This is a genomic window from Clavibacter michiganensis, assembly GCF_016907085.1.
GTDB lineage: Bacteria > Actinomycetota > Actinomycetes > Actinomycetales > Microbacteriaceae > Clavibacter > Clavibacter michiganensis_O.
Genome location: NZ_JAFBBJ010000001.1, coordinates 1,768,564 through 1,826,234, shown reverse-complemented (window position 1 = coordinate 1,826,234; position 57,671 = coordinate 1,768,564). Strand labels below are relative to the sequence as shown.

At 71.9% G+C, this 57,671-nt stretch carries 52 protein-coding genes and 1 rRNA gene (1 of these 53 running past the window's edge); 43 read left to right on the top strand and 10 right to left on the bottom strand.

The genetic code is table 11. From position 1 onward, the window contains the following. Positions 1-572, bottom strand: partial view of a BglG family transcription antiterminator gene (locus JOE38_RS08345; protein WP_204575700.1) — the 5' end (the start) only. 1,417 nt of this gene lie to the left of the window's left edge; 572 of the gene's 1,989 nt are visible here — the first part of the coding sequence; its start codon is at positions 570-572; its stop codon lies beyond the left edge, outside the window. A 210-nt stretch (positions 573-782) separates the two neighbouring features. Here JOE38_RS08345 and JOE38_RS08340 point away from each other — a divergent pair, with 210 nt between their 5' ends. The 17 genes from JOE38_RS08340 to glmM all read left to right on the top strand — a co-directional run bounded on the left by JOE38_RS08340 (position 783) and on the right by glmM (position 14,652). Next, the gene (locus tag JOE38_RS08340) at positions 783-1,163 is read left to right on the top strand and encodes a PTS sugar transporter subunit IIB (RefSeq protein ID WP_204575698.1); all 381 of its coding nucleotides are present in this window, start codon (positions 783-785) and stop codon (positions 1,161-1,163) included. 94 nt (positions 1,164-1,257) lie between these two features. Further along, positions 1,258-1,524, top strand: coding sequence for an HPr family phosphocarrier protein (locus tag JOE38_RS08335; protein WP_012039282.1), 267 nt, complete (start codon positions 1,258-1,260; stop codon positions 1,522-1,524). Beyond that, complete coding sequence (ptsP, locus tag JOE38_RS08330; protein WP_204575696.1) at positions 1,521-3,191, top strand: phosphoenolpyruvate--protein phosphotransferase; 1,671 nt, start codon at positions 1,521-1,523, stop codon at positions 3,189-3,191. The genes JOE38_RS08335 and ptsP overlap by 4 nt, the downstream gene beginning before the upstream one ends. A gap of 119 nt (positions 3,192-3,310) precedes the next feature. Continuing rightward, the gene (locus JOE38_RS08325; RefSeq protein WP_204575694.1) at positions 3,311-4,840 is read left to right on the top strand and encodes a PTS mannitol transporter subunit IICB; all 1,530 of its coding nucleotides are present in this window, start codon (positions 3,311-3,313) and stop codon (positions 4,838-4,840) included. Between the two features lie 110 nt (positions 4,841-4,950). Next, a complete protein-coding gene (locus JOE38_RS08320) occupies positions 4,951-5,388 on the top strand; it encodes a PTS sugar transporter subunit IIA (RefSeq protein WP_204575692.1) in 438 nt (145 codons plus the stop codon). After that, complete coding sequence (locus JOE38_RS08315) at positions 5,385-6,554, top strand: mannitol-1-phosphate 5-dehydrogenase (protein ID WP_204575690.1); 1,170 nt, start codon at positions 5,385-5,387, stop codon at positions 6,552-6,554. Before JOE38_RS08320 ends, JOE38_RS08315 begins: the two co-directional genes overlap by 4 nt. A 242-nt stretch (positions 6,555-6,796) precedes the next feature. Continuing rightward, on the top strand, positions 6,797-7,018 hold the full coding sequence (gene infA / locus JOE38_RS08310) for a translation initiation factor IF-1 (protein ID WP_012039277.1): 222 nt from the start codon (positions 6,797-6,799) through the stop codon (positions 7,016-7,018). A 72-nt stretch (positions 7,019-7,090) separates the two neighbouring features. Continuing rightward, positions 7,091-7,204, top strand: coding sequence for a 50S ribosomal protein L36 (rpmJ, locus tag JOE38_RS08305; protein ID WP_012039276.1), 114 nt, complete (start codon positions 7,091-7,093; stop codon positions 7,202-7,204). 153 nt (positions 7,205-7,357) lie between these two features. Continuing rightward, positions 7,358-7,732 carry a 30S ribosomal protein S13 gene (rpsM, locus tag JOE38_RS08300; protein WP_015491172.1) on the top strand — a complete coding sequence of 125 codons (375 nt, stop codon included), beginning with the start codon at positions 7,358-7,360 and terminating at the stop codon, positions 7,730-7,732. 44 nt (positions 7,733-7,776) lie between these two features. Beyond that, positions 7,777-8,175 (top strand): 30S ribosomal protein S11, encoded by a 399-nt coding sequence (rpsK, locus tag JOE38_RS08295; RefSeq protein ID WP_012039274.1) that lies wholly within the window; start codon positions 7,777-7,779, stop codon positions 8,173-8,175. A gap of 161 nt (positions 8,176-8,336) precedes the next feature. Further along, on the top strand, positions 8,337-9,332 hold the full coding sequence (locus JOE38_RS08290) for a DNA-directed RNA polymerase subunit alpha (protein ID WP_012039273.1): 996 nt from the start codon (positions 8,337-8,339) through the stop codon (positions 9,330-9,332). A gap of 52 nt (positions 9,333-9,384) precedes the next feature. Continuing rightward, positions 9,385-9,948, top strand: a complete 564-nt coding sequence (gene rplQ, locus JOE38_RS08285) for a 50S ribosomal protein L17 (protein WP_204575689.1) — start codon at positions 9,385-9,387, stop codon at positions 9,946-9,948. 104 nt (positions 9,949-10,052) lie between these two features. Beyond that, a complete protein-coding gene (locus JOE38_RS08280; RefSeq protein WP_239544782.1) occupies positions 10,053-11,144 on the top strand; it encodes a GNAT family N-acetyltransferase in 1,092 nt (363 codons plus the stop codon). Beyond that, complete coding sequence (gene truA / locus JOE38_RS08275) at positions 11,141-12,145, top strand: tRNA pseudouridine(38-40) synthase TruA (protein ID WP_204575688.1); 1,005 nt, start codon at positions 11,141-11,143, stop codon at positions 12,143-12,145. The genes JOE38_RS08280 and truA overlap by 4 nt, the downstream gene beginning before the upstream one ends. Positions 12,146-12,296: 151 nt before the next feature. Further along, positions 12,297-12,743 (top strand): 50S ribosomal protein L13, encoded by a 447-nt coding sequence (gene rplM / locus JOE38_RS08270; protein WP_012039269.1) that lies wholly within the window; start codon positions 12,297-12,299, stop codon positions 12,741-12,743. A 50-nt stretch (positions 12,744-12,793) separates the two neighbouring features. Then, positions 12,794-13,279, top strand: a complete 486-nt coding sequence (rpsI, locus tag JOE38_RS08265) for a 30S ribosomal protein S9 (RefSeq protein WP_043668864.1) — start codon at positions 12,794-12,796, stop codon at positions 13,277-13,279. A gap of 23 nt (positions 13,280-13,302) precedes the next feature. After that, entirely contained in the window at positions 13,303-14,652 is a 1,350-nt protein-coding gene (gene glmM / locus JOE38_RS08260; RefSeq protein WP_204575687.1) for a phosphoglucosamine mutase, read from the top strand. Positions 14,653-14,673: 21 nt separating this feature from the next. Here the strand turns inward: glmM and coaA are convergent, their stop codons facing one another. Beyond that, entirely contained in the window at positions 14,674-15,633 is a 960-nt protein-coding gene (coaA, locus tag JOE38_RS08255; protein WP_204575686.1) for a type I pantothenate kinase, read from the bottom strand. A 107-nt stretch (positions 15,634-15,740) separates the two neighbouring features. Between coaA and glmS the strand changes: the two genes are divergently transcribed. From glmS to JOE38_RS08220, 7 genes are all read left to right on the top strand, one after another. Beyond that, a complete protein-coding gene (gene glmS, locus JOE38_RS08250; protein WP_204575685.1) occupies positions 15,741-17,591 on the top strand; it encodes a glutamine--fructose-6-phosphate transaminase (isomerizing) in 1,851 nt (616 codons plus the stop codon). 10 nt (positions 17,592-17,601) lie between these two features. After that, entirely contained in the window at positions 17,602-17,961 is a 360-nt protein-coding gene (locus JOE38_RS08245) for a holo-ACP synthase (RefSeq protein ID WP_204575684.1), read from the top strand. Continuing rightward, a complete protein-coding gene (gene alr / locus JOE38_RS08240; protein ID WP_204575683.1) occupies positions 17,958-19,115 on the top strand; it encodes an alanine racemase in 1,158 nt (385 codons plus the stop codon). Before JOE38_RS08245 ends, alr (JOE38_RS08240) begins: the two co-directional genes overlap by 4 nt. Then, positions 19,112-20,803: an alanine racemase gene (alr, locus tag JOE38_RS08235; RefSeq protein ID WP_204575682.1), complete on the top strand. Its 1,692-nt coding sequence runs from the start codon at positions 19,112-19,114 to the stop codon at positions 20,801-20,803. The genes alr (JOE38_RS08240) and alr (JOE38_RS08235) overlap by 4 nt, the downstream gene beginning before the upstream one ends. A 9-nt stretch (positions 20,804-20,812) precedes the next feature. Further along, positions 20,813-21,430, top strand: coding sequence for a tRNA (adenosine(37)-N6)-threonylcarbamoyltransferase complex dimerization subunit type 1 TsaB (gene tsaB / locus JOE38_RS08230; protein ID WP_204575681.1), 618 nt, complete (start codon positions 20,813-20,815; stop codon positions 21,428-21,430). Next, a complete protein-coding gene (gene tsaD / locus JOE38_RS08225; protein ID WP_204575680.1) occupies positions 21,427-23,055 on the top strand; it encodes a tRNA (adenosine(37)-N6)-threonylcarbamoyltransferase complex transferase subunit TsaD in 1,629 nt (542 codons plus the stop codon). The genes tsaB and tsaD overlap by 4 nt, the downstream gene beginning before the upstream one ends. 104 nt (positions 23,056-23,159) lie before the next feature. Further along, positions 23,160-23,564, top strand: a complete 405-nt coding sequence (locus JOE38_RS08220; protein ID WP_015491160.1) for a DUF4190 domain-containing protein — start codon at positions 23,160-23,162, stop codon at positions 23,562-23,564. Positions 23,565-23,645: 81 nt separating this feature from the next. Here JOE38_RS08220 and JOE38_RS08215 read toward each other — a convergent pair whose 3' ends face one another. Then, a complete protein-coding gene (locus JOE38_RS08215; RefSeq protein WP_204575679.1) occupies positions 23,646-24,848 on the bottom strand; it encodes a class I SAM-dependent methyltransferase in 1,203 nt (400 codons plus the stop codon). A 144-nt stretch (positions 24,849-24,992) separates the two neighbouring features. Here JOE38_RS08215 and groES point away from each other — a divergent pair, with 144 nt between their 5' ends. From groES to JOE38_RS08200, 3 genes are all read left to right on the top strand, one after another. Then, entirely contained in the window at positions 24,993-25,289 is a 297-nt protein-coding gene (groES, locus tag JOE38_RS08210; protein ID WP_012039257.1) for a co-chaperone GroES, read from the top strand. A gap of 97 nt (positions 25,290-25,386) precedes the next feature. Continuing rightward, positions 25,387-26,340 (top strand): EamA family transporter RarD, encoded by a 954-nt coding sequence (gene rarD, locus JOE38_RS08205; protein ID WP_204575678.1) that lies wholly within the window; start codon positions 25,387-25,389, stop codon positions 26,338-26,340. 178 nt (positions 26,341-26,518) lie between these two features. Beyond that, positions 26,519-27,799, top strand: a complete 1,281-nt coding sequence (locus JOE38_RS08200; protein WP_204575677.1) for an ABC transporter substrate-binding protein — start codon at positions 26,519-26,521, stop codon at positions 27,797-27,799. A 352-nt stretch (positions 27,800-28,151) separates the two neighbouring features. On the opposite strand, the gene JOE38_RS08195 is transcribed toward JOE38_RS08200, so the two are convergent. The 4 genes from JOE38_RS08195 to JOE38_RS08180 are packed head-to-tail and all read right to left on the bottom strand — an operon-like array spanning position 28,152 to position 32,228. Beyond that, the gene (locus JOE38_RS08195) at positions 28,152-28,910 is read right to left on the bottom strand and encodes an ABC transporter ATP-binding protein (RefSeq protein ID WP_012039254.1); all 759 of its coding nucleotides are present in this window, start codon (positions 28,908-28,910) and stop codon (positions 28,152-28,154) included. Continuing rightward, positions 28,907-29,830, bottom strand: a complete 924-nt coding sequence (locus JOE38_RS08190) for an ABC transporter ATP-binding protein (protein ID WP_204575676.1) — start codon at positions 29,828-29,830, stop codon at positions 28,907-28,909. Before JOE38_RS08190 ends, JOE38_RS08195 begins: the two co-directional genes overlap by 4 nt. Continuing rightward, on the bottom strand, positions 29,823-30,794 hold the full coding sequence (locus JOE38_RS08185) for a branched-chain amino acid ABC transporter permease (protein ID WP_204575675.1): 972 nt from the start codon (positions 30,792-30,794) through the stop codon (positions 29,823-29,825). Before JOE38_RS08185 ends, JOE38_RS08190 begins: the two co-directional genes overlap by 8 nt. Positions 30,795-30,800: 6 nt before the next feature. After that, the gene (locus JOE38_RS08180; RefSeq protein WP_204575674.1) at positions 30,801-32,228 is read right to left on the bottom strand and encodes an ABC transporter permease subunit; all 1,428 of its coding nucleotides are present in this window, start codon (positions 32,226-32,228) and stop codon (positions 30,801-30,803) included. A 276-nt stretch (positions 32,229-32,504) separates the two neighbouring features. Between JOE38_RS08180 and guaB the strand changes: the two genes are divergently transcribed. The 8 genes from guaB to guaA all read left to right on the top strand — a co-directional run bounded on the left by guaB (position 32,505) and on the right by guaA (position 41,673). After that, positions 32,505-34,007, top strand: a complete 1,503-nt coding sequence (gene guaB, locus JOE38_RS08175) for an IMP dehydrogenase (protein WP_204575673.1) — start codon at positions 32,505-32,507, stop codon at positions 34,005-34,007. Between the two features lie 167 nt (positions 34,008-34,174). Then, complete coding sequence (locus JOE38_RS08170) at positions 34,175-35,287, top strand: hypothetical protein (RefSeq protein WP_204575672.1); 1,113 nt, start codon at positions 34,175-34,177, stop codon at positions 35,285-35,287. Continuing rightward, on the top strand, positions 35,280-36,398 hold the full coding sequence (locus JOE38_RS08165) for a GuaB3 family IMP dehydrogenase-related protein (RefSeq protein ID WP_194634977.1): 1,119 nt from the start codon (positions 35,280-35,282) through the stop codon (positions 36,396-36,398). The genes JOE38_RS08170 and JOE38_RS08165 overlap by 8 nt, the downstream gene beginning before the upstream one ends. 102 nt (positions 36,399-36,500) lie before the next feature. Further along, complete coding sequence (locus tag JOE38_RS08160; protein WP_012039247.1) at positions 36,501-37,034, top strand: cation:proton antiporter regulatory subunit; 534 nt, start codon at positions 36,501-36,503, stop codon at positions 37,032-37,034. A 3-nt stretch (positions 37,035-37,037) separates the two neighbouring features. Continuing rightward, positions 37,038-38,549, top strand: a complete 1,512-nt coding sequence (locus JOE38_RS08155; RefSeq protein WP_204575671.1) for a cation:proton antiporter — start codon at positions 37,038-37,040, stop codon at positions 38,547-38,549. After that, positions 38,549-39,544, top strand: a complete 996-nt coding sequence (locus tag JOE38_RS08150) for an SURF1 family protein (RefSeq protein ID WP_204575670.1) — start codon at positions 38,549-38,551, stop codon at positions 39,542-39,544. The genes JOE38_RS08155 and JOE38_RS08150 overlap by 1 nt, the downstream gene beginning before the upstream one ends. A 9-nt stretch (positions 39,545-39,553) precedes the next feature. Then, on the top strand, positions 39,554-40,096 hold the full coding sequence (locus tag JOE38_RS08145) for a DUF3817 domain-containing protein (RefSeq protein WP_204575669.1): 543 nt from the start codon (positions 39,554-39,556) through the stop codon (positions 40,094-40,096). Next, on the top strand, positions 40,093-41,673 hold the full coding sequence (gene guaA / locus JOE38_RS08140; RefSeq protein ID WP_204575668.1) for a glutamine-hydrolyzing GMP synthase: 1,581 nt from the start codon (positions 40,093-40,095) through the stop codon (positions 41,671-41,673). Before JOE38_RS08145 ends, guaA begins: the two co-directional genes overlap by 4 nt. Positions 41,674-41,786: 113 nt before the next feature. On the opposite strand, the gene JOE38_RS08135 is transcribed toward guaA, so the two are convergent. Beyond that, the gene (locus tag JOE38_RS08135; protein ID WP_204575667.1) at positions 41,787-42,590 is read right to left on the bottom strand and encodes a Bax inhibitor-1/YccA family protein; all 804 of its coding nucleotides are present in this window, start codon (positions 42,588-42,590) and stop codon (positions 41,787-41,789) included. Positions 42,591-42,722: 132 nt separating this feature from the next. On the opposite strand from JOE38_RS08135, the gene JOE38_RS08130 reads away from it, so the two are divergent. Then, positions 42,723-43,793, top strand: a complete 1,071-nt coding sequence (locus JOE38_RS08130) for a glycerophosphodiester phosphodiesterase family protein (protein ID WP_204575666.1) — start codon at positions 42,723-42,725, stop codon at positions 43,791-43,793. 82 nt (positions 43,794-43,875) lie between these two features. After that, positions 43,876-46,326 carry an ATP-dependent helicase gene (locus JOE38_RS08125; RefSeq protein WP_204575665.1) on the top strand — a complete coding sequence of 817 codons (2,451 nt, stop codon included), beginning with the start codon at positions 43,876-43,878 and terminating at the stop codon, positions 46,324-46,326. On the opposite strand, the gene JOE38_RS08120 is transcribed toward JOE38_RS08125, so the two are convergent. After that, complete coding sequence (locus JOE38_RS08120; protein WP_204575664.1) at positions 46,298-48,277, bottom strand: hypothetical protein; 1,980 nt, start codon at positions 48,275-48,277, stop codon at positions 46,298-46,300. The two genes, JOE38_RS08125 and JOE38_RS08120, sit on opposite strands and share 29 nt — an antisense overlap. Before the next feature lie 103 nt (positions 48,278-48,380). Next, positions 48,381-49,202 (bottom strand): oxygenase MpaB family protein, encoded by an 822-nt coding sequence (locus JOE38_RS08115; RefSeq protein WP_204575663.1) that lies wholly within the window; start codon positions 49,200-49,202, stop codon positions 48,381-48,383. Between the two features lie 247 nt (positions 49,203-49,449). On the opposite strand from JOE38_RS08115, the gene sucC reads away from it, so the two are divergent. The 6 genes from sucC to JOE38_RS08085 all read left to right on the top strand — a co-directional run bounded on the left by sucC (position 49,450) and on the right by JOE38_RS08085 (position 57,291). Continuing rightward, positions 49,450-50,613 (top strand): ADP-forming succinate--CoA ligase subunit beta, encoded by a 1,164-nt coding sequence (sucC, locus tag JOE38_RS08110; RefSeq protein WP_045530563.1) that lies wholly within the window; start codon positions 49,450-49,452, stop codon positions 50,611-50,613. 26 nt (positions 50,614-50,639) lie between these two features. Next, positions 50,640-51,527, top strand: a complete 888-nt coding sequence (sucD, locus tag JOE38_RS08105) for a succinate--CoA ligase subunit alpha (RefSeq protein WP_063070856.1) — start codon at positions 50,640-50,642, stop codon at positions 51,525-51,527. Positions 51,528-51,687: 160 nt separating this feature from the next. Then, a complete protein-coding gene (locus tag JOE38_RS08100) occupies positions 51,688-52,968 on the top strand; it encodes a cell division protein PerM (protein WP_204575662.1) in 1,281 nt (426 codons plus the stop codon). Positions 52,969-52,971: 3 nt separating this feature from the next. Beyond that, positions 52,972-53,571, top strand: a complete 600-nt coding sequence (gene purN, locus JOE38_RS08095; RefSeq protein ID WP_204575661.1) for a phosphoribosylglycinamide formyltransferase — start codon at positions 52,972-52,974, stop codon at positions 53,569-53,571. Then, the gene (purH, locus tag JOE38_RS08090; protein WP_204575660.1) at positions 53,568-55,193 is read left to right on the top strand and encodes a bifunctional phosphoribosylaminoimidazolecarboxamide formyltransferase/IMP cyclohydrolase; all 1,626 of its coding nucleotides are present in this window, start codon (positions 53,568-53,570) and stop codon (positions 55,191-55,193) included. The genes purN and purH overlap by 4 nt, the downstream gene beginning before the upstream one ends. Positions 55,194-55,770: 577 nt before the next feature. Then, a 16S ribosomal RNA gene (locus JOE38_RS08085) occupies positions 55,771-57,291 on the top strand. Positions 57,292-57,671 lie beyond the last annotated feature (380 nt).

The following is a 57,671-nucleotide window of genomic DNA, read 5'->3' as shown; positions in this document are numbered from 1 at the left end:
AGCTCGCGGACGAGGTCCGTCTTGAACGCGCGGAGCGAGTCGGACGCGAACTCCCGCTGCACGGTCTCGAGCGGCAGGAAGCCCTGCGCGCTCTCGTCGCGGAACATGCGCGACAGCAGCCGGCGGAAGTCGCGCTCCGAGCCCTCGAGCACGACGGCGGATCCGGTGCGGCGGAGGGCGAGACCCGCGTCCTCGACGAGCGCGCGCACCTTGCGGAGGTCGGCCTCGACCGTGGACTCGCTCACGTGCAGCTCGTCCGCGAGCGCGAAGACGTCGAGGCCGGCGGGCGCGTCGCCGAGGCGGCGGACGAGGGCGTGCAGGCGGTCGCGAGGCGTGCCCTGCGGGTCGCCGCCCGAGCGCGTCCCGAGGTGGCGGGCGTAGCTGCCGGCGTCGATCCGGTAGCCGTCGGGGGAGGAGGCGATGGCCACGGTCGAGCGCTCCCGCACGGCCGTGACGTAGTTGCGGACGCTGCGCGTGGTGACCCCGAGCCGGTCCGCGAGCTCGCCGGCCTCGACCCAGCGGTCGGCCGTGGACAGGTAGTCCAGCAGCCGCTCCTGGTTCTCGCTCAGCATGGTCGTCTCCCTGCGCGGCGGCGCGCGTCCCCGGGCGGCGGACGGAGCCTGCCGCTCTCGGAGACGAGTCAACCATCCGCACCCGCCCGAGAAGCCCGCGGGAGCGCCCGCCGGCCTCGTCTTCCTACCCCGCGGAAGCGGATCTGCTGGCACCGGCGACCTCCCGCGGAGCACGATGGGACGACCAGCGACGACGCGAGGAGGCACAGCATGACCGGGAGGATCCTCGTCGTCTGCGGCTCCGGCGCATCCAGCACCTTCCTCGCCCAGCGCCTCCGCGCGCTCGCCGAGGCCGACGGGCTCGAGATCGAGGCGGTCGCCGGATCCCTCGACCAGGTGCGCCTCGACGCCGCCGGCATGGACGTCGTCCTCCTCGGCGCCCACCTCGCCGACCGCCTCGACGCCGTGCGCGAGGCCGCCGCCGACGAGGGCGCGACCGCGGTGCTCCTCGACGCCGACGCCGCGCGTCCCGAGGGCGCGCGGGCCGCGCTCGACCGGGCCCTCGCCGCCATGCGCCAGGGCGCCCGCTCGCTCCGCCGCGCGCCGGGACTGCACGGCCGTCCCCTCGGCGGATCCCCGCCCGTCGCCTGATCACCGGCGCCCGCGCCGACACCGCACGACCCGCACGACCGCACGACGACCGCCCACCAGGGCCCCGACGACGGGGCCGACCGAAGGAGCCACCATGGCAGAACGCACCGTCACCATCGCCTCGTCGCACGGGCTGCACGCCCGCCCCGCCTCGCTGTTCACGCAGGCCGCCGCGAAGGCCGGGATCCCCGTGCAGCTCGCCAAGGGCGACCGCAGCGTCAACGCCGCGAGCATCCTCGGCGTGATCTCCCTGGGCGTCGACACGGGCGACGAGGTCGTCGTCTCCGCCGAGGGCGAGAACGCCGAGCAGGTCGTCACCGACCTCGCGACGCTCCTCGAGTCCGACCTGGACGCCGCATGAGCTCCCGCACCCTGAACGGCATCGGCATCGGCCGGGGATCCGCCGTCGGACCCGTCATCCGGATGCCCGACCCGCTGCCCGAGCCCGCCGACACCCCGAGCGCCCTGACCGCCGACGAGGAGCGCATCCGCGTGAGCGCGTCGCTCGCCGCGACGGCCGCCGACATCCGCATCCGCGGGGAGAAGGCCGGCGGCGCCGCGAAGGACGTCCTCGAGGCGCAGGCGTTCATGGCCGAGGACCCGACCCTCGTCGACGACATCACCGCGCGTCTCGCGACCGGCCGCACGGCCGAGCGCGCCGTGCACGAGGCCTTCGCCGGCTTCCGCGACCTGCTCCTCAGCATGGGCGGCTACATGGGCGAGCGCGCCACCGACCTCGACGACGTCTCGCAGCGCGTCGTCGCGCACCTGCAGGGCGTCGCCGCCCCCGGCGTGCCGGATCCCGACCACGCGTTCGTCCTTGTCGCGCGCGACCTCGCGCCCGCCGACACCGCGCTCCTCGACCTCGACAAGGTCCTCGCCCTCATCACGACCGACGGCGGACCCACCTCGCACACGGCGATCCTCGCCCGCGAGAAGGCGATCGTCGCGGTCGTCGGCGTGGCCGAGGCGAAGGACCTCGCCGACGGCGAGACCGTCGTGGTCGACGCGCTCACGGGCGCCGTCACCGTCGCGCCCACGCCGGAGGAGGAGTCCGCCGCGCGCGACGCCATCGCGGCGAGGAAGGCGCGCGTCGACCTGCCCACCGGCCCCGGCGCGCTCGCCGACGGCACCGCGATCCCGCTGCTCGCCAACCTCGGATCCGCCGACGGCGCGGCCGACGCGGTCGAGAAGGGCGCCGAGGGCGTCGGCCTCTTCCGCACCGAGTTCCTCTTCCTCGACGCCACGAGCGCGCCGACCGTCGACGAGCAGCGCGCGCACTACACGCGCCTGCTCGAGGCGTTCCCCGGGCAGAAGGTCGTCGTCCGCGCGCTCGACGCCGGCGCCGACAAGCCGCTGAGCTTCCTCAACGACGCCGACGAGGAGAACCCGGCCCTCGGGCTCCGCGGCCTCCGCGCGCTGCGGGCGAACGAGCAGATCCTCCGCGACCAGCTCACCGCGCTCGCGCAGGCCGACGCCGCCACCGAGGCCGACCTGTGGGTCATGGCGCCCATGGTCTCCACCGTCGAGGAGGCGCGCTACTTCACGGCGCTCGGCCGCGAGCTCGGCCTGAAGACCGTCGGCGTGATGGTGGAGGTGCCGTCCTCCGCGCTCCTCGCCGACCGGATCCTCGCCAACGCCGACTTCGCGAGCATCGGCACCAACGACCTGACGCAGTACACGCTCGCGGCCGACCGGCTGCTGGGATCCGTGGCCGCGTTCCAGGACCCGTGGCACCCCGCCGTCCTCCGCCTCGTGCAGGAGGTCGGCACCGCGGGCCGCGCGCTCGGCAAGCCGGTGGGCATCTGCGGCGAGGCCGCGGCCGACCCGCTCCTCGCCGTCGTGCTCGTCGGCCTCGGCGCCACCAGCCTCTCGATGTCGCCCGCGGCCCTCGCCGACGTGCGCGCCGAGCTCGCCCTCCACACGCGCGAGGAGGCGGAGGCCCTGGCCGCCGTCGCCCTCGCCGCCGACAGCGCCGTCGAGGCGCGCGCCGCGGTCACCGCGGCGTCGGCGCCCGTCACCGTCTGACCCGCACCACCGACCCGCACGGCCCTCTCCACCGCACCACCGCACCACCGCACATCCCCTCACCGCAGCACGGCGGGCCGCAGCAGGCCCGCCACCACCACGACAGGAGCACCACCCCCATGACGACGACGTCACCCACCCGCAGCACGGGACAGTCCGTGCGGCTCGGCGTGCAGAAGTTCGGCACGTTCCTCAGCGGCATGATCATGCCGAACATCGCGGCGTTCATCGCCTGGGGCCTGCTCACGGCCCTGTTCATCCCGGACGGCTACCTGCCCAACGAGCAGCTCGCCGGCCTCGTCGCGCCCGTGCTGTACTTCCTCCTCCCGCTGCTCATCGCCAACACCGGAGGCCGCATGGTCTACGACGCGCGCGGCGGCGTGGTCGCGAGCATCGCGACCATGGGCGTCATCGTCGGCACGGTGGGTACCCCGTACTTCGACGGCGGCAGCCCGATGTTCCTCGGCGCCATGATCACGGGCCCGCTCGCGGCGTACCTGCTGAAGGTCATCGAGCGCCTCTGGATCGACCGGATCCGCCCCGGCTTCGAGATGCTCGTCAACAACTTTTCCGCCGGCATCCTCGGCGCGATCTTCGCGATCGGCGCCTACTTCGGCCTCACCCCGGTGATCCGCGGCATCACGTCGGTCCTCGGCGGCGGCGTCGGGTTCCTCGTCGACAACGGCCTGCTGCCCCTCACGAGCATCGTGATCGAGCCCGCCAAGGTCCTGTTCCTCAACAACGCCATCAACCAGGGCATCCTCACCCCCCTCGGCACCGAGGAGGCGACCCGCACGGGCAAGAGCATCCTGTTCCTGCTCGAGGCGAACCCCGGCCCGGGCCTCGGCGTCCTCCTCGCGTTCACGATCTTCGGCGCGGGCGTCGCCCGCAGCACCGCCCCCGGCGCGATCCTCATCCAGTTCGTCGGCGGCATCCACGAGATCTACTTCCCGTACGTGCTGTCCAAGCCGCTCCTGTTCCTCGCGGTCATCGCGGGTGGCGCCTCGGGCGTCGCGACGAACGTCGCGTTCGGCTCCGGCCTCCGCGGTCCGGCCTCGCCCGGCAGCATCATCGCCGTGCTCGGCCAGACCGAGCGCAACAGCTTCCCCGGCGTGATCCTCTCGGTCCTCATCTCGGCGGCCGTCACCTTCGTCATCGCGGCGGTCATCCTCCGCACCGGCAAGAAGTCCGACGGCGACTTCGGCGCCGCGGTCGCCGCGACGCAGGCCAACAAGGGCAAGGAGTCCTCGATCCTGTCGGGCCTCGGCGCCGAGACCGGCACCGCGGGCACGGTCGGCGGCCTCGCCGACGGCGCGAACGCCACGGGCTCCGAGGGCGGCACGGCCACGGCCACCCGTATCCAGGACATCGTGTTCGCCTGCGACGCCGGCATGGGCTCGTCCGCCATGGGCGCCTCGGTCCTCCGCAACAAGATGAAGAAGGCCGGCCTCACCGAGGTCACGGTCGTCAACAAGGCGATCGCGGCCCTCGACGGCACGGCCGACCTCGTGATCACGCAGCGCGAGCTCACCGACCGCGCCCGCCAGAAGAGCCCGTCGTCCGAGCACGTCTCGGTCGACAACTTCATGAACTCGCCGCGCTACGACGAGATCGTGGAGCTGGTCCGGAAGCAGCGCTCGGACAGCTGATCACCCGGTCCGCCGCAGCGGCGGACCCCGCACCGCCGCACTCGCGGGGGCCAGGCCATGCTGGAAGGCACGGCCCGGCCCCCGCACCACGCACACACGTCAGGAGCACCATGTCGAACGTCCTCGAACCCGCCCAGATCCGCGTCGGAGGCACCGCGTCCTCCGTCGAGGAGGCCATCGCCGAGGCGGCGGGCATCCTCGTCGCCGCGGGCGCCGTCACCCCCGAGTACCAGGGGTACATGCTCGAGCGCGAGAAGAGCGTCTCCACCTACATGGGCAACCTCCTCGCCATCCCGCACGGCACCAACGAGGGCAAGGACACGATCCTCGACTCGGCGCTCTCCTTCGTGCGCTACGACACCCCCATCGACTGGGCGGGCAACGAGGTGCGCTTCGTCGTCGGCATCGCCGGCAAGGACAACGGCCACCTGGACATCCTCAGCAAGATCGCCATCATCTTCAGCGACGACGACGAGGTGCAGAAGCTCGTCGACGCCCCCGACGCCGAGGCGCTGTACGCCCTCCTGGCCGAGGTGAACGAGGCGTGAAGGCCGTCCACTTCGGCGCCGGCAACATCGGCCGCGGCTTCGTCGGGCTGATCCTGCACGAGGCCGGCTACGAGGTCGTGTTCGCCGACGTCAACGCCGAGCTCATCGGGCACCTGGCCTCCGCCGACTCCTACCGCGTCACCGAGGTCGGCCCGGACGCGCGCGACTGGACCGTCACGGGCTTCCGCGCGATCGACAGCGCGGCGGACGGCGAGGCGCTCATCGCCGAGATCGCGACGGCCGACGTCGTGACCACCGCGGTGGGCCCCAACATCCTCCGCTTCGTCGCGCCGGCGATCGCCGCGGGCCTCCGCGCGCGCTCCGCCGACCTCGGGCCCGTCGCCGTCATGGCGTGCGAGAACGCGATCAACGCGACGGACACCCTGCGCGCCGAGATCGAGAAGGCCCTCGGCGACGAGACGGACGCCCTCGACCGCGCTGTCTTCGCGAACACGGCCGTCGACCGCATCGTGCCGAACCAGGATCCCGCCGCGGGCCTCGACGTGACCGTCGAGGACTTCTCGGAGTGGGTCGTGGAGCGCACGCCGTTCGGCGACGCCGTTCCCGAGATCTCGGGCGCCACGTTCGTCGACGACCTAGCGCCTTACATCGAGCGCAAGCTCTTCACGGTGAACACCGGCCACGCCACCGTCGCGTACCACGGCTACGCGCGCGGCGCCGTGAGCCAGTCGGACGCGATGGCGATCCCCGAGGTCGCCGACGAGGTGCGTCGGGTGCTCGAGGAGACCAGCGCGCTGCTCGTCGCGAAGCACGGCCTCGACGAGGCCGAGCAGGCGGCGTACCGCCAGAAGAACCTCGCGCGCTTCGCCAACGCGGCGCTCGCGGACACCGTCGAGCGCGTCGGCCGCCAGCCGCTCCGCAAGCTCTCCCGCGAGGAGCGCTTCGTGGGTCCCGCGTCGCAGCTCGCCGAGCGCGGGCTGCCGCACGACGCCCTGGTGCGCGCGATGGGACAGGCGCTCCGCTTCGACCCGGCGGGCGACCCGCAGGCGCTCGAGCTGCAGGGGCTCCTCGCGACGGACACGGCCGCCGACCTCGTGCGCCGCGTGACGGGCCTCGACGACCAGCACCCGCTGACCGCCGACCTCGTCGCCGTCGTCGATGCCGCGCAGGCCGACCGCCGCAGCGCCCCGCGCCACCGGGCCTAGCCGGTACAGCGGCAGCAGCACGGGCACGGGCCGGACGGGCGACCGTCCGGCCCGTCGTGCGTCCCGCTAGCGCAGGATCCGCGGATCCGCCCGCGACACGCGGGGAGAATTGCGACACGCCCGGGGATGCCGTACTCTCGACCCTTGGTGCTCGGCCGCCTCCCGGCGTGCTCGGCATCTGCGTCTCACCATGATGCGCATCCGCACGAACAGCAGACACCACCTCTAGCGACAGTGAGTATATGGCCAAGAAAGACGGCGTCATCGAGATCGAAGGCGGAGTTGTCGAAGCTCTGCCGAACGCGATGTTCCGCGTTGAGCTGAGCAACGGGCACAAGGTCCTCGCCCACATCTCGGGCAAGATGCGTCAGCACTACATCCGCATCCTCCCCGAGGACCGCGTGATCGTGGAGCTGAGCCCGTACGACCTCACCCGCGGCCGGATCGTCTACCGCTACAAGTAGGCCTGCTGCACAAGGAACGGCCCCGCATCCGCGGCGGCACGAGGCCAGCGAGAACGAAAGCAAGGAAGCATCATGAAGGTCAACCCCAGCGTCAAGAGGATCTGCGAGAAGTGCAAGGTCATCCGACGCAACGGCCGCGTGCGCGTCATCTGCGACAACCCGCGCCACAAGCAGGTCCAGGGCTAGTCAGCACGACCGCACGGCACCACCGCACCACCTGAAGAAGAACGACAGCAGCGCCGGAAGCCGGGATCCTGAGGGATCCGGGGGACACCATCGGTCGGAGGCCGATGCACAGGCTCTGCTGCAGACCTCCACCCATCACCAGGAGAAGCCTCAATGGCACGTCTAGCAGGCGTCGACCTCCCGCGCGACAAGCGCGTCGAGATCGCACTCACGTACATCTACGGCGTCGGCCGCACCTCGAGCGTCAAGACCCTCGAGGACACCGGCATCGACAAGAACATCCGCGTCAAGGACCTGAGCGACGACCAGCTCATCGCCCTCCGCGACTACATCGACGGGAACTTCAAGGTGGAGGGCGACCTCCGCCGCGAGGTGGCCGCCGACATCCGACGCAAGGTCGAGATCGGCAGCTACGAGGGCATCCGCCACCGCCGCGGCCTCCCTGTCCACGGGCAGCGCACGAAGACCAACGCTCGCACCCGCAAGGGCCCGAAGCGCACCGTAGCCGGCAAGAAGAAGGCGCGCTAGGCCCTCGGCCCGCGCCTCGCCACCCGTAGACACAGGAGAATTCCATGGCAGCACCCAAGTCGGCCGTTCGCAAGCCGCGCCGCAAGGACAAGAAGAACATCGCCGTGGGCCAGGCCCACATCAAGAGCACCTTCAACAACACCATCGTCTCGATCACGGACCCGACCGGTGCCGTCATCAGCTGGGCGTCCTCGGGCGTCGTCGGCTACAACGGCTCGCGCAAGTCGACGCCGTTCGCCGCGCAGCTCGCCGCCGAGTCGGCCGCCCGCCAGGCGCAGGAGCACGGCATGAAGAAGGTCGACGTGTTCGTCAAGGGACCCGGCTCCGGCCGCGAGACCGCGATCCGCTCGCTCCAGGCCGCCGGCCTCGAGGTGGGCTCGATCAACGACGTCACCCCGCAGGCGCACAACGGCTGCCGCCCGCCCAAGCGCCGCCGCGTCTAGCTCGCGCTGATCGGCCGCTGCCGTCCCGCTCCACCAGGAGGGGACGGCGTCGGCCGATCCGCCGTGTGTCCGATCGACCAATTCACTACCCGCCCGGGCCGCCACCCGGGGGGCATCGCAGGCGTCATATAGCGGACGCCTCGCCGAAAGGAAACAACACAGTGCTCATTGCGCAGCGCCCCACCCTCACCGAGGAGTCCATCTCGGAGTTCCGCTCGCGGTTCGTCATCGAGCCGCTCGAGCCCGGCTTCGGCTACACGCTCGGCAACTCGCTCCGCCGCACGCTCCTCTCGTCCATCCCCGGCGCGGCCGTCACCAGCATCCGGATCGACGGCGTGCTGCACGAGTTCAGCACCGTCCCCGGCGTGAAGGAGGACGTGACCGAGATCATCCTCAACATCAAGGGCCTCGTCGTCTCCAGCGAGCACGACGAGCCGATCACCGCGTACCTGCGCAAGCAGGGTGCGGGCCAGGTCACGGCCGCCGACATCTCGGCCCCGGCCGGCGTCGAGATCCACAACCCCGAGCTCGTCATCGCCACGCTCAACGAGAAGGCGAAGTTCGAGCTGGAGCTCACGATCGAGCGCGGCCGCGGCTACGTCTCGGCGACCCAGAACCGCAGCGAGTTCAGCGAGGCCGGCCAGATCCCGGTCGACTCGATCTACTCGCCCGTGCTCAAGGTCACCTACCGCGTCGAGGCCACCCGTGCCGGCGAGCGCACCGACTTCGACCGCCTCGTGGTCGACGTCGAGACCAAGTCGGCCATCACGCCGCGCGACGCCATCGCGTCCGCCGGTCGCACGCTCACCGAGCTGTTCGGCCTGGCGCGCGAGCTCAACTCGGCCGCCGAGGGCATCGAGATCGGCCCCGCGCCGGTCGACGCCGTCCTCAGCTCCGAGCTGTCGATGCCCATCGAGGACCTCGACCTCTCGGTCCGGTCGTACAACTGCCTCAAGCGCGAGGGCATCAACAACGTCAGCGAGCTCGTCGCCCTCTCGGAGACGCAGCTCATGAACATCCGCAACTTCGGACAGAAGTCGGTGGATGAGGTCAAGGACAAGCTGGTCGAGCTCGGTCTGTCGCTGAAGGACGCCGTCCCCGGCTTCGACGGCGCGCACTACTACAGCTACGACGAGGACGAGACCACCACCAACTGATCCGTCCGGCCTCGGCCGTACGCCTTCTTTCGACACTTACGGAGACAAGACCATGCCCAAGCCCACCAAGGGTCCCCGCCTCGGAGGCGGCCCGGCGCACGAGCGCCTCATGCTCGCGAACCTGGCCCAGAGCCTCTTCGAGCACAAGTCCATCAAGACGACCGAGACGAAGGCCAAGCGCCTGCGTCCCGTCGCGGAGCGCCTCGTGACGTTCGCCAAGCGCGGCGACCTGCACGCCCGCCGCCGCGTCATGGGGATCATCCCCTCGAAGAGCGTCGTGCACGAGCTCTTCACGGAGATCGCGCCCCTCGTCGCCGAGCGCGACGGCGGCTACACCCGCATCACGAAGCTCGGCTTCCGCAAGGGCGACAACGCCCCCATGGTGCAGATCGAGCTCGTGCTCGAGCCCGTGACCCCGAAGGTGCGCTCCTCGCGCACCTCCACCGCGACGGCTCCGGCCGCCGCTGCTCCGGTCGCCGAGGCGCCCGCGGAGGAGCCCGAGGTCCCCGTCGAGGAGACCGACGCCGTCGAGCACACCGACGCGACCCCCGCGGAGACGACCGACGAGGCCGCCGCCGAGGTCGAGGCCGACGCCGCGGAGAAGTCCGACAAGTAGCAGCACCGCACCATCCCGAGAGCCCCCGGCGCCCTGCGCGTCGGGGGCTCTCGTGCGTCCGGCTGGGCCTGGGGCGGCCGCGCGGGCCCCGGTACCCTGGACGGATGACCGACACGAGCACGACCCTGCCGGACGATCCCTCCTCCACCGCTCCCATCCCGCTGCCGGAGGGACCCGACGGGATCACCTGGCGCGCCATGGCGCATGAGGACGTCGACGCGCTCGTCGAGCTAGCGGGCCTCGTGGCCGACGCCGACCACCCGGAGTACCGCGCCACCCGCGACGAGGTCGCCATGTCCCTGGGGTTCTCCTACGTCGACCTGGCACGGGACGCGATCGTCGCCGTCGATGCGGAGGGCCGTCTGGCGGCCGAGGGCTCCGCGATCGTCAAGCCCGACGACGAGAGCGTCGTGCGCGGCCACATCTCCGGCGGCGTCCGGCCCGACCTCCGCCGTCGCGGCATCGGCGCGCGCCTGCTCGACTGGCAGATCGCCCGGGCCACCCAGGCGCTCGAGGTCGCCCAGCCCGCGGACCACGTCGAGGATCCCGTGCCCACCCGCATGGGCATCGAGTTCCCCGACGACTCCGCCGGCGCGACCGCCCTCGCGACCTCGCGCGGCTTCACGCCCAGCCGCTACTTCATCGAGATGCACCGCGACCTCCAGACGGAGCTGCCCGACGTGCCGGCGCCCGAGGGCCTGCGGCTGATCCCCGTCACGCGCGAGTGGTGGGAGCGCACGCGCCTCGCCAAGAACGACGTGTTCCGCGACCACTGGGGATCCGAGCCCATCAGCGTCGAGCGCTGGGAGGCGTTCCTCTCCCTGCCGACCGCGCGCGACGACCTCTCGGTGATCGCGGTGACGGGCGACGGCGAGGACGCCGTCGTGGCCGGATTCGCGATGGCGGAGGTCACGCCGGAGAACTGGGAGCGGGCCGGCTACACGTCCGCCTACATCGCCCTCGTCGGGGTTCGCCGGGAGTTCCGCGGGCGCCGGCTCGCGCAGGCGCTGCTGTCCGCCGCCCTCGCGGGGTTCCGCGTCGAGGGCGTCCAGCGCGCCGTGCTCGACGTCGACTCCGACAGCCCCACGGGCGCGCTCGACCTGTACGAGCACCTCGGGTTCACGCAGTCGAGCCGAACTGCGGTCTACGAGCGCGAGGTCGGCATGACGCGTCCGCGGGGATCCGCCGCCCGATGACCGACGTCGACGGGACGGAGCCCGCCGGCACGCGCCTCCGGATCGACGTCGCGTACGACGGCACGGGGTTCGCCGGCTGGGCGAAGCAACCCGGGCTGCGCACCGTGCAGGGCGCCCTCGAGGACGCGCTCGCGCAGCTGCTCGCCCGGACGCCGCCCGCGCCGACGCTCGTCGTCGCCGGGCGGACCGACGCGGGCGTGCACGCGACCGGCCAGGTCGCGCACCTCGACCTCACGGAGGCGCAGATCGCGTCCCTCGACCGGGCGCCGCGGGGCCGCGCCGCCGATGCCGCCGCGGGGGAGGAGCCGCACGTCCCCTCGGTCGCGCGCGCCGCCGCGGCCCTCGCGCGCCGGATGAACGGCGTGCTCGGCGCCAGGTCCGACGTCGTCGTCCTCGACTGCGCCCCCGCGCCCGACGGGTTCGACGCGCGCTTCTCCGCGACCTGGCGGGCGTACCGCTACCGGATCTCCGACGCCTCCGGCCCCCGCGACCCCCTGCAGCGGCACCGCACCGTCGAGGTCCCGGTCGCGCTGGACGCCGCCGTGCTGCAGGAGTCGGCCGACGCCCTCCTCGGCCTCCACGACTTCGCCGCGTACTGCAAGCCGCGCGAGGGGGCGTCGACCATCCGCACGCTGCAGGAGCTGACGTGGACCCGCGCGGCCGACGGCGCGCTCGAGGCGGTCGTCCGCGCGGATGCCTTCTGCCACAGCATGGTGCGCGCGCTCGTGGGCGCATGCGTCGCCGCGGCGTCCGGACGCGTCGGCGTCGCCCGGCTCCGCGAGCTGCTCGAGCTCCGCGAGCGCACGAGCGAGTTCACCGTGATGCCGGCGCGCGGACTGGTGCTCGAGCGGGTGGGCTACCCGCCCGACGCGGAGCTCGCGGCGCGGAACGCGATCACCCGGAATCGGCGCGCGGCGCACGAGGTGGACGCGATCGTCGAAGGCGCCGCGGCGGCCGCTCGCGACCTGGCCCGCATCCGCGACACGCCCGGGATTGCCTGATCGCCCGGGATCGCGTACTCTGAACCGGTTGTCTGCGCGCATGCGCGCGGCGACGTACAAGGTTGAGCCCTCCACCGGATGCGTTCTCGTCAGAACGCCCACGGAGCGGGATCCACGACCATCTCACCTCGAAAAGAAGGCAGTCAGATCAATGACGCGCACCTATTCCCCCAAGGCCAGTGAGGTCCAGCACGACTGGGTCGTCATCGACGCCACGGACATCGTCCTCGGCCGTCTCGCCAGCCACGCCGCCGCGCTCCTGCGCGGCAAGCACAAGGCCACGTTCGCCCCCCACATGGACATGGGCGACTTCGTGATCATCGTCAACGCCGAGAAGGTGGCGCTCACGGGCCAGAAGCTCGAGAAGAAGCTGGCCTACCGCCACTCCGGCTACCCGGGCGGCCTCACGGCCACCACCTACGTCGAGATGCTCGAGAAGCACCCCACGCGCGCGGTCGAGAAGGCCATCCGCGGCATGCTGCCGAAGAACTCGCTGGGTGCGGCGCAGCTGAAGAAGCTCAAGGTCTACGCGGGCCCCGAGCACCCCCACGCTGCTCAGCAGCCCACCCCGTACACCCTCGGCCAGGTCGCTCAGTAGCTCCGGCTGCCGACAGCGACGACCAAAGACCTCAGAAGGAATCGAACCCAGTGGCTCAGATCTCAGACTCCCTCGACGTGGCTCCCGAGAGCTTCTCGACCGAGACCCCGAACGAGGAGGCCCCCAAGGCCCCCCGCGCGGTCCTCAACGTGTCCGGCGGCGCCGTCGGACGACGCAAGCAGGCCATCGCCCGCGTGCGCCTCGTCCCCGGCTCCGGCTCGATCACGGTCAACGGCCGTGAGTTCGCGGACTACTTCCCCAACAAGCTGCACCAGCAGCTCGTGAACGACCCGTTCAAGGTGCTCGACCTCCTCGGCAGCTACGACGTCGTCGCGCGCATCTCCGGCGGTGGCCCCTCCGGCCAGGCCGGCGCCCTGCGCCTCGGCATCGCCCGCGCCCTCAACGAGATCGACGAGGAGAACAACCGCGCCACGCTCAAGAAGAACGGCTTCCTCAGCCGCGACGCGCGCGTCAAGGAGCGCAAGAAGGCCGGACTCAAGAAGGCCCGCAAGGCGCCCCAGTTCTCGAAGCGCTAAGGCGCTCGGGCACACCGGCAGCCATGCCCCGGCTCTTCGGCACGGACGGCGTCCGCGGACTCGCCAACGGCGAGACCATCACCGCGGACCTCGCCCTGCGCCTGGCCCAGGCCGCCGCGCACGTGCTCGGCCAGGACGCCCGGGATTCCGGACGACGACCCGTCGCGGTCGTCGCCCGGGATCCCCGGGTGTCCGGCGAGTTCATCGCGGCGGCCGTGGCCGCCGGCCTCGCGAGCTCCGGCGTCGACGTGTTCGACGCCGGGGTCATCCCGACGCCGGCCACGGCGTACCTCATCGCGGACTTCGACGCCGACTTCGGCGTGATGATCTCCGCGTCGCACAACCCCGCTCCCGACAACGGGATCAAGTTCTTCGCCGCGGGCGGACGGAAGCTCGCCGACGAGCTCGAGGACCGCATCGAGGCGCAGCTGAGCCAGCCCGTCCTGCTCCCCACGGGAGCCGACGTCGGCCGCATCCGCCGCTTCGCGGACGCCGAGGACCGCTACGTCCTCCACCTGCTCGGCACGCTGCAGCACCGGCTCGACGGGATCCACGTGGTCCTCGACTGCGCGCACGGCGCCGCCGCGGGCATCAGCCCCGAGGTCTTCACGGACGCGGGCGCGCGCGTCACCGTCATCGGCAACGACCCCGACGGCATGAACATCAACGACCGGGTCGGGTCCACGCACCTCGACCTGCTGGCCGAGGCCGTCCTCGCGCACGGCGCCGACGTGGGCATCGCGCACGACGGCGACGCGGACCGCTGCCTCGCGGTCGACCACACGGGCGCGATCATCGACGGCGACCAGATCATGGCCGTCCTCGCGCTCTCCATGGCCCGTCGCGGCCTGCTGGCGGAGCGCACGCTCGTCGCGACCGTCATGAGCAACCTCGGCCTCCGCATCGCCATGGCCGAGAACGACATCACGGTGCTGCAGACGCGCGTCGGCGACCGCTACGTGCTCGAGGCCATGAACGAGGGCGGCTACTCGCTCGGCGGCGAGCAGTCCGGGCACCTCGTCATCGCGGAGCACGCGACGACGGGCGATGGGATCCTCACGGGCATCCAGCTGCTCGGCGAGATGGCGGCGACGGGGAGGAGCCTGCACGAGCTCGCCTCGGTGATGACCGTCTACCCGCAGGTGATGATCAACGTGCGCGGCGTCGACCGCGAGCGCGTGGGCGACGACGCCGAGCTGAACGCCGCCGTCGCGCGCGCGGAGGCCGAGCTCGGCGACACCGGCCGGATCCTCATGCGCGCCTCGGGCACCGAGCCCATGATCCGCGTGATGGTGGAGGCCGCCGACCAGGCGACCGCCGAGCGGCACGCCCAGGAGCTGGCGGCCCTCGTCACGGAGCGCCTCGCCATCTAGCCCCGCGGCCGCCGGAGCAGGTCAGAGCTTGCGGAGCAGGACGTTCGCGACCGAGTGGTCGGCGTCCTTGCGCAGCACGAGCGTCGCGCGCGAGCGGGTCGGCCGGATGTTCTGCTCGAGGTTCGGCTCGTTGATGGACGACCAGATCCCGCGGGCGCGCGCCACGGCCTCGGCCGGACTGAGCTCCGCGTACCGGTGGAAGTAGGAGCGCGGGTTGCTGAACGCCCCGCGCTGGAGGCTGAGGAACCGCTCCTCGTACCACTGCGCGATGTCGTGGGTGCGGGCGTCGACGTAGATCGAGAAGTCGAAGAGGTCGCTCACGGCGAGCTTGGCGCCGGACGCCGCCGGCTGCAGCACGTTGAGGCCCTCGATGATGAGCACGTCCGGCTGCCGCACGACCACCTCGGCGCCCGGGACGATGTCGTAGGCGAGGTGCGAGTAGAACGGCGCGCGGACCTCGGCGACGCCGCTCTTGACCTGCGTGACGAACCGCAGCAGCGCCCGCCGGTCGTACGACTCGGGGAAGCCCTTCCGCTCCATGAGGCCCCGGCGCTCGAGCTCGGCATTCGGATGGAGGAAGCCGTCGGTGGTCACGAGCTCGACCCGCGGCGTGTCCTCCCAGCGCGCCAGCATCTCGCGCAGCAGGCGCGCGACAGTCGACTTGCCGACGGCCACCGATCCCGCGACGCCGATGATGAACGGCGTGCTCTTGGCGCGCTCGCCGAGGAACGCGCTCGTGTCCCGGTGCAGCTTCTTCGTGCCCGTGACGTAGAGGTTGAGCAGTCGGCTGAGCGGGAGGTAGACGTCCTCGACCTCGCGCATGTCGAGCCGGTCGCCGATGCCGCGCAGCTGGACCAGCTCGGTCTCCCGCAGCGGCAGGTGCGTGGCGGGCGCGAGGGCCGCCCAGTCGGCGCGGGCGATCTCCACGAACGGGGAGACGTGCCCATGGCTCGTCGGGGATCCCGTCGCGGTGTCTGGCATGGCCCCTCATCCTACGGCGGGGCGGCGCGGGCGACCGGGCGGCGGGGCGCGCCCGGCGCGCGGGACGCGCAGGGGATCCGGGATCCCCGACGGTAAACTCGTGCCCCATGTGCGGAATCGTGGGTTACGTCGGTGAGGCCAGGAGCCTCGAGGTCCTCCTCGGAGGGCTGCGGAGGCTGGAGTACCGCGGATACGACTCCGCGGGCGTGGCCGTGCTCGACGCCGACGGCACGCTCGGCGTCCGCAAGCGCGCGGGCAAGCTCGACCGGCTCCTGGAGGACCTGGAGGCGTCGCCGCTCCCGGACGGATCCACCGGCATCGGCCACACGCGCTGGGCCACGCACGGGGGCCCCACGGACCGCAACGCGCACCCGCACCTGGGCGACGACGGCAAGCTCGCTCTCATCCACAACGGCATCATCGAGAACTTCGCGGAGCTCAAGGACGACCTCCTCGCGGACGGCTACACGTTCGAGAGCGACACGGACACCGAGGTCGCCGCGCGCCTCCTCGGCCGCGAGTACGGCGTCACGCAGGACCTGGAGCAGGCGTTCCGGAACACGGTGAGCCGGCTCGAGGGCGCGTTCACGCTCCTCGCCGTGCACCGCGACCAGCCCGGCCTCGTGGTCGGCGCCCGCCGCAACTCGCCGCTCGTCATCGGGCTGGGCGACGGCGAGAACTTCCTCGGATCCGACGTCGCGGCCTTCGTGGAGTTCACGCGCCGCGCAGTCGCCATCGGGCAGGACCAGATGGTTGCCATCCGCCCCGACTCCGTCACCGTCACCGACTTCCACGGCGCCCCCGTCGAGACGCACGAGTTCGAGATCGCGTGGGACGCCTCCGCCAGCGAGAAGGGCGGCTGGTCGAGCTTCATGGCGAAGGAGATCAGCGAGGGCCCGGATGCGGTGGCCAACACCCTCCGCGGCCGCATCGTGGACGGCGTCGTCGTGCTGCCGGACCTCGACGCGATCGGCGAGGTCGACCTCGCGGACATCTCGCGCATCGTCATCGTCGCGTGCGGCACCGCCGCGTACTCGGGCATCCTCGGCAAGTACGCCATCGAGAAGTGGGCCCGCGTCCCCGTGGAGGTCGAGCTCGCGCACGAGTTCCGCTACCGCGACCCCGTGCTCGACGCGACCACGCTCGTCATCTCCATCAGCCAGTCCGGCGAGACCATGGACACGCTGCTGGCCGTGCGCTACGCCCGCGAGACCGGCGCGCGCGTCCTCTCCATCTGCAACACGCAAGGCGCCACCATCCCGCGCGAGTCGGAGGCCGTCGTCTACACGCACGCGGGCCCCGAGGTCGCGGTCGCGTCCACGAAGGCGTTCGTCGCGCAGGTCGCGGCGCTGTACCTGTTCGGGCTGCACCTCGCGCGCATCCGCGGCACGCTCTCGGCCGACGAGATCGTCGCCAACACGGAGGAGCTCCTCGCGATCCCGGAGAAGCTCGCCACCGTCGTGGAGCAGGGCGAGAGGATCAGCCAGCTCGCGAAGTGGATGGCCGACACGCGCGCCGTGCTCTTCCTCGGCCGCAATGTCGGCTTCCCGGTCGCGCTCGAGGGCGCGCTGAAGCTCAAGGAGCTCGCGTACATCCACGCCGAGGGCTTCGCCGCGGGCGAGCTCAAGCACGGGCCCATCGCGCTCATCGAGCCGGGGCAGCCCGTCTTCGTCATCGTGCCGAGCCCCGTCCACCAGCTCGCGCTGCACAAGAAGGTCATCTCCAACATCGAGGAGATCCGGGCGCGCGGCGCCCGCGTCATCGCGATCGCCGAGCAGGGCGACGCGTTCGTGCTGCCGCACGCCGACGAGGTCATCCCGATCCCGCTCGCCGCGCCGCTGTTCGAGCCGCTGCTCGCCGTCACGCCGCTGCAGATCTTCGCGATGGAGCTCGCGGCGGCCAAGGGCCTCGACGTCGACCAGCCGCGCAACCTCGCGAAGTCCGTCACGGTCGAGTGACAGCGGCGGCGTGATCAGGGGCATCGGCGTCGACGTGGTCGACGTGGCGCGTTTCGCCCGGAGCGCCGAGCGCACTCCGGGACTCGTGCCGCGCCTGTTCGCGCCGGCCGAGCGGCCCCTGCCCGTGCGCTCGCTCGCGGCGAGGTTCGCGGCGAAGGAGGCGCTCATCAAGGCGCTCGGCGGTCCCGGCGGGATCAGCTGGCAGGACATGGAGGTCGTGCGCGACGAACACGGCGATCCGTCGTTCCGGGTGGGCGGCGTCGTCGCGGAGGTGGCGGCCGCGCGAGGCGTGACGCGGATCCACCTGAGCATGAGCCACGACGCCGGCCTCGCCACCGCGTTCGTCGTCACCGAGGGGGAGGCACCGTGACCGACGAGGCGACCGTCCAGGTCCCCGCCGCGCTCCGCCGCGAGGCCCGCATCGACACGGCCGCGATCGCGGCGAACGTGCGGACGCTGCGGGAGACCACGGGCGCGCCGCTCGTGATGGCCGTGGTCAAGGCCGACGGCTACGGGCACGGCGCCGTCGCGTCGGCGCGCGCGGCGCTCGCGGGCGGGGCCGACCGGCTGGGCGTGGTCGACATCCGCGAGGCGCTGGTGCTGCGGGCGGCCGGGATCGAGGCGCCGATCCTCACATGGATGCACGCGCCCGGCGCCGACTTCGCGACCGCGATCGAGGCCGGCATCGACCTGGGGCTCAACAGCCTGCGTCAGGTGCGCGAGGTCGCGGACGCCGCGCGCCGGGTGGGCCGCGCCGCGGAGGTGCACCTCAAGGTCGACACCGGCCTCGGCCGCAACGGCGTGACGCCGGCGGAGTGGCCGGGCGTCGTCGCGGAGGTCGCGGAGCTCGTCGCGGACGGCCGGATCCACCTCGGCGGCGTCTTCAGCCACCTCGCGAACGCCGGCGAGGACGAGGACCTGGCTCAGGTCCGCGCGTTCCACCGTGCGGTCGACGTGGTGCGGGCCGCGGGGCTCGAGCCCGGGATCCGCCACCTCGCCGCGACCGCGGGCGCCCTGCGGGTGCCGGAGGCCCGGCTCGACATGGTGCGCCTCGGCATCGGGATCTACGGCATCTCGCCGCTCGACGGCGTCACGTCCGCCGACCTCGGCCTCGTGCCCGCCATGACCCTCGTCGGCAGCGTCGTCGCGGTGAAGCGCGTGCCCGCCGACACCGGCGTCTCCTACGGCTACACGTACCGCACCACCCGGGCGACCACCCTCGCGCTCGTCTCGCTCGGGTTCGCCGACGGCGTGCCGCGGCTCGCGAGCAACCGCGCGCCCGTCGCGATCCACGGCGCGCGCTTCCGGGTGAGCGGCCGGATCGCCATGGACCAGTTCGTGGTCGACGTGGGCGACGGCGTCGTCGACGGGATCCCGGTGGCGGTGGGCGACGACGCCGTGCTGTTCGGGGATCCCGCGACGGGCGCGCCCTCGGTGGAGGAGTGGGCCGAGGCGACCGGCACCATCGGCTACGAGATCGTCGCGCGCGTCGCCGGCCGCGTGACCCGGAGGCACTCCGCATGAGCGACGCCGTCCCCGCGCCCGTCCCGGACGGACCCGTCGCGCCCGGCCGTCGCGCCGTCATCGACCTCGACGCGATCCGCCACAACGTCCGCACGCTCGCGGCGCTCGCCGCCCCCGCGCGCACGATGGTCGCCGTGAAGGCCGACGCCTACGGCCACGGCGCCCTCCAGGTCGCGCGCGCCGCCCTCGAGGCCGGCGCCGAGAGCCTCGCCGTGCTCGACGTCGCGTCGGCGGTCGAGCTCCGCCGCGCCGGCATCGACGCCCGCCTCCTCGCCTGGCTGCACGGGGTCGACACCGACTTCCGCGTCGCGGTGGAGGACGGCATCGACCTGGGCGTCTCGGCGCTGTGGGAGCTGGAGCGCATCGCGGCCGCCGGTCGCGCGACGGGGATCCGCGCCCGCGTCCACCTCAAGGCCGACACCGGCCTCAGCCGCAACGGCGCCACGCCCGAGCTGTGGCCGGATCTCGTGCGGGCCGCGGTCGCCGCCGACGCCGCGGGCGAGCTGACGCTGCATGCGCTGTGGTCGCACCTCGCCGACGCCTCGCCCGAGGACGACGACGCCGCGCTCGCCCGCTTCCACGAGGCCGTGCGCGTGGCCGAGGAGCTGGGCGCGCGCCCGGTCGAGAAGCACCTGGCGGCGAGCTCCGCGGGGATCCGCCTGCCGGCCGCCCGCTTCGACATGGTGCGCTTCGGCATCGCCGTATACGGCATCTCGCCGTTCGACGACCGCTCCGGTCGCGACCTCGGGCTCGTCCCGGCGATGACGCTCGAGGCCGACGTCGTCTCCGTCAAGCGCGTCGAGGCCGGGCACGGCGTCTCGTACGGCCTCGACCACCGGACGACGGGGCCGTCGACCCTCGCGCTCGTGCCGCTCGGGTACGCCGACGGGATCCCGCGCATCGCCGCCCCCCACGCCTCCGTGCTCCTGAACGGCCGCCGCTTCCCGATCGCCGGCCGCATCGCCATGGACCAGCTCGTGCTCGACGTCGGCGACCTGCCCGTCGAGGTCGGCGACACCGCCGTGATCCTCGGCCCCGGCGACCGCGGCGAGCCCACCGCCGAGGAATGGGCCGGCTGGGCCGAGACCATCGGCGACGAGATCGTGACCCGCGTCGGCCCGCGCGTCGACCGCGTGCACCTGCACGAGCGCGACGATGCGACCGAGGCGCCGGCCGACGAGGTCCTCTCTGACGAGCTCGTCCCCGTCGCGACCACCGACGACATGGAGGAGCTCGGCCGCGCCGTCGCGCGCGAGCTCGGCGCGGGCGACCTCGTCGTCCTGTCCGGCCCGCTCGGCGCGGGCAAGACCACGTTCACGCGCGGGCTCGGCGACGGCCTCGGCGTCCGCGGGCCCGTCACGAGCCCCACGTTCGTGCTCGCGCGCACGCACCCGAGCCTCGTGGACGGCCCGCCGCTCGTGCACGTCGACGCCTACCGCCTGGCCGACGCCCGCGAGCTCGACGACCTCGACATCGACTACGCGCGCTCGGTCGTGGTGGTCGAGTGGGGCGAGGGCAAGCTCGACGGCGTCGCGGAGGAGTGGTGGGACCTGCGCATCGCGCGGCCCACGGGCGCGGGCGACACCCATGCCGACCCGGCGGCCGACGCCGACGCGGATCCCGACGCCGCCTCCGAGGAGCCCCGCACGGTCCGCATCCGGCGGCTCCGCGCGCGGCCCCGCGCCTAGACTCGTCGAGTGCTCCTCGCGATCGACACCTCCGCCGGCACGGGCGTCGCCGTCATCGACCCCGACGGCCGCGTGCTCGCCGAGCGCCAGGAGGCCGACACCATGCGGCACGCCGAGGTCATCGGCACGCTGCTCGACGAGTGCCTCACCGCGTCCGGCATCGAGCGCTGCGACGTCCGCGCGGTCGTCGCGGGCATGGGCCCCGGCCCGTTCACCGGCCTCCGGGTCGGCATCGCCGCGGCCCGCGTGCTCGCCACCGGCCTGGGCGTGCGCGTGATCCCCGTGGTCAGCCACGACGCCGTCGCGCACGACCACTACGCGGCCGGCGGCACGGGATCCCTCGTGGTCGTCACGGACGCACGCCGCCGCGAGCTGTACTGGTCCGTCTACCGCGAGCCCACGCCCGGCGGCGTCGCCGAGCGCACCGCGGGCCCCGGCCTCAGCAAGCCCGACGACGTGCCCGCCGCCGACCACCGGATCGACGCGGCCGGCGTGCGCGCGGCGTCGCTCGCGCAGGTCGCCCGCCGGATGGACGAGCTCGACCTGCCCGTCGCGGCCGACGAGGCGCTCTACCTCCGCTCGCCCGACGTCACGGTCTCCTCCGGCCCGAAGCGGGTCACCTCGTGAGCGTGCTGTTCCGCACCGCCGAGGTCGCCGACCTGCCCGCGCTGATGCACCTCGAGACCACCACGTTCGTCTCCGACGCCTGGTCGGCGGACGCGATGCGCGGCGAGCTGACCGCCCGCCACGGCTGGTACGTCGTGGCGGTCGACGAGGCCGACGGCGCGATCCTCGGCTACGCCGGGCTCTCCTGCCCGCGCGGCGCGCACGCCGCCGACGTCCAGACCATCGCCGTCGCCGACGGCAGCCGCGGCCGGGGCATCGGCCGCGCCCTGCTCACCCGGCTCGTCGCGGAGGCGCACTCCCGCGGCGCCCGCGAGGTCCTGCTCGAGGTGCGCGCCGACAACCCGGTCGCGCAGGCCCTGTACTCGTCGCTCGGCTTCGAGGCCATCGCCGTCCGCCCGCACTACTACCAGCCGGACGACGTCGACGCCGTCGTGATGCGCGTCGCCCTCGCCGCCACGCCGCCCGCGGTCGCCGAGCCGCGGGACGCGCCTGCCGAGCGCACCGAGCCCGCCGCATCCGGCGCCCCGGGCACGGAAGCGGACCCGGCCGCGACCGCGGCGGACGACGCCGGCCCCCTCGTCCTCGGCATCGAGACCTCGTGCGACGAGACCGGCATCGGCATCGTCCGCGGCCAGACGCTCCTCGCCAACGTCATCTCCAGCTCCATGGACGAGCACGCGCGATACGGCGGCGTCGTGCCCGAGGTCGCCGCACGCGCGCACCTCGAGGCGCTCACCCCCGCGATCGACGCGGCGCTCGCCGAGGCGGGCGTCGCCCTCCGCGAGCTCGACGCGATCGCCGTCACCGCGGGCCCCGGCCTCTCCGGCGCGCTCATGGTCGGGGTCGGCGCGGCGAAGGCGCTCGCCGTGGCCCTCGACATCCCGCTGCACGGCGTCAACCACCTCGTCGGGCACGTGGGCGCCGACCTCCTCAGCACCGACGGCGGGCCCGGCATCCCGCTCGAGACCCCGAGCATCGCGCTCCTCGTCTCCGGCGGCCACACGTCGCTCCTCCTCGTGCGCGACCTGGTCGACGACGTCGAGCTCCTCGGCGAGACCATCGACGACGCCGCGGGCGAGGCCTTCGACAAGGTCGCGCGCGTGCTCGGACTGCCGTACCCGGGCGGCCCGCACATCGACCGGGTCGCGGCCGACGGCGACCCGAAGGCGATCCGCTTCCCCCGCGGTCTCTCCCTCCCCAAGGACATGGAGCGCCACCGCTACGACTTCTCGTTCTCCGGCCTGAAGACCGCGGTCGCCCGCTGGGTCGAGAAGCGCCAGGACGCCGGCGAGCCCGTGCCCGTCGCGGACGTCGCCGCGAGCTTCCGCGAGGCCGTCGTCGACGTGCTGCTCACGAAGGCCGTCGCCGCGTGCGTCGACCACGGGATCCCGCGCCTGCTGCTCGGCGGCGGCGTCGTCGCGAACGCGCGCGTGCGGGAGCTGGCGGCGGAGCGCTGCCGGGCCGCGGGCATCGAGCTGCGGATCCCGCCCCTGTCGCTCTGCACCGACAACGGCGCAATGATCGCGGCCCTCGGTGCCCGCCTCATCGAGTCGGGCCGCGCGCCGTCCGGCCTCGCGTTCGGCGCGGACTCGACGCTGCCGGTCACCGTCGTCCAGGTCGGCTGACCCTCCCGACGCCCCCATTACGGGGACCTTTCGCGGCTATTTCCCGAACGGGAGAATCCCGGGGCACGCATCACGGTATGTTCCCAGGGACGAAAGGAACGACAATGACCGATCCGCAGAACCCGGACCGCTCCAACGACGGCTTCCCGCCCGCGCCGAGCCAGCCCGCCTACCCGGCCGCTCCCGCCGCAGGCTCCGACTCGCCCTACGCGGCGCCCTACCAGCCCGGCCAGGGCGGTGCGCCCGTCTCCAAGGGGCTGAGCATCACGTCCATGGTCCTCGGCATCGTGTCCGTCGTGACGATCCTCTTCTGGTTCCTCTCCGCGCCCCTCGGCATCGCCGCGATCATCACGGGCGTCCTCGGCAAGAAGCGCAACCCGGACGCGAAGGGCTTCTGGCTCACCGGCATCATCACCGGCATCGTCGGCCTCGTGCTCGCCGTCGGCCTCGCGATCCTCGGCTTCATCGCCCTGGCCGCGCTGCAGGAGCAGGGCTACACCACGCAGTAGCGCCACCCGCACTAGACGACGCGGCCGTCCCCTCAAGGGGGCGGCCGCGTCGTCGTGTCCGGGCGGGTCGGCTATCGGGCGTCAGCCCGCGTCGGCCCCGTGCCGGTCCGCGAGGATCGCCACGCGCCGCCCCCCGACGCGCGTCGCGATGAGCGTCGCCGACGCGTCGCCCTTCAGCTGCAGCCGCGTCCGCAGCCGCGCCGGATCCACGTCGACCCCGCGCTTCTTGATCTCCAGCGTCCCGATCCCGCGCGCCCGCAGCTCGCGCTTCAGCCGCTGCTCGTCGAGCGGCAGCACCTCGCGCACCCGGAAGCCGCGCGCGAACGGCGTCGCCTGCTCGCGCTCCGACGTGATCCACGCGATGCCCTCGCCGACCATGCGCCCGTCGAGCGAGCGCGCCAGGTCGCCGATGAGGCGGGCGCGGATCACGGCGCCGTCCGGCTCGTAGAGGTGCGCGCCCAGCTCGCCGAGCTCGGCGTCCTCGCTGTCGGCGGCCGACGTGAGCTCCGCCTGCGATCCGCCGCTGATCACGAGGGCCGCGCGCCGCACGCCATCGCGCCGCGTGGGCCCGAACCACAGGCCCATCTCCACGGCATGCCCGTCGACGGAGACCCACTGCGCCTCGGCCTCGTCGGGGATGAGGTCGCGGTCGAGGCCCGGTCCGAGCTTGATCCCGGCGGCCCGGCCCGTCGCCAGCTCGAACGCGGCCGAGAGCGTGGGGGAGTAGGCGTCCGGATCCGAGATGCGGCGGGTGGAGGAGTGCCCGTCCGTGCGCCGCGCGGGATCGAGGTAGACGCCGTCGACACGTCCGGCGTCGAACGCCTCGGCCGTGCCCTGCTCGACCTCGGCCTCGGGGAACGGCGCGAGGTTCCAGCCGGCGACCGCGGCGGTCACCTCGTCGCGCTCGACGGCCGTGACGCGGATCCCGATGGCCGCCATCGCCATCGCGTCCCCGCCGATCCCGCAGCCGAGGTCGGCGACGTGCGCGACACCCGCCTGCTGGAAGCGCCCCGCGTGCTGCGCGGCGACCGGCAGCCGGGTCGCCTGCTCGAGCCCGGCCTCCGTGAAGAGCATGCGCGCGGCGAACTCGCCGAACTTGGTCCGGGCCCGTGCGCGCAGGCGCGACTGCGTGAGGACGGCGGACACGAGCGCGGGGGAGTGCCCTTCGCCGCGGAGCGCGCTCACCATCCGCACCATGTCGTCCCCCGGCGCCGGCGCGGGGAGGGAGTCGAGCAGGCGGAGCCCCTCGAGCGAGAACACCTCGCGGAGGTCGGTCTGATCCATCCGCCCACCGTACCGGGGCGCCTCTGCACCGATTGGCACTCGCGTTGCGCGAGTGCAAGCGCGGCCCGTAGAATCTCACCTGGCACTCTCCCCGGGAGATTGCCAATCAGTCTTGTCCCTTAGTCACGAAGGAAGAGGTCAACCGTGTCGGTCTCCATCAAGCCGCTCGAGGATCGCATCGTCATCCAGCAGGTCGAAGCCGAGCAGACCACCGCGTCTGGTCTGGTCATCCCCGACACCGCCAAGGAGAAGCCCCAGGAGGGCGAGGTCGTGGCCGTGGGCCCCGGCCGCATCGACGACAACGGCAACCGCGTCCCGCTCGACGTCGCCGTGGGCGACAAGGTCATCTACTCCAAGTACGGCGGAACCGAGGTCAAGTACGACGGCCAGGACCTCCTCGTCCTCTCCGCGCGCGACGTGCTCGCCGTCATCGAGCGCTGACGCTCCGCCTCAGCGACACCGCACCACCGCTTCATCCGGGAGCCCGGCCGACACGTTCGGCCGGGCTCTCGTGCGTCCCTGGCGCTAGCCTCGGGAGGTGACGCGCCCCACCCCGGAGTCCTCGACCCGCACCGGCCTGATCGCCGCCGTCGGCGCCTACGGCCTATGGGGAGTCCTCCCCGTCTTCTTCCTGCTGCTCGTGCCGGCCGGGGCGTTCGAGATCGTCGGCTGGCGGATCCTCTTCTCGCTCGTCGTCTGCGCCGTCGTCATCACGGCCGCCCGGCGCTGGGGGCGCGTGGTCGCCATCGTGCGCCGGCCGCGGATCCTCCTCGGGCTCGGCCTCGCGGGCCACCTGATCCTCGTCAACTGGACCGTGTACGTGTACGGCACGCTCTCCGGCCACGTCGTCGAGACCGCGCTCGGCTACTTCATCAACCCGATCGTCACCGTGCTGCTCGGCGTGATCCTCCTGCGCGAGCGCCTCCGCCCGCTGCAGTGGACCGCCGTGGGCCTGTCTGCCGTCGCGGTCGCCGTCATCGCCGTCGGCTACGGGCAGCTGCCGTGGGTGTCGCTCGCGCTCGCCGGGTCGTTCGGCCTCTACGGGCTCGTGAAGAAGCGCGTCAGCGGAGGAGCCGACGCGCTCTCCGGCCTCGCCCTCGAGACGGCCTGGCTGGTGCCCGCCGCCACGACGATGCTCGTGATCACGGGTGCCGGAGCCGGCCTCACCATCGGCACGGTGTCGCTCGGGCACACGCTCCTGCTCGTCAGCACCGGCGTCGTGACCGCGGGCCCGCTCCTGCTCTTCGGATTCGCCGCCGGCCGTCTGCCCCTCTCGGTGATCGGGCTCACGCAGTACCTCGCTCCGCTGCTGCAATTCGCGTTCGGCGTCTTCGTGATGCACGAGGCCATGCCGCCCGAACGGTGGGCCGGATTCGCGATCGTCTGGGCGGCGCTCGTGCTGCTCACGATCGACATGATCCGCGCGTCCCGCCGATCGCTCTCCGCCAAGGTGCCCCCGCGGAGGGATCCGGCGGTCGTCGAGGGCATCTGATTCGGATCCCGTCGCGCATTTCCCGAATGGTAACGATCAGGTCGCGTTACACGACGGAAATGCCGATGCATTGTGTCCGTCTCATCCGCGCCATAGGGTCGCACCAGGCGAGGCGCGCATTCGCGTGCCTCATGCACCACATTCCCGAGCATCACCACACACATCCATAAGGAGCACCATGAGCGCATTCGGCAGGGCTTCGGCCTCCCGCTCACGATCCGCCCGCACCGCCCTCAGCGCCGTCACCATCGCGGTGGCCGGCGCCCTCGTCCTCGCCGGCTGCTCCGGCGGCGGCGGCGGAGGAGGCACCACGGCCGACGGCGGCCTGAACCTCAAGATCGGCACGATCCTGCCGCAGACGGGCTCCCTCGCGGTCCTCGGCCCGCCCGAGTTCGCGGGCGTGGACCTCGCCGTGAAGGACATCAACGACGCCAAGGCCGGCATCACGGTGACCAACACGGCCAAGGACTCGGGCGACACCACGACCGACATCGCGAGCCAGTCGGCCACCTCGCTCATCGCGGACGGCAACACCGCCATCATCGGCGCCGCGTCCTCGGGCGTCTCGAAGACCTTCATCGACCAGGTCACCCAGGCCGGTGTCGTGCAGCTCTCGCCGGCGAACACCTCGCCGGACTTCACGACCTACGCGGACGACGGCTACTACTGGCGCACCGCCCCCTCGGACGTGCTCCAGGGCCGCATCCTCGGCAACAAGATCCTGCAGGACGGCAAGACCAACGTCTCGATCCTCTACATGAACGACGCATACGGCACGGGCCTCGAGGAGAACATCAAGAAGACGCTCGAGGCAGGCGGCGCCACCATCGCCGCCGAGCAGGTCTTCGAGCCCTCCGCGACGGACTTCAACAGCGCGATCACCTCCGTGCTCGCCCCGAACCCCGACGCGCTCGTCGTCATCTCGTTCGACGAGATCAAGACCATCGCCGACCAGCTGGCGTCGAAGGGCTTCGACTTCTCGAAGTTCTACGGCACGGACGGGAACTACGGCGTCATCAAGGAGACCGACACCAACGTCGACATCGCGGGGGCGCAGTTCACGAACCCCGGCGTCGAGGCCAAGGAGGACTTCCAGACCCGCCTGCAGGACATGGTGAAGGCCGAGGGCGAGCCCGCCCTCACGGTGTTCAGCTACTCCGCCGAGTCGTACGACGGCACCGTGCTCCTCGCGCTCGCCGCGCTCCAGGGCAAGGCGACCGACGGCGCGACGCTGAAGGAGAACCTCCAGTCCGTCTCCGAGGGCGGCGAGAAGTGCACCACCTTCGCGGACTGCGCGAAGCTCATCGAGGCCGGCACCGACATCGACTACGACGGCCTCTCCGGCCCGATCACGTTCGATGAGAACGGCGACCCGACCGAGGCATACGTCTCCGTCTACAAGTACGGCACGGGCAACACCACGACCTTCGAGGAGCAGGTCTACGGCAAGCTCGACTAGCACCCGCACCACGCACGGCTGAGGGCCCGGTCCGCTTGGACCGGGCCCTTCGGCGTGCAGCGAGATGCTGAGGGCCGCCCGGGGGCGCGCGGGGCCCGTGGGCGCCCGGGGGCGCCCGTGGGCGCCCGGGGGCGCCCGGGGCAGCGTGGGCGCCCGCGCCTGTCGGCGGGAGCGCTGTCGTGCAGGGGCCGGATCGCCGTCGCGCGATGCCGTGGGCGCCGTCACGCCGCCAGCGAGGTCGACGTCGGGATCGCCGGTCGCCGCCGTCGCACGGGCCTCTCGCGGGCCCGCCCCGCACACGACGACGCGGCACCCCGGAGGGATGCCGCGTCGTCGTGTGCGGGGGGAGGGGTCAGGGCTGGGGCGCCGCCTTGGCCTTCTCCTGGTCGGCCGCGAGCGTGCCGAGGTACAGCTCGATGACCTTCGGGTCGTTCATGAGCTCGCGCCCGCGACCCTCGTACGCGTCCTTGCCCTGGTCGAGCACGTAGCCGCGATCGCAGATCTGCAGGGCACGCCGGGCGTTCTGCTCCACGATCATCACGGAGACGCCCGCGCGGTTGATCTGCGCCACGTTGATGAACGTCTCGTCCTGGCGCACGGGGGAGAGGCCCGCGGACGGCTCGTCGAGGAGCAGCACCGTCGGGTCCATCATGAGCGCGCGCGACATGGCGACCATCTGGCGCTCGCCACCCGAGAGGGATCCGGCGCGCTGCTTGAGCCGCTTGCCGAGCTCCGGGAACAGGTCGGTGACGAACGCCAGCCGCTCCTTGTACATCTTGGGCTTCTGGTACGCGCCCATCTGCAGGTTCTCGTCGATGGTGAGCGTGGGGAACACGTTGTTGTTCTGCGGCACCATGCCCACGCCGCGGGAGACGAGCTTGTCGGCCTTGAGCCCGGTGATGTCCTGGCCGTTCAGCTCGATGCTGCCGCCGCGCACGTTCACCTGCCCGAAGATCGCCTTCAGCAGCGTGGACTTGCCCGCGCCGTTCGGGCCGATGATGCCGACCAGCTCGCCCTTGTCGACGTGCACGTTGCATCCGTTGAGGATGTTGACCCCGGGCAGGTAGCCCGCGTGGAGGTCGGTGGTCTGGAGGACCCGCTCTGCCGTCACTTGTCTGCCGCTTCCTTCTCGATCTCGCTCTTCACGAGATCGGAGTCCATGTCCTTCGCCACCTCGCGCTGGCCCGTGAGGGTGCCGAGGTCGGTGTCGTGGTGGGCGCCGAGGTAGGCGTCGATGACGGCCGGGTCGCTCATCACGGTCGAGGGCGGGCCCTCGGCGACGATGCGGCCCTCGGCCATCACGACCACCCAGTCGGCGATCTCGTTGACCATGTGCATGTCGTGCTCGACGAACAGCACGGTCATGCCCTCGGTCTTGAGGTCGAGGATGTGGTGCAGCAGCGACTGCGTGAGCGCCGGGTTGACGCCGGCCATGGGCTCGTCGAGCATGACGAGATCCGGCTTGGTCATGAGCGCCCGCGCCATCTCGAGGAGCTTGCGCTGACCGCCGGAGAGGCTGTCCGCGTAGTCCTCCTCCTTGGCGTCGAGCTTGAACTTCCGCAGGAGCCCGCGGGCGCGCTCCGTGATCTCGTCCTCCTTCTTGCGCCAGAGGGGGCGGATCAGCGCGGAGAAGAAGTTCTCGCCGCTCTGGCCGGTGGCGCCGAGGCGCATGTTCTCCAGCACCGTCATGCCGCCGAGGGCCTTCGTGAGCTGGAAGGTGCGCACCATGCCGAGGCGGGCGACGCGGAAGGCGCTCATCCCGGCGAGGTCCTTCCCCGAGAACTCCCACGTGCCGGTGTTCGGCTTGTCGAAGCCGGTCAGCAGGTTGAAGAACGTGGTCTTGCCGGCGCCGTTCGGGCCGATGAGGGCCGTGATGGAGCCGCGGGGGATCTCGAGGTGGTCGACGTCGACCGCCTTCAGGCCGCCGAACTGCCGGCTGACGCCGTGCGCGACGATGATGGGGTCCTTCTTGGCGCAGCCCGGACCGGCGTCGCCGTCGAGGATGGCCGAGACCGGGGTCTTGTCAGGCAAAGTGCGTCTCCTTCTTCTTCCCGAAGATGCCCTGTGGTCGGAAGATCACGAGCAGCATGAGCGCGACGCCCACGATGATGAAGCGGATCGGGCCCTGCTGGGTGCTCGAGATGGGCAGCCAGTCGTTCGACACCGCGAGGCTGAGGAGGCCGTCCGAGAGCGACAGCGTGACCCAGAAGATGATCGAGCCGATGACCGGCCCGAAGATCGTGGCCGCACCGCCCAGCAGCATGATCGTGTAGAGGAAGAACGTGAGCTGCGTGCCGTAGTTGTCGGGCTGCAGCGACCTCGGGAGGATGAAGACCACGCCCGCGAGCCCGCCGAACACGCCGCCGAGCACGAGCGCCTGCATCTTGTAGGAGTACACGTTCTTGCCGAGCGCGCGGACCGCGTCCTCGTCCTCGCGCACGCCCTTCAGCACGCGGCCCCAGGGGCTGCGCATGAGCAGGAAGACCAGCAGGCAGGCGATGCCGACGAGGCCCCAGCCGACGATGCGGATCCACCACTGGTCGGCGGAGTAGGTGAGCACGCCGAAGCCGAAGCGGCCCTCGGGCAGGGGGTTGAGGTCGTTGAAGCCGGCCGCCGCGCCGTTGATGCCCTCGGAGCCGCCCGTGACGTCGGAGAACTCGGGCGTCTTGACGCTCAGCCGGATGATCTCGGCCGCCGCGATGGTGACGATGCTCAGGTAGTCCGCCCTCAATCGCAGGGTCGGGATGCCGAGGATCAGCGCGAACACGGTGGACGCGACGATCGCGGCGAGGAGCGACGCCCAGACGGGCCAGTCGTACATGACCGCCGTGATGGCGAACGCGTAGCCGCCGATGGCCATGAAGCCGGCCTGTCCGAAGTTGAGCAGGCCCGTGAAGCCGAAGTGGATCACGAGGCCGACGGTCGCGAGCGCGTACGCCGCGGTGGTCGGCGAGAAGATCTCGCCGAGCGCCAGGAAGATGAAGTTGGAGTTCATGCGCGGCTAACCGATCCGATCTTTCCGGCCCAGGATGCCCTGGGGCCTGATGAGCAGGATGACGATCATGACCACGAGCGCGGCCACGTACTTCATGTTCTCGGGCAGGACCATGGTGCTGACGTTGATGAAGACGCCGATCACGATCGAGCCGATGAGCGCGCCGAACGCCGTGCCGAGCCCGCCGAGGACGACGGCCGAGAAGACGAGCAGCAGGATGGACGCGCCCGTGTCCCAGCGCAGCGACTGGTAGTAGGCGATGAAGACGCCGGACAGGGCGGCGAGGGCCGCACCGCCGATCCAGACCACGCGGATCACGCCCTCCACGTCGATGCCCGACGCCGCCGCGAGCGAGCGGTTGTCGGAGACGGCGCGGGTGGCCTTGCCGATCTTCGTGTAGAGCAGCACGTACGCGACCGCCAGGAGCAGCACGACCGAGACGACCGCGCCGGCGACGTCGGTGAACTTCAGGCTCACCGGCCCGACGACCAGGAACGGCGCCGGGCTGTTCGGGAGCGTGAGGCGGTCGGCGCCGAAGATGAACTGGAAGAGGTAGCGCAGCGCGAGCGACAGGCCGATGGTGACGATCATGAGCGGCACCAGCCCGAGGCGCCGCTTCCGCAGCGGCTTCCAGATCGCCGCGTCCTGCGCGAACCCGAACGCCCCGCCGAGGATCACCGTGATGACGATCGCGAGCACCGGGTTGAGGCCGAGCACGTTGCTGAAGAGGTACGCCATGAGCGCGCCGAAGGTGACCAGCTCGCCGTGCGCGAAGTTGTTGAGGCCGGTCGTGCCGTAGATGAGGGAGAGGCCGATGGCCGCGAGGGCGAGCAGCAGGCCGAAGATGAGGCCCGTCACCACCTTGGGCCAGAAGATCTTCCAGAAGTTGTTCTGGGTGACGGGCTCCGCGGTGCCGGAGACCGCGCCGGTCTCCGTGTCCGGCGCGGCGGTCTCGCCGCCGGTGGAGGTCCCCGTGCCGGCTCCGGCGCTGGCGCTCGGTGCCGGGGTGGACCCGGCGGAGCCGGCCGCCGCGCCGTCCGGGGAGAGGAAGAAGAAGGCGGGCACGTTCTTGTTGCCCGCGGCCACGTCGATCTCGCGGGGGCTCGAGCCCGCCCGGGGGACGCCCGCGCCCTCGGGGATCGTCGACCCGTCGACCTCGACCGTGAAGGAGCCCGGTGCGCTGAGCCCGACCTCGGCCTTCCCGTCCGCGCCGGTCGTGCCGGTGGCCTCGACGCCGCCGCCCGAGACCTTCACGGTGACCCCGGCGATGCCGGTCTTGTCGGCGTCCGCCCGGACCCACACGAGCAGGGACTGCTCGGCGGACGCCGGGTCGACCGCCTGCGGCGCCGCGCGTGGATCCGCGTGCGCAGCCGATGGGGCCGAGAGGAGAAGTGCGGTGCAGGCGAACGCCACCGCGAGAATCAGGGCCCACATGCGCTGCGCGCGTGCTCCGGCCGAACCAGTGGCTATCACTAGACCTCCATAGGGGGAGCCGTGCGAGGGGTAAGTCCGCACAAGCACCGCGACTACCGTCAGGACGACGTTGGTTGACAGTACGTGCTGATTATGTCCTGGATGTTTCGGGCGCGTACGGCGTGGAGGCGTGATATGCCGGGAATGCCGGTCGGCGCGTCCCGTTAACATTGAGACACCGGTTGCCGACGCGGTCCCCCGGGTACCCCATCCGCCTCTCATCCCCCTGGAGGGAACTTGGACCAGTCCGACCCGTTCGGCGTCATCGGCCTCACCTACGACGACGTCATGCTCCTGCCGGGGCACACCGACGTCATCCCGAGCGAGGCGGACACCACGTCCCGCCTCACGCGGAACATCAGCGTCGCCGCTCCTCTCCTCTCCTCCGCGATGGACACCGTCACGGAGGCCCGCATGGCCATCGCGATGGCGCGCCAGGGCGGGCTCGGGGTGATCCACCGCAACCTCTCCATCGAGGACCAGGCCGCCTTCGTCGACAAGGTGAAGCGCAGCGAGTCCGGCATGATCACGAACCCGGTCACCACGCGCCCCGACGCGACGGTCGCCGAGGTGGACGCGCTCTGCGGCCAGTTCCGCGTCTCCGGGCTCCCGGTCGTCGAGTCCGACGGCACGCTCGTCGGCATCATCACGAACCGGGACATGCGCTTCGTCTCGCCCGTGCAGGCCGCCACCACGCTCGTGCGCGACGTCATGACCCGCACCCCGCTCATCACGGGACGCGTCGGCATCGACCCCGACCACGCGATCGCGATCTTCGCGGAGCACAAGATCGAGAAGCTCCCGCTGGTCGATGACGACGGCAAGCTGCGCGGCCTCATCACCGTCAAGGACTTCGACAAGTCGGAGCAGTACCCCGACGCCACGAAGGACGCCGAGGGGCGCCTGCGCGTGGGTGCCGCCATCGGCTTCTTCGGCGACGCCTGGCAGCGGGCGCTCGCGCTCGTGGAGGCGGGCGTCGACGTGCTCGTGGTCGACACGGCGAACGGCGACAGCAAGGGCGTGCTCGACATCATCCGCCGCCTCAAGTCCGACCCCGCCACCTCGCACGTCGATGTGATCGGCGGCAACGTGGCCACCCGCTCGGGCGCCCAGGCGCTCATCGAGGCGGGCGCGGACGCCATCAAGGTCGGCGTGGGCCCCGGGTCCATCTGCACCACGCGCGTCGTCGCGGGCGTCGGCGTGCCGCAGGTCACCGCGGTCTACGAGGCGTCGCTGGCGGCCCGCGCCGCCGGCATCCCGGTCATCGCGGACGGCGGCCTCCAGTACTCGGGCGACATCGCGAAGGCGCTCGTCGCCGGCGCCGACACCGTCATGCTCGGGAGCCTCCTCGCCGGCTGCGACGAGAGCCCCGGCGACCTCATGTTCGTCGGCGGCAAGCAGTTCAAGAGCTACCGGGGGATGGGATCCCTCGGCGCGCTGCAGACCCGCGGCACCAAGACCTCGTACTCGAAGGACCGCTACTACCAGGCGGACGTCCCCAGCGACGACAAGCTCATCCCCGAGGGCATCGAGGGCCAGGTGCCCTACCGCGGATCCCTCGCGAACGTGGTCTACCAGCTCACCGGCGGCCTGCGTCAGTCGATGTTCTACGTCGGCGCGCGGACGGTCGGCGAGCTCAAGGACCGCGGGCGCTTCGTGCGCATCACGGCGGCGGGGCTCAAGGAGTCGCACCCGCACGACGTGCAGATGGTGGTCGAGGCGCCCAACTACCGGCGCTGATGCGGTGAGCCGCGCGGAATCCGCGCGGTGGTGACGAGGGGCCGGTGCCGTGCGCGCCGGCCCCTCGCGCGTGCGGGCGCTCCCTCACAGGGCCCGGGTCCGTCCGCGCTTCCGGCGGGTCGCTCCCACGCGCGGGGACGGCGCTCGTCGACCGCGACACTGCCCGCATGACACCGACCCCTCCGCGCCACGTCGACCATCCGCTCGAGACGGCGTCGCTCGGGCCGCCCGGGGTGGCGCTGATCCTGTCGGGGGCCTCGCGCCCGTCCGCCGCGCGTCCTGTCGCCGAGGAGGAGCGGGCCGACGCCGCCGTCGTCGCCCGGGCGGAGGCGCGCGGCGAGCTCGTCCGGCTGCGGGCCGGGGTGCACGCACGGCGGGCGGAGTGGGAGGTGGTGTCGGCGCGCGAGCGGCACCTGCTGCGGATCCGGGCGCTCGCCCGCGTCTCGTCGGAACCGATCGTGCTGGGCGGGCCGTCGGCCGCCGCCGTGCACGGGCTGCCGCGGCTCGCGCCGTGGCCCGCGCTCGTGACGCTGCTCGACGTGCCGGGGCTCCCGTCGGGCCGCCCCGCGGGCACCCGCGTCCTCCGCGATCCCGCGCAGGGGAGATCGCGTCTCGTGCTCGCGGCGGACGGCGTGCGGATGCCGGGGCTCGCGGCGACGGCGCTCGCCGCCTCCCACGAGGCGGCCATGGCGGCGGTGCGGGGTGCCGCGCCGCGGGGGCCCGGGTGGTTCGCGCACGGGTTGGTCGCGCTCGACCACGCGCTCGCGCCCGCGCGTGCGTCGCCCGTCGCGCGCGCCGACCTCGAGCGGGAGCGGGGGATCCGCGGTCCGGGCCCCTGGAGCAGACGGGCAGAGCTCCTCGTGCGGGCGGCGGACGGCGCCGCCTCCTGCCCGCTGGAGTCCGTGGCACGCGGCGTCGCCCACGAGGTCGGGCTCGCGCCGCCCGCCGTGGGAGCGGCGGTCGTCGGCCATGGGCGGCTCGCGCTGGCCTGGACGGCCGAGCGGGTGGGGCTGCGGATCGCCGGGACGGTGCCAGCTGGTCGAGTCGCGCCCGCCACCGATGCCGACACCCGGAGCGTGGATCAGCGGGAGGGTGGCCGCTGGCGCGTGCTGGTCGCGGGGGAGGGGGACGTGCTGGGCGCGGGGCGGCTGCGCGCGCTCCTGCTGCACGCGGGCCTCGAGCCCGTGCGGCGCGCGGCGCATGCCCGCCCGGGGGCGCTCCCGGATCCGGGCGACGGCCGGTCGCGCAGGAGCCCGCCGCTAGGCTGTGCGGGTGAGTGATGTAGAGATCGGCCGCGCCAAGCGGGCCCGCCGTGTGTACGCGTTCGACGACATCGCCATCGTCCCGTCCCGTCGCACGCGCGACCCGCAGGACGTGTCGGTCTCCTGGTCCATCGACGCCTACCAGTTCGAGATCCCGTTCCTCGCGGCGCCCATGGACTCCGTCGTCTCCCCGGCGACGGCCATCGCGATGGGCCGCTTCGGCGGCCTCGGCGTCCTCGACCTCGAGGGCCTCTGGACCCGGTACGAGCACCCCGAGCGCCTGCTCGAGGAGATCCGCTCGCTGCCGCCCGAGTCGGCCACCGCGCGCATGCAGCAGATCTACGCGGAGCCGATCAAGCCGGAGCTCATCACGGCGCGCATCGCGGAGATCCGCGCGGCCGGCGTGGTCGTCGCCGCGGCCCTCTCGCCCCAGCGCACCGCGGACCACTACGAGACCGTCGTCGCGGCCGGCGTCGACCTCTTCGTGATCCGCGGCACCACCGTCTCGGCGGAGCACGTCTCCAAGGGCGCGGCCCCCCTCAACCTCAAGAAGTTCATCTACGAGCTCGACGTCCCCGTCATCGTCGGCGGCGCGGCCACCTACACGGCCGCCCTGCACCTCATGCGCACGGGCGCCGCGGGCGTGCTCGTCGGGTTCGGCGGGGGAGCGGCGTCCACGACGCGCTCGACCCTCGGGATCCACGCGCCCATGGCCACCGCGCTCTCCGACGTCGCCGGCGCCCGCCGCGACTACATGGACGAGTCCGGCGGCCGCTACGTGCACGTCATCGCCGACGGCGGCCTCGGCAGCTCGGGCGACATCGTCAAGGCCATCGCGGTCGGCGCCGACGCGGTCATGCTCGGATCCACGCTCGCCCGCGCCACGGACGCGCCCGGGCAGGGCTTCCACTGGGGTGCCGAGGCGCACCACTCCGAGCTGCCCCGCGGCCACCGCGTGCGCGTCGACCAGGTGGCGCCGCTCGAGCAGATCCTCTACGGCCCGTCCACCACGGCCGACGGCAGCGCCAACCTGGTCGGCGCGCTGCGCCGCGCCATGGCCACCACCGGCTACTCCGACCTCAAGGAGTTCCAGCGCGTCGAGGTCGTCGTCGCGCCGTACGGCAAGTAGTCCGCGCACGGCCGCCCGGCCGGGCCCGTCCCGCGCCGAGCGGTCCGGGAACATGCGGGGCGCGGCCCGCGTTGTGAATGACAGGAAGAGGGAGGTGCGCGCATGGCGGAGGTCCGTCGCGTCAAGCTGCCGGGTGTCGGCGTGCTGCACACCTTCATCACCGACGACGGGGGCAAGGTCGGCGTCATCGCCCACCGCTCCGGCCACAGCGACCTGATCACCTTCTCCGAGGAGCAGGACGGGCCGGACACGCAGAAGGTGTCGCTCCGCCTCAGCGAGGACGAGGCGCACACGCTCGCGGAGCTGCTCGGCGGCACGCGCATCACGGAGTCGCTCGACAAGCTCGACCAGATCCCCGGCCTCAGCATCGACTGGTTCACGGTCGACTACGACGACCACATCGCCGGCCAGGCCCTCGGCAACCTCGCGTCGCGCGGCGTCGTCGGGCTCACGGTCGTCGCGGTCGTGCGCGGCGAGTCCGCCAACCCCGCGCCGTCCGACGACTTCACGGTCTACCCGGGCGACACGCTCGTCGTCGCCGGATCCCCCGAGAAGGTCGCCAAGGCCTTCGCGTTCTACCGGACGGGCGAGTTCCCGCACCGCCCCGCGCCCGGCTCCGCGCCGGACGGAGGGTAGCGGGTGCACCACGGCCTCGACCTCATCGTCCTCGGCCTGCTGTTCGTCCTCGCCTACGCGTTCGGTCAGCTCGGCAAGCGCATCGGCCTGCCCGCGATCCCCATCTACATGCTCGTCGGGCTCCTCGCGAGCCCGAGCGTCGACTGGTTCCCCCTCGACTTCGCGTCGGGCGACATCGAGCTCATCGCCGTCTTCGGCCTGATCCTCCTGCTGTTCAACCTCGGCCTGGAGTTCGACCAGGACGAGTTCTTCGGCAACGCCGGGAAGCTCATCATCTCGGGCGGCTCGTACGTCCTCATCAACATGGGCGTCGGTTTCGCGTTCGGGTTCGCGCTCGGCTGGGGCACCCGCGAGGCGCTCATCATCGCGGGCATGACGGCGACCTCCTCGAGCGCCATCGTCACGAAGCTGCTCATCGAGCTGAACCGCCTGGCCAACGACGAGACGCCCATGATCCTGGGCGTCACCGTGGTCGAGGACATCTTCATCGCGGTCTACCTCGCCATCGTGTCCGTCGTGCTGAGCGGCCAGACCGAGCCGTGGGCGGTGGTGGGGCAGCTGGCGGTGTCGTTCGCCTTCCTCGTCGTGATGTTCACGGTGGCGCGCAAGGGCGGGGCGTTCCTGTCGCGGTTCATGCGCACGCGCGACGTCGAGCTGTTCACGGTGCTGTTCTTCGGCCTCGCGATCCTCTTCGGCGGCATCGGCGAGGTGCTCGGCGTCACCGACGCGATCGGGGCGTTCCTCATCGGGCTCGTCCTCGGCGCCACGCGCGTGCGCAACCGCATCGAGCAGATCGCCATCCCCCTGCGCGACGTGTTCGGCGCGTTCTTCTTCCTCAACTTCGGCCTGGCGCTGGATCCCGGGGAGTTCCCCACCGTCGTCGTGCCGGTGCTCGGCGCCGTGCTCATGACGGTCGTGCTCAACATCATCGCCGGGCAGTTCGTCGCCTGGCTCAACGGGCACGGCGCGCAGGCCGGCATCAACACGGCGTTCATCCTGCAGAACCGCGGCGAGTTCGCGCTCATCCTCGCGACCCTGTCGCTGTCGGCGGGGCTCGACGAGCGGATCCAGCCCTTCGCGGGCCTCTACGTGCTGGTGATGGCGATCATGGGGCCGCTCCTCGCCGCGAACTCGGTGCGCATCGGCACGGCCGTGCTGCCCACGAGGTACCGCTCCGCCACGAAGCGCGCGGCCGAGAAGGCCGGGCGCGACGCGGAGCGGGCCGGCGCGCTCGCCCTGTTCGAGGCGGCCGAGCGCGGTGAGCGGGCGCCCGCCGATGCCTTCGACGACGGCCTGGCGGCGGCGACGCCGCGGCCGGGCACCGCGGTGCGCGGCACGACGCCGGGCACCGGCCCCGAGGCCGAGGGCGCCGTCACCGCTCGGCGGGGAGCCGACGAGGACGCTGACGCCGAGGGCAAACGGCCCGCCCCCGACCGCCGCGCCGAGCAGGCCGGCCAGCAGTCCGACCACGACACCTGGACCCCACCCACCCGCGAACGGGAACCCGACTACTGATGACGCACGCACCCGACCCCCGCACCGACGCCGCACCGCGTCCCGACGCCGCGCCAGCGGGATCCGGCCCGGGCGGACCCGCCGCCGGCCCCACCATCGGCCAGGTCGCCCGCCGCCCCCGCTCGCTCGCGCTGCTGGCGCTCGCGCTCGTCATCGCGGCGGGCTTCGCCGCGCTCGGGCAGTGGCAGCTCGCGCGCGCCGTCGAGTCGGGCGTCGTCATCGAGCGCGACACCGAGACGGCGCTGCCCCTCGGCACGCTAGTCGAGCCGCAGGGCTACGTCACCGACACGTCCGCCGGGCACATGGTCACCGTGTCCGGCTCCCTCGTGCCCGGCGACTTCGTCGTCGTCTCCGACCGCCTCAACGCCGGCCGCACCGGCGCCTGGGTCGTCGGCCACCTGTCCATCACGGACGACGGCGGCTCCGCGGATCCGGCGCCCGACGCCCTGCCCGCCAGCGTGCCCGTCGCGCTGGGCTGGACCGCGACCGACGACGAGGCGGCGGCCGTCGCGGCGCAGCTGAACGCAGGCGACGGAGCCCCGACGGGCGTCCAGGAGATCGTCGGCCGCTTCCTCCCGAGCGAGCAGCCCGAGCCCGCGGGCGAAGGCCAGGACCCCCAGCGCATGAACCGGCTCAGCACGGCGGCGCTCGTCAACCTCTGGCCGGGCGACGTGGGCGACGTCTACAACGGCTTCATCGTCGCGTCGGCGCCCGTCGCCGGCCTCACGGCGATCGACTCCCCGCCGCCGAGCGAGGCCGTGCAGCTCAACTGGCTCAACATCTTCTACGCGGCGGAGTGGGCGGTGTTCGCGATCTTCGCGATCGTCATCTGGTACCGCACCGTCCGCGACACCTGGACCCGCGAGCAGCCCGGCTACCGCGAGGACGAGGACGACGAGGACGACGAGGACGACGACGACCCGCACCCCGAGGGCGGCCGCGACGCCTCCGTCGACGCTCCTCGGCGCGGGAGCCGCGCAGACGCCGACCGGTAGGATCCACGCATGGCCTACGGACTCAAGCGCTCCGACGTCCCGCAGATCCGGAGGGTCCTCGGCTTCTACCGCGTCATGGCGTTCATCACCGGCGCGTTCCTCCTCCTGCTCGTCGTGGAGATGGGCATCAAGTACCTGCCCGGCTTCCAGTTCGTCGACGGATCGCTGCAGTACCTCGCCGGCGCCGGCTACGAGCTCGAGCTGAACGGGCCGTCCGGCTTCCTCGCGCTGTCGCCCGCGGACACGCTCACCGGCACGAACCTGAGCCTCCTCATCCAGATCGTCCACGGCAACATCTACGTGGTCTACCTCATCAGCGACTTCCTGCTCTGGCAGAAGATGCGCTGGTCGTTCACCCGGTTCATCCTCATCGCCGCGGGCGGCGTCGTGCCGTTCCTCTCCTTCATCGTCGAGGCGCGCATCGCCCGTCGGGTGCGGGAGACCATCGCGGAGCTCGAGGCGCCGCGCCGGAAGGCTCCCGCCGCCGACGACCGCGACGACGCGGATCCCCGACCCATCGACCCGACCACCACCACGGAGGCCACCACTTGAGCGTCGACAACCCCACGAACCAGCGTCCCGTCCTCGTCGTCGACTTCGGCGCCCAGTACGCGCAGCTGATCGCCCGCCGCGTCCGCGAGGCCAACGTCTACTCGGAGATCGTGCCGTCCACGATCACGGCCGAGGAGATCCGCGCGAAGGACCCGTCCGGCATCGTCCTGAGCGGCGGCCCGTCGAGCGTCTACGAGGAGGGCTCGCCCGGCCTCGACGAGGGGATCCTCGACCTCGGCGTCCCCGTGCTCGGCATCTGCTACGGCTTCCAGGTCATGGCCCGCGCGCTCGGCGGCGAGGTCGCGCACACCGGCGCCCGCGAGTACGGATCCACCGCGGTCACGCTCACGCCCGGCAGCACCCTGCTCGACGGACAGCCCGACGACCAGACCGTGTGGATGAGCCACGGCGACTCCGTGTCGAAGGCGCCCGAGGGCTTCGAGGTGCTCGCCTCGAGCGCCTCCACGCCCGTCGCCGCGTTCGCGAGCGACGAGCGCCGTCTCTACGGCGTGCAGTGGCACCCCGAGGTCAAGCACTCCGCGCATGGCCAGGCCGTCCTCGAGAACTTCCTGCATCGCGCCGCCGGCATCCCCGGCGACTGGAACAGCGGCAACGTGATCGCCGAGCAGGTCGAGCGGATCCGGGCCCAGGTCGGCGACGCGCGCGTCATCTGCGCCCTGTCCGGCGGCGTCGACTCCGCCGTCGCGGCCGCCCTCGTGCACCGCGCCATCGGCGACCAGCTCACCTGCGTCTTCGTCGACCACGGCCTCCTCCGCCAGGACGAGCGCCGCCAGGTCGAGGAGGACTACGTGGCCGCCACGGGCGTCCGCCTCGTCACGGTGGATGTCGCGGACCAGTTCCTCGACGGCCTCGCGGGCGTCACGGATCCCGAGGCCAAGCGCAAGATCATCGGCCGCGAGTTCATCCGCACCTTCGAGAGCGCCGCGGAGGCGCTCGTGCTCGAGGCGAAGGCCGACGGCGAGCCGATCCGCTTCCTCGTGCAGGGCACGCTCTACCCGGACGTGGTGGAGTCGGGCGGCGGCACGGGCACCGCGAACATCAAGAGCCACCACAACGTCGGCGGACTCCCGGAGGACCTGAAGTTCGAGCTCGTCGAGCCGCTCCGCACCCTCTTCAAGGACGAGGTGCGCGCCATCGGCCGCGAGCTCGGTCTCCCCGAGGTCATCGTGGGCCGCCAGCCGTTCCCCGGCCCCGGCCTCGGGATCCGCATCGTCGGCGAGGTCACGGCCGAGCGGCTCGAGCTGCTGCGCAAGGCCGACGCCATCGCGCGCGCCGAGCTCACGGCCGCGGGCCTCGACGGCGAGATCTGGCAGTGCCCCGTCGTGCTCCTCGCGGACGTCCGCTCGGTCGGCGTGCAGGGCGACGGCCGCACCTACGGCCACCCCATCGTGCTGCGCCCCGTCTCCAGCGAGGACGCGATGACCGCCGACTGGACGCGCCTCCCTTACGACGTGCTCGCCCGCATCTCGAACCGCATCACGAACGAGGTCGACGGCGTGAACCGCGTCGTGCTCGACGTCACGTCGAAGCCGCCGGGCACCATCGAGTGGGAGTGATCCTCCCGCGCCGGCCCTGACGCCGGTGCTGAACGACGAAGGCCGCTCCCCGAGGGGAGCGGCCTTCGTCGTGCTGCCGGTCCGCGGTGCTGTGCCGCGGCCCGGCGGTGGCGCTAGTTGTTTCCGCGCAGGATCGCGAAGAGGCGGAGCAACTCGACGTACAGCCACACGATGGTGACCACGAGGCCGAAGGCCGCGGTCCAGCCGTACTTGCGGGGGGCGCCGGCGCGGACGCCGCGCTGGATGAAGTCGAAGTCGAGGACCAGGGAGTAGGCACCGAGCACGACGGCCAGCAGGCCGAAGACGACACCGAGGGGGATGCCGAAGATCTCGATACCGCGCACGCCCCAGGGGCTCTGGATGGCGCCGAAGGCGATGAGGGCGAAGTTCACGAGCGAGAACGCCGCGTAGGAGATGATCGCGATCATGAAGATCTTGGTCGCCTTCGCGGAGGCGCGGATCTTGCCGCTGCGGAACAGGATCAGCACGGTGGCGAAGACCGCGGCCGTGCCGAGCAGAGCCTGGGTCGCGACGCCCGGGGCGATGCCCTCGAACACGCGGCTGATGCCGCCGACCAGCAGCCCCTCGAACGCCGCGTACGCGACGATGAGCGGGACGGACGGCTCCTTCTTGAAGGAGTTGACGAGGCCGAGCACGAGGCCGCCGATGGCGCCGAGCATCGCGAGGGGGAGGGCGAGCGGGCCCGAGAGCCACGCGACGGCGCCGAGGACGACGACGATCGCGAGCAGGCTGACCGTCTTGACGGTCGTGTCCTCGAAGGACATGCGGTCCGTCTCGAGCGGCGTCGCCGACGGGCGGTTGTAGAGCTCGTCGAGGCTCTCCGGGGTCACATCCCTCGTGGGCGTCGCACCCCGGCCGTTGAAGACCGGGTTGTTGGAGAACGTGGGGTTGGCCATGGTCCTTCTACTCTCAATGGTGGTTGAACGTGATTGACGACCAATTTAGCTGGCCAGGCTGGGAGACCACAGGCGCGAGCCGTGTATTGCCTCAGATGAGTACGCGCTCGCCGTCCACCCGGCGCCTGTAGCGTGCGCGGCGTGGATCTCGCCCCTCGCCCTCGCCCCCTCGTCATCGCCCATCGCGGAGCCAGCGGCTACCGCCCCGAGCACTCCGCCGCCGCCGTGCGGCTCGGCTTCGCGCAGGGCGCGGACGCCGTCGAACCCGACCTCGTCGCCTCGTCCGACGGGGTGCTCGTCATCCGGCACGAGAACGAGCTGTCCGGCACGACCGACGTGGCCGACCGGCCCGAGTTCGCCGACCGCCGCACCACGCGCGTCGTCGACGGCGTCGAGCGCACGGGCTGGTTCACCGAGGACATGACGTGGGCCGAGATCCGCACGCTGCGCTGCCGGGAGCGGATCCCCGCGGCCCGGCCCGACAGCGCGACCCACGACGACCAGGAGACCGTGCTCTCTCTGCCCGACCTGCTGCGGATCATCGACCAGGAGTCGGCCCGCCACGGTCGCCCGCTCGGCATGGTCGCGGAGATCAAGCACGCGACGCACTTCGCCGCGCTCGGCATGCCGCTCGACGAGCTGCTCGCCCGCGACCTCCGCGAGCACGGCTGGGCGGACGACGCCTCGCGCCTCACGATCGAGTCCTTCGAGCGGACCGCGCTCCTCGGCGTCCGGGCTCGCGGCATCGCGGCGCGCCTGGTCTACCTCCTCGAGGGGCGCGGCGCTGCCATCGACGAGGTCGCGCGTCACGGCGACTCCGCGGTCACGTTCGACGAGCAGCTGACCGACTCGGGGCTCGCGGCGCTCGCCGCCGAGGTGGACGGCATCAGCGTGGGCCTCGAGCGCATCTGCCCGGCCGCGGGCTTCGGCGCCGGGTCCGGTGCCGCTGGCGAGGCGGCTCCCGTCTCCGACCTGGTCCGGCGCGCGCACGACGCGGGCCTCTCGGTCTTCACCTGGACGCTCCGTCCCGAGAACGCGTTCCTGCCCCGGCCCCTCCGCGGCCCCGGCCCGAAGTCGGCGCACGGCGACTACCCCACCCACTGGGGTCGGCTGCTGGACGCGGGGGTCGACGGCGTCTTCGCCGACCATCCGGATCTCGCGGTGCGGCTCGTGGAGGAGCGGGCGGCGGCGGTGGGACGGTAGCGCGCGAGGCGCGGCCGGCCTGGCCCGCCCGGGCCGCCCGCCCGGTCGCGCGTCGGGGGCAGCGCCTAGGATCGATGCCGACATGAGTGCCGACCCCGCCGCCCTTTCCCCCTCCAGCACGCCGATCATCCTCGACGGCCGGTCGGGCGCCGACGGCGGGCCCGGAGCCCCGGCGGATCCGCTGCTCGAGGGCCTCAACCCGGAGCAGCGCGAGGCCGTCGTCTACCGGGGTCCCGCGCTGCTCATCGTCGCGGGGGCCGGATCCGGCAAGACGCGCGTGCTCACCCACCGCATCGCGAGCCTCATCGAGTCCCGCGAGGCGTGGCCGAGCCAGATCCTCGCCATCACCTTCACGAACAAGGCCGCCGCCGAGATGCGCGAGCGCGTCGAGTCGCTCCTCGGCCAGGCGTCCGAGGGCATGTGGATCTCGACCTTCCACTCCGCGTGCGTGCGCATCCTCCGACGCGAGGCGGAGGCGTTCGGCTTCACGCAGAACTTCACCATCTACGACTCGGCCGACAGCCGCGTGCTCATCAAGCGGATCATCAAGCAGCTCGACGCGGACACGCTCGGCTTCACGGTCTCGTCCGTCTCCGGCCGCATCTCGAAGCTCAAGAACGAGCTGTCGGACGCGGACACGTTCGCGCGCACGGCGAACTTCAACGACCCGGCCGAGGCCATGTTCGTGGAGATCTTCCGGCAGTACACGCGCTCGCTCGCCTCCGCCAACGCGTTCGACTTCGACGACCTCATCGGGCAGACCGTCTACCTCTTCCGCGCGTTCCCCAAGGTGGCTGCGCTGTACCAGCGGCGCTTCCGGCACGTGCTGGTGGACGAGTACCAGGACACGAACCACGCCCAGTACTCGCTCATCCGGGAGCTGACGCGCGCGGTGGCCCCGGAGGACGTGCCCGTCGACACGCGCATGTCCACGAACGGCATGGGCGGGATCGACGGGGCGTCGCTCACCGTGGTGGGGGACAGCGACCAGTCGATCTACGCCTTCCGCGGTGCCGACATCCGCAACATCACCGAGTTCGAGCGCGACTTCCCGCAGTCGAAGGTCGTGCTCCTCGAGCAGAACTACCGCTCGACCCAGAACATCCTCACCGCCGCCAATGCCGTCATCTCGAACAACTTCGACCGCAAGGACAAGAAGCTGTGGACGTCCATCGGCGACGGCGACAAGATCGTCGGCTTCACGGGGTACTCGGGGCACGACGAGGCGCAGTTCGTCGCCGACGAGATCCAGAAGCTGCACGAGGAGGGCACCGCCTACTCCGAGATCGCCGTCTTCTACCGCACCAACGCGCAGACGCGCGCGCTCGAGGAGATCCTCATCCGCTCGGCCGTGCCCTACCGGATCATGGGCGGCACGAAGTTCTACGAGCGGGCGGAGATCAAGGACGCCATGGCGTACCTCGTCGCCGTGGCGAATCCCGCGGACGTCCTGGCGCTGCGCCGGATCCTGAACACCCCGAAGCGCGGCATCGGCCCCGCCACGGAGACGGCCCTCGCCAACTTCGCGGAGTCGCACGGCGTGACCTTCCGCGAGGCCATGCGCCGTGCGTCCGAGCTGGGGCTCGGGCCCAAGGTGACGCAGGCGATCCTCACGCTCTCGCGCATGCTCGATGAGGTGGCGCTGCTGCTGGATCCCGACCGCCCGGACGGGCGGACCTCCGTCGGCGACCTCGTGACCACGCTGCTGGAGAAGAGCGGCTTGGTGCAGGCGCTGCGGGCGAGCAAGGACGCGCAGGACGAGGCCCGTGCCGAGAACGTCGAGGAGCTCGTCGCCGTGACGAAGGAGTTCTCGCGCAACAACCCCGAGGGCCAGCTGGTGGACTTCCTCACGGAGGTCTCGCTCGTCGCCGCGGCGGACGAGCTCGACGACTCGAGCGGCACCGTGTCCCTCATGACCCTCCACACGGCGAAGGGCCTCGAGTACGACTCGGTGTTCCTCACCGGCGTCGAGGAGGACCTGCTGCCGCACCGCATGTCGGCCAACGAGCCCGGCGGGCCGGCGGAGGAGCGCCGCCTGTTCTACGTCGGCATCACGCGCGCCCGCCGTCGCCTCTTCATCTCGCTGGCGATGACGCGGGCCCAGTTCGGCGAGGTCAACGTGGCGATGCCCAGCCGCTACCTGCAGGAGATCCCGGCCGAGCTCATCGACTGGAAGCAGTCGCCCGGCATGGCCACGTCGCGCGGTGGCACTCAACCGCGCGCCCTCAACGCGCGGCGGGAGGGCGGCGGGTACGGCGGCCGCTCGCGCTCGTCGAGCGGCTTCGAGGATCCGGCGCTGCCGCCGCCACCGCGACCCAAGACCCAGTGGGCCAACACGGTCACCGGACAGGTGCGGGACAACGGCGACCTCGAGCTCGCGTTCGGGGACCGCATCCGCCACACCGACTTCGGCGACGGCCGCGTCACGGGCGTCACGGGTGAGGGGCGCAAGCGCATCGCCGAGGTGCAGTTCGACGGACCGGCGGGTCGCAAGCGGCTGCTCATCAAGATCGCGCCCATCGAGAAGCTCTAGCCGGGGATCGGCGGCGGCCGGCGCGACGCACGCCGATGCCGGCGGCGCCCAGGGCGCCGATCGCCGTCGCGGCGCACGCGAGCGGCTGTGCGCCCACCCGCTGCGTCCCGCCCGAGCCCGGTACCTCGATGCCGGGTGCGCCACCCGTCATCGCCAGCTGCGCGTGCCCGTGCGACGCGGGCACGTCGACGGCGGGCGGCGGGCTCGCATGGAAGGTCTCGCTCGCGTGCGCCGTGTGATCGGCGAACGGCGCGATGGCAGCCCCGTCCGCGTCTCCGGCGGGACGCCCCGGGCTGTCGAGGACGGCGACGTACCACCCGGGCGAGAGGGCGCGCATGCACGGCGTGGTCACGTCGCCGTCGTCGGCGAGGGCGACGTCGGACGCGGGCCCACCCGACCCGCCGTCCTCGGGGACGGCCACCGGCGAGCCCTCGGCGGGTGCCGTCGTGAACGGACCCGCGAGGCGGACGTGCACGGGGACGGGTCCGACCCCGACGAACGACGTCGTGTGCAGGGTGTCGGTCTGGCACTCGCCCGTCGTGATCTCCGAGGACCCGATGCTCGTCGTGATCCGCGGCGGCTGCGGGACCTGCGTCGTCTCGGTGGCCGCGCCGAAGGTCGACCGCCAGGGCAGCACGCGCGCCCGTCCGGCCGCGACCGGGGTGTCGTCGGGCGAGATGGTCTCGACCCAGGCGTAGAAGCCGCCGGCGGGGAGGCGGCAGGCGGGCGAGGAGTAGTCGCCGGGCCCGCGGTCGATGCGCGTCACGACCTCGCAGACCTGCGGGGCGCCGGCGGGGACCTCGTCTCGTTCGGGCCCGACCTGCTCGGGGAACGGTCCGAGGAGCCTGCTCCGGACGATGACCGGCACGGGCACCAGGCTCCCGTCGCCCTGGCGGGTCAGTCCCCAGCCGTCGGAGGTCGCCGGCCGGCCGGGCGCGGCAGGCGCCGCGGGATCGGCGGACACCCGCAGCGCGTCAGAGAGCTCGTCGCCGACCGCCGCCACGGCGCGCGACGTCCGCGTGACCACGCGCGGGGCGAAGGGGAGCGGGCTCGGGGCACGACCGTCCGCCCGCGCGTCGGCTCGGGCGTCCGCGGGCCGGGCCAGGATCATCCGCTGCGACGCACCTCCGTCGCCCACCGCGTCGAGGGCGTCGCCGTACGGGAGGGACGCGAAGACGGCGCTCGCCGTCACGTGCAGCGCCGCGGAGGATCCCGTCGCCCGGATCGGGGCGGCGGTGCCGTTCGCCACCTGCGCGGTCGTGCTCCCGTCGTCGAACACGGCTCCGCTGAGCGTGACGGTCCCCGTCTGGGAGCCGGCCGGCACGTCCGTCGGCCCGGTCGCGATGAGGTCGGCGCGCAGCTCGGCGCGGACTGTCCCGCGTCCGTCGTCCCCGAGCGCCACGGTCGCGGCGGCGGTCACCGAGCGCGATGCGCCGGACCCCGCCTCCGCCAGCATGTCGCGCGCACGGGCCTCGACCGCCCCCGCGTGATCGCCCGCGCGGGCCGCGTACCAGGAGAGGTCGTGCGCGCCGAGGCCGGTGATGCTCCAGGTCGCGAGCTGCCCCGCAGCGGCGGTGTCGGGATCCGCGGAGCCCGCCCAGCGCCGGGAGATGTACGCGAGCCGCGCCCGATCGTCGGGCGTCGCGCCCGTTTCCGCGACCGGGGAGTAGTCATGGCCGGGCGGAGCGGCGAGTCCGACGTCGATGCAGAAGCCGAGCCGGCCGTCGTCCATCCGGTACGAGCCCAACCAGCGCCCGTCGGCCCCCGATGCGTAGCCGACGCCGTGGGAGATCGCGCTCAGCGCCTGCGCGGGCGGGACGGCGCTCGCCGCGAGCCCGAGCGCGAGGCCGACTCCCGCGAGCGCGGACACGAGCCGGGCGGTGGGCGGCCGCCGTACCGGGCGGACGTGCCGTGGGGAGGAGGAGCGGGTGGTCGAGGGGATCCGTGTCATGGCCGCACAGTGCTGGCCCAGGGCGTCCGCCGCATCCGCCGCACCGGGTGCCGGGGACGGGATCCGCGATCGCGCGCCTGTGCAGGAGCGGCCCGGACGTGCGCTACCCGGCGGCGCGGCGGCGGTACCTGCGCGTGATGACGGAGCGCGGCGCCTCCCTGGCGACGCGCGGCAGCACCCGGTACACGGCGAGGACGGGTGCGAGGAGGCGACGGCAGCGGCGCTCGAGCCGCGCGTCCCACCGCATCCCGAATCCCGCCCGGATGCGCGGCGGCAGGAGCCCCGCCGTCACGAGCGCCACGAGCGGCATGACCGCGCGGACCGCCGGAGGCGCGCCCCGTCCGTCCAGCAGCGTCCGCGCGATCCGCCTCGCGTCCGCCGTGGGCTCGAGCGTCGCGATCCGCTCATCCCAGTACGCGCGGAACGCCGCGCGATCCGCGGGCCACATCCCCGCCGGGACCTGCAGCGCCGTGCCGAGGACGGCGTACTGCCGGTGGATCCTGTCGGCGGCCTCGTCGGGCAGCGGCCCGAAGCAGAGCTCGAACATCGTGATCGCGGACTGGTAGACCGTCGCGGCCACCCAGAGCTGCAGCTCCGGGTCGTAGGCGGAGTAGGCCGGCGCCGAGCCGTCGGCCGCGGCGACCGTCGACCGGACCGGTGCGTGCGCACGTCCGACGATCCGCCGGGCGCGCGCGACCTCGTCGGGGGAGCCGAACACGACGGCGTAGATGTAGCCGAGCGTGCCCTCGAGCCGGTCGAGCGGGCGCGATGCGAAGTCGCTGTGCTCGGCCACGCCGCGTGCCACGGCAGGGTCGGCGACCTGGAGCAGGATCGCCCGCGCCCCCGCCGCCAGGAGGATTCCCTCGCCCGCGATGTCCCGGATGGATCCACCTGGCCGACGAGCGGGATGCGTCCTCGGGCTCATCCGCCCAGTCTCCCTCCCCAGGCCGCCGATCGCGCATCGGCGCACGGTCCCGGCGCACCCGGACCGGCGCACCCGCGACCCGATAGGCTCTCCACGGTCGTCGACGCGGCGGGCCGGCCCACGCAGGTGGGCGGCGGGCGCGTCGACCAGCCGCAACACACCGGGTGCCGCCACCAGACGGTCGTGGCACCGCAGCCTCGAACGACGCACGTAACCGCCTGGCGCGGGTGCGGATGGGATGACACGCGTGGATCTTTTCGAATACCAGGCCAGGGACCTCTTCGAGTCCTACGGCGTCCCGGTCCTCCCGGGGATCGTCGCCGACACCGCCGAGGAGGTGCGTGCCGCGGCCGAGAAGCTCGGCGGCACCGTCGTCGTGAAGGCGCAGGTGAAGACCGGAGGCCGAGGCAAGGCCGGCGGCGTCAAGGTCGCCCAGAGCGCCGACGCGGCGCACGAGGCGGCGCAGTCCATCCTCGGGCTCGACATCAAGGGCCACACCGTGCACCGCGTGATGGTCGCGGCAGGCGCCCGCATCGCGCAGGAGTTCTACTTCTCGATCCTCCTCGACCGCGCCGAGCGCTCCTACCTGTGCCTCGCCAGCTACGAGGGCGGCATGGAGATCGAGGAGCTCGCGGTCACCCGGCCCGAGGCGCTCGCCCGCATCGAGATCGACCCGGTCGCCGGCATCGACGCCGCCAAGGCCGAGGAGATCGCCCGCGCCGCCTCGTTCCCCGAGGAGCTCATCGCCAAGGTCGCGCCCGTCTTCGAGCGCCTCTGGTGGGTCTACCGGGATGAGGACGCGACGCTCGTCGAGGTCAACCCGCTCGTCCTCACGGAGTCGGGCGACATCATCGCCCTCGACGGCAAGGTCACGCTCGACGAGAACGCCGGCTTCCGCCACGAGGGCCACGCCGCCCTCGAGGACGCGGCCGCCGCGGATCCGCTCGAGGCCAAGGCCAAGGAGTCGGACCTCAACTACGTCAAGCTCGACGGCCAGGTCGGCATCATCGGCAACGGCGCGGGCCTCGTCATGTCGACGCTCGACGTCGTCAGCTACGCCGGCGAGCAGCACGGCGGCGTGCGCCCGGCGAACTTCCTCGACATCGGCGGCGGAGCGTCGGCCGAGGTCATGGCCGCCGGCCTCGACGTCATCCTCGGCGACGAGCAGGTCACGAGCGTCTTCGTCAACGTCTTCGGCGGCATCACGTCGTGCGACGCGGTCGCGAACGGCATCGTCGGCGCGCTCGACAAGCTGGGCGACGCCGCCACCAAGCCGCTCGTCGTCCGCCTCGACGGCAACAACGTCGAGGAGGGCCGCCGCATCCTCGAGGAGCGCGCGCACCCCCTCGTCACCGTCGTCGGCACCATGGACGAGGCAGCCGACAAGGCCGCCGAGCTGGCCGCCGCTTAACTCCCGAGAGAGAACAGGAACAGCACATGTCGATTCTTCTCGACGAGAACAGCAAGATCATCGTCCAGGGCCTCACCGGGTCCGAGGGCACCAAGCACGCGGGCCGCATGCTCGCGTCCGGGAGCAAGGTCGTCGGCGGCGTCAACCCGCGCAAGGCCGGCAGCACGGTCACGATCGAGGGCGTCGAGCTCCCGATCTTCGGCTCCGTCGCCGAGGCCATGGCGGAGACGGGCGCCGACGTGTCGGTCATCTTCGTCCCGCCGGCGTTCGCGAAGAGCGCCGTGGTGGAGGCGATCGACGCCGCCATCCCGCTCGCGGTCGTCATCACCGAGGGCATCCCCGTCAAGGACTCCGCCGAGTTCTGGTCGCACGCCAAGAGCACGGGCGGGAAGACCCGGATCGTCGGCCCGAACTGCCCTGGCATCATCAGCCCCGGCAAGTCGAACGCCGGCATCATCCCGGCCACCATCACCGAGGCCGGCCCCATCGGCCTGGTGTCGAAGTCGGGCACGCTCACCTACCAGATGATGTTCGAGCTGCGCGACCTCGGCATCTCGACCGCCATCGGCATCGGCGGCGACCCGATCATCGGCACCACGCACATCGACGCCCTCGAGGCGTTCGAGGCCGACCCGGAGACGCGCGCCATCGTCATGATCGGCGAGATCGGCGGCGACGCCGAGGAGCGCGCGGCCGAGTACATCAAGGCCCACGTCACCAAGCCGGTCGTCGCGTACGTCGCGGGCTTCACCGCGCCCGAGGGCAAGACCATGGGCCACGCCGGCGCCATCGTGTCCGGCGGCAGCGGCACGGCCCAGGGCAAGAAGGAGGCCCTCGAGGCCTCGGGCGTCAAGGTCGGCAAGACGCCGACCGAGACGGCCAACCTCCTCCGCGAGGTCTTCGCCGCCCTGTAGCGACGACGCGCTCGGGAGCGCACGACGACGGCCCGCATCCCCGGTGGATGCGGGCCGTCGTCGTGCCCGGGTCCTTCACATGCGGATCGGCCCGCGGATGCCCCGGCGCGCCCGTCGCCCGACGGGTCGCGCATGGCCCGGCCGGTAGGGTCGTCGAGGCATGAACCGACACGCAACCGCCCTGTTCGCGGCACTCGAGGCGCTCCTGGTGGTGGGGGTCGGCGTCGCCCTGCCCCTCGTTCCGCTCACGGCGCTGTGGGCCGGCCAGTACGACCTGCAGATCGACTGGGGCGTCTTCGCGCGCACCGCGGTCGACCTCTGGCTCCTCGGGCACGGCGTGCCGCTCTCGGCGTCGCTGGATCCGTCGCTCGCGTCCTCCCTCGGCCTCCCGGGCGTGGACGCCCCGTTCGCGCTCACGCTCGCGCCGCTGGGCTTCGCGCTCCTCACGCTCCTGCTCGGCATCCGCGCCGGTCGCCGCATCGTCGAGACCGACCACCCCGGCGTCGGCGCGTTCTCCGCCGTGGCGACGACCGCCGTGCTGTCCCTCGGCCTCGCGCTCGCGGCGCAGCACGATGGCGTCTCCCCGGCCGTCGGGCGCGGGGCGATCCTGCCGACGCTCGTCCTCGCGCTCGGCCTCCTCGTCGGCGGGATCGCGCGCGCCGATCGAGCGAGGGCCCGCCGGTGGTGGGGGTCCCTGTCGTCCGGCCGCGCGGCCGGTGCCATCCGGAGCGCCCGCGGTGCGCTCGACCGCCTGCCGGACGGCGCGGCCTCCCTCGCGGCCACGGCCGTCCGCGGTGGAGCGGCCGCGGCCTTCGGAGTCGTGGCGATCTCCGCCATCGTCGTCGCCGTGCTGCTCGGCCTCCAGTACGCGACCGTCATCACCCTCTACGAGACGCTGCAGACGGGGATCGTCGGCGGCGTCGCCCTCACGCTGGCGCAGATCGCGCTCCTGCCGAACCTGGTGATGTGGGCGGCGTCGTGGCTCATCGGCCCCGGCTTCGCCCTCGGCACCGGGTCATCCATCTCGCCGCTCGGCACGACCGTCGGCCCGATCCCGTCCGTGCCCGTCCTGGGGATCCTGCCGCAGGGGGCGTTCGACCTCGGCTACCTGGGGATCCTCGTCCCGGTCGTCGTCTCCTTCGTCGCCGCTGTCGCGCTGTCCCCGCGGGTCGCCCGGATCCCCGAGCCCGAGGCGCGGCGCTGGCCGTGGTTCCTCGGCGCGGGTCTGGGCATGGGCCTCGTCGGCGCCGTCGTGCTCGCCCTGCTGGCGGTCCTCTCCGGCGGAGCCGCGGGACCGGGCCGCCTGGCCGACGTGGGACCGGCAGCCGGGTGGATCCTCCTCGCCGCGTTCCTCGAGATCGGCGTGGCGTCCGTGGCGGGCATGTTCGTGTCCGGCCTGATGGCCCCCCTCGTCCGGCGCAGCCCCGAGGGACGCGGATAGGCTGTGCGGGTGCTCAACGTGGTCGTCCTCATCTCCGGCAGCGGGACCAACCTCCACGCCCTCCTCCAGGCGGCCGACCATGCGGACTACCCCGCGCGGGTGATCGCGGTCGGGGCCGATCGCGATGCCGACGGCCTCCGCTTCGCCGAGGAGCGCGGCATCCCCACCTTCACGGTCCCGTTCGCGAGCTTCCCCGACCGCGCGGCCTGGGGCGACGAGCTCGCGGCGGCCATCGCCGGCTGGGAACCCGACCTGGTGGTCCTCAGCGGCTTCATGCGCCTCCTGCCGCCGCGCGCCGTGGCGGCGTTCGCGCCTCGCATCGTCAACACGCATCCGGCGTACCTGCCGGAGTTCCCGGGTGCCCACGCCGTCCGGGACGCCATCGCCGCCGGGGCCACGAGCTCCGGGGCGTCCATCATCGTCGTCGACACCGGGGTCGACACCGGGCCGGTGCTCGCGCAGGAGCGCGTGCCCGTGGATCCCGGCGACACCGAGCACACCCTGCACGAGCGCATCAAGGTCGTGGAGCGCAGGCTCCTCGTCGACACGGTGCGCGCGATCTCCCTCGGCACCATCGACCTCAAGGAGCTGTCCCCGGCATGAGCGGACCCCGTCACGACCCGTCCCTGTTCCGTGATCGAGACGGCGTGGAGGTGACGCGCGCCCTCGTCTCCGTCAGCGACAAGACGGGGCTGCTCGAGCTGGCCGCTGCGCTCGCGGAGGCCGGGGTCGAGATCGTCTCCACCGGATCCACCGCGAGCACCATCGCCGAGGCGGGCTTCCCCGTGACGCAGGTGCAGGACGTGACCGGGTTCCCGGAGTCGCTCGACGGACGCGTCAAGACGCTGCACCCCGCGGTCCACGCCGGTCTGCTCGCCGACCTCCGGCTCGAGTCGCACGAGGCGCAGCTGGCGGAGCTCGGCATCTCCCCGTTCCAGCTCGTGGTCGTGAACCTCTACCCGTTCGTCGAGACGGTGGCGTCGGGCGCCCCCGCCTCGGACGTGATCGAGCAGATCGACATCGGCGGCCCCGCCATGGTGCGCGCGTCCGCCAAGAACCACGCGAACGTCGCGATCGTCGTGTCGCCGTCGAGCTACGACGAGGTGATCCAGGCCGTGGGCTCCGGGGGCACCACCCTCGAGCAGCGGCGCCGGCTCGCGGCCGCGGCCTTCGCGCACACGGCCGACTACGACCGCGCGGTCGCCGACTACTTCCGGTCGACCGTCGTCGGCGCAGGATCCTCCGATCAGGCCGCCCCCGCCTGGCCTGCGAGCTGGGACGTCGGGGGCGAGCTGGCCCAGGTGCTCCGGTACGGGGAGAACTCCCACCAGGACGCCGCGCTCTACCGACGGCCCGATGGCGTCGGCATCGCCCAGGCGACGCAGCTGCACGGCAAGGAGATGTCCTACAACAACTTCGTCGACGCGGATGCGGCGGTGCGAGCCGCCTACGACTTCGCGGAGCCGGCGGTGGCCATCATCAAGCACGCCAACCCCTGCGGCATCGCCGTCGCGGCGCCCCGCGCGGTCGACGCGATCGCCGCCGCGCACCGGAGCGCGCATGACTGCGATCCCGTCTCGGCCTTCGGGGGAGTGATCGCGGCGAACCGCACGGTCACGCTGGGGATGGCGGAGACGGTGAAGGAGATCTTCACGGAGGTGCTCGTCGCCCCCGGGTTCGACGACGACGCGCTCACGCTGCTCAAGACGAAGAAGAACCTCCGGTTGCTCACTCTCCCCGAGGGGTACCACCGCGAAGAGCTCGAGGCCCGCCAGATCTCGGGCGGCTACCTCGTCCAGTCCGGCGACGCCTTCCCCACGGACGGCACGCGCCTCTCGACGACCTGGACCCTGGCCACCGGCGAACCCGTGGACGAGCAGACGCTCGCGGACCTCGAGTTCGCGTGGAAGGCCTGTCGGGCGGTGAAGTCGAACGCGATCCTGCTCGCCCACCACGGGGCTTCCGTCGGCGTGGGCATGGGTCAGGTCAACCGGGTGGACTCGTGTCAGCTCGCCGTGCAGCGCGCGGGCGACCGGGCATCCGGATCGGTGGCCGCGTCCGACGCGTTCTTCCCGTTCGCCGACGGTCTGCAGGTCCTGCTCGACGCCGGCGTCCGCGCGGTGGTCCAGCCCGGAGGGTCGGTTCGCGACGAGGAGGTCGTCGAGGCCGCTCGCGCCGCGGGCGTCGCCATGTACTTCACGGGCGAGCGCCACTTCTTCCACTGATGCGCGCGGCGGCGGTCCCCCGGGGCCGCCGCTCCGCCGCCTGCGTGAGGCCGTTGCGACACGCCCGGGATGCGGGTTGTTTTGCGGGGGTGGGGTGGTCCGCGTAATGTCTCCTCTTGTCGCCGGAACGGGCGGGAAGCTGGAAGGCTTCCGGAGCTGTTCTGGTGGGTGATGATCCTGGTGAAACAGAAGTTGCCGTGGCCCTGAGGGTTGCGTGTTTACCATCAACTGAGCTAGGGTCTGATTCTGCTTCCGACGTGAGTGCTGGGCCTGTGTGGTCTGGATCACTCCCACGGGGAGCGGTGGAGTGTGAGCTCCGATGGCTGGCTGTGATGGTCGGTGTCGGGAGCGTCCGTTCCTTGAGAACTCAACAGCGTGCACAATGTCAAATGCCAAATACCCGTTGCGGGTGTCCTTCGGATGCTCGTTTCGGATTCCTTTGGAATACATTTAAACAAACAAGCAAGTCAGTAATGATTTGTTCTGTCGGTTTCAAACTTGCTGGTTCGTGTTCGATTCCCGTTCACGTCTGGCTTTAGATGTGCCGGCTGCTTTCGGGTGGTCGTGCGTTTAAGCATTTATGGAGAGTTTGATCCTGGCTCAGGACGAACGCTGGCGGCGTGCTTAACACATGCAAGTCGAACGGTGATGTCAGAGCTTGCTCTGGCGGATCAGTGGCGAACGGGTGAGTAACACGTGAGTAACCTGCCCCCGACTCTGGGATAACTGCTAGAAATGGTAGCTAATACCGGATATGACGATTGGCCGCATGGTCTGGTCGTGGAAAGAATTTCGGTTGGGGATGGACTCGCGGCCTATCAGGTTGTTGGTGAGGTAATGGCTCACCAAGCCTACGACGGGTAGCCGGCCTGAGAGGGTGACCGGCCACACTGGGACTGAGACACGGCCCAGACTCCTACGGGAGGCAGCAGTGGGGAATATTGCACAATGGGCGCAAGCCTGATGCAGCAACGCCGCGTGAGGGATGACGGCCTTCGGGTTGTAAACCTCTTTTAGTAGGGAAGAAGCGAAAGTGACGGTACCTGCAGAAAAAGCACCGGCTAACTACGTGCCAGCAGCCGCGGTAATACGTAGGGTGCAAGCGTTGTCCGGAATTATTGGGCGTAAAGAGCTCGTAGGCGGTTTGTCGCGTCTGCTGTGAAATCCCGAGGCTCAACCTCGGGTCTGCAGTGGGTACGGGCAGACTAGAGTGCGGTAGGGGAGATTGGAATTCCTGGTGTAGCGGTGGAATGCGCAGATATCAGGAGGAACACCGATGGCGAAGGCAGATCTCTGGGCCGTAACTGACGCTGAGGAGCGAAAGCATGGGGAGCGAACAGGATTAGATACCCTGGTAGTCCATGCCGTAAACGTTGGGAACTAGATGTGGGGACCATTCCACGGTCTCCGTGTCGCAGCTAACGCATTAAGTTCCCCGCCTGGGGAGTACGGCCGCAAGGCTAAAACTCAAAGGAATTGACGGGGGCCCGCACAAGCGGCGGAGCATGCGGATTAATTCGATGCAACGCGAAGAACCTTACCAAGGCTTGACATATACCGGAAACATGCAGAGATGTGTGCCCCGCAAGGTCGGTATACAGGTGGTGCATGGTTGTCGTCAGCTCGTGTCGTGAGATGTTGGGTTAAGTCCCGCAACGAGCGCAACCCTCGTTCTATGTTGCCAGCACGTAATGGTGGGAACTCATAGGAGACTGCCGGGGTCAACTCGGAGGAAGGTGGGGATGACGTCAAATCATCATGCCCCTTATGTCTTGGGCTTCACGCATGCTACAATGGCCGGTACAAAGGGCTGCGATACCGTAAGGTGGAGCGAATCCCAAAAAGCCGGTCTCAGTTCGGATTGAGGTCTGCAACTCGACCTCATGAAGTCGGAGTCGCTAGTAATCGCAGATCAGCAACGCTGCGGTGAATACGTTCCCGGGCCTTGTACACACCGCCCGTCAAGTCATGAAAGTCGGTAACACCCGAAGCCAGTGGCCTAACCGCAAGGGAGGAGCTGTCGAAGGTGGGATCGGTGATTAGGACTAAGTCGTAACAAGGTAGCCGTACCGGAAGGTGCGGCTGGATCACCTCCTTTCTAAGGAGCATGTGCACCTCTCCTCTGTATACAGGGAGATCAATGGTGCCAAGTCACGCGTCAGGCGTCTGTTCTGGCGGTGGCGCTCATGGGTGGAACATTGACATTGATGCCGGCTGATGTGTCGGGCTGCTAGTACGCCTCCTTGGGGGTGGGAACGTGGTTCGGTGTGTCGAGGGCATGTTGCACGCTGTTGGGTCCTGAGGGACCGGGCCGCATCTTTCGGGGTGTGTCTGGTTTCTTGTCGGACCCTTTCCGTCGTCCCTGAGTGGATGGTGGTGGGGTACCGCCCGTATATTGAGAACTACACAGTGGACGCGAGCATCTTAGATTCACCGGTTTTCCGGTCGATCACAAAGATCTATTTATAGATCATTGGT

Bases quoted from the DNA above. Each gene is read 5' to 3' on its own strand.
- JOE38_RS08340 (WP_204575698.1), top strand. From the start codon at position 783: ATGACCGGGAGGATCCTCGTCGTCTGCGGCTCCGGCGCATCCAGCACC.
- JOE38_RS08335 (WP_012039282.1), top strand. From the start codon at position 1,258: ATGGCAGAACGCACCGTCACCATCGCCTCGTCGCACGGGCTGCACGCC.
- ptsP (WP_204575696.1), top strand. From the start codon at position 1,521: ATGAGCTCCCGCACCCTGAACGGCATCGGCATCGGCCGGGGATCCGCC.
- JOE38_RS08325 (WP_204575694.1), top strand. From the start codon at position 3,311: ATGACGACGACGTCACCCACCCGCAGCACGGGACAGTCCGTGCGGCTC.
- JOE38_RS08320 (WP_204575692.1), top strand. From the start codon at position 4,951: ATGTCGAACGTCCTCGAACCCGCCCAGATCCGCGTCGGAGGCACCGCG.
- infA (WP_012039277.1), top strand. From the start codon at position 6,797: ATGGCCAAGAAAGACGGCGTCATCGAGATCGAAGGCGGAGTTGTCGAA.
- rpmJ (WP_012039276.1), top strand. From the start codon at position 7,091: ATGAAGGTCAACCCCAGCGTCAAGAGGATCTGCGAGAAGTGCAAGGTC.
- rpsM (WP_015491172.1), top strand. From the start codon at position 7,358: ATGGCACGTCTAGCAGGCGTCGACCTCCCGCGCGACAAGCGCGTCGAG.
- rpsK (WP_012039274.1), top strand. From the start codon at position 7,777: ATGGCAGCACCCAAGTCGGCCGTTCGCAAGCCGCGCCGCAAGGACAAG.
- rplQ (WP_204575689.1), top strand. From the start codon at position 9,385: ATGCCCAAGCCCACCAAGGGTCCCCGCCTCGGAGGCGGCCCGGCGCAC.
- JOE38_RS08280 (WP_239544782.1), top strand. From the start codon at position 10,053: ATGACCGACACGAGCACGACCCTGCCGGACGATCCCTCCTCCACCGCT.
- truA (WP_204575688.1), top strand. From the start codon at position 11,141: ATGACCGACGTCGACGGGACGGAGCCCGCCGGCACGCGCCTCCGGATC.
- rplM (WP_012039269.1), top strand. From the start codon at position 12,297: ATGACGCGCACCTATTCCCCCAAGGCCAGTGAGGTCCAGCACGACTGG.
- glmM (WP_204575687.1), top strand. From the start codon at position 13,303: ATGCCCCGGCTCTTCGGCACGGACGGCGTCCGCGGACTCGCCAACGGC.
- coaA (WP_204575686.1), bottom strand. From the start codon at position 15,633: ATGCCAGACACCGCGACGGGATCCCCGACGAGCCATGGGCACGTCTCC.
- glmS (WP_204575685.1), top strand. From the start codon at position 15,741: ATGTGCGGAATCGTGGGTTACGTCGGTGAGGCCAGGAGCCTCGAGGTC.
- alr (WP_204575682.1), top strand. From the start codon at position 19,112: ATGAGCGACGCCGTCCCCGCGCCCGTCCCGGACGGACCCGTCGCGCCC.
- JOE38_RS08220 (WP_015491160.1), top strand. From the start codon at position 23,160: ATGACCGATCCGCAGAACCCGGACCGCTCCAACGACGGCTTCCCGCCC.
- JOE38_RS08215 (WP_204575679.1), bottom strand. From the start codon at position 24,848: ATGGATCAGACCGACCTCCGCGAGGTGTTCTCGCTCGAGGGGCTCCGC.
- JOE38_RS08200 (WP_204575677.1), top strand. From the start codon at position 26,519: ATGAGCGCATTCGGCAGGGCTTCGGCCTCCCGCTCACGATCCGCCCGC.
- JOE38_RS08185 (WP_204575675.1), bottom strand. From the start codon at position 30,794: ATGAACTCCAACTTCATCTTCCTGGCGCTCGGCGAGATCTTCTCGCCG.
- JOE38_RS08180 (WP_204575674.1), bottom strand. From the start codon at position 32,228: ATGTGGGCCCTGATTCTCGCGGTGGCGTTCGCCTGCACCGCACTTCTC.
- JOE38_RS08170 (WP_204575672.1), top strand. From the start codon at position 34,175: ATGACACCGACCCCTCCGCGCCACGTCGACCATCCGCTCGAGACGGCG.
- JOE38_RS08160 (WP_012039247.1), top strand. From the start codon at position 36,501: ATGGCGGAGGTCCGTCGCGTCAAGCTGCCGGGTGTCGGCGTGCTGCAC.
- JOE38_RS08150 (WP_204575670.1), top strand. From the start codon at position 38,549: ATGACGCACGCACCCGACCCCCGCACCGACGCCGCACCGCGTCCCGAC.
- JOE38_RS08145 (WP_204575669.1), top strand. From the start codon at position 39,554: ATGGCCTACGGACTCAAGCGCTCCGACGTCCCGCAGATCCGGAGGGTC.
- JOE38_RS08135 (WP_204575667.1), bottom strand. From the start codon at position 42,590: ATGGCCAACCCCACGTTCTCCAACAACCCGGTCTTCAACGGCCGGGGT.
- JOE38_RS08125 (WP_204575665.1), top strand. From the start codon at position 43,876: ATGAGTGCCGACCCCGCCGCCCTTTCCCCCTCCAGCACGCCGATCATC.
- JOE38_RS08120 (WP_204575664.1), bottom strand. From the start codon at position 48,277: ATGACACGGATCCCCTCGACCACCCGCTCCTCCTCCCCACGGCACGTC.
- JOE38_RS08115 (WP_204575663.1), bottom strand. From the start codon at position 49,202: ATGAGCCCGAGGACGCATCCCGCTCGTCGGCCAGGTGGATCCATCCGG.
- sucD (WP_063070856.1), top strand. From the start codon at position 50,640: ATGTCGATTCTTCTCGACGAGAACAGCAAGATCATCGTCCAGGGCCTC.
- JOE38_RS08100 (WP_204575662.1), top strand. From the start codon at position 51,688: ATGAACCGACACGCAACCGCCCTGTTCGCGGCACTCGAGGCGCTCCTG.
- purH (WP_204575660.1), top strand. From the start codon at position 53,568: ATGAGCGGACCCCGTCACGACCCGTCCCTGTTCCGTGATCGAGACGGC.